The sequence below is a fragment of the Azonexus sp. genome (genome assembly GCF_049652925.1).
Lineage (GTDB): Bacteria > Pseudomonadota > Gammaproteobacteria > Burkholderiales > Rhodocyclaceae > Azonexus.
The window spans coordinates 507,784-564,431 of the sequence record NZ_JBASFI010000040.1; the positions used below are offsets into that span (position 1 = coordinate 507,784).

The following is a 56,648-nucleotide window of genomic DNA, read 5'->3' on the forward strand; positions in this document are numbered from 1 at the left end:
GCGAGGCGCCTATTGGCGCAGGTTGGCCGGCAAACCCGCCGCATTGCTGACCTGTTTGCCGGGAGTGGCACTGGAGTCACCGGATGCCGAGCAGTGTCGCGCCGTCGGCGACCTGCTGGCCCGCTTGCACCTCGCTGCGGGTAATTTGCCTAATCCACTGCCCAACCCCTGCGGCGCCGCCTGGCGACAAGTGGTCGGCGAAACCCTATTGCCTTTGCTCGCCCCGGATGAGCGTGATCTGCTGGCCGACGAGCTGGCCTTTCAGGCGGCTCAGGACTATTCGACGCTGCCGCGAGGCGTCATCCACGCCGACCTATTCCGTGACAACGTGCTGTGGGACGCCGCCGGTCGACTGTCCGGCGTGCTCGATTTCTACTTTGCCGGCGAAGATGCGCTGCTCTTCGATCTGGCTGTCGTCGCCAACGATTGGTGCGCCGACGACGAGGCCCTCGCCGCGCTGATTGCCGGTTACGCCAGTCGGCGTCGACTCACCGAGGCGGAACGAGCCGCCTGGCCGGCCACGCGACGGGCAGCCGCCTTGCGCTTCTGGCTGCTCCGGCTCGAGGTTCGGCACCAGCCGCGTCAGGGCGAAGTGGTAACGATCAAGAATCCGGACGACTTTCGGCACCTGCTGGCACGTTTTCGCCTTGCCCCGGCAGCGCTCCCCCGTTAGCATCCGCGCATGAGTGAAACTCCTGCTTTTCCGATGGCCCCGACCCGGTTTTCCGGAGCGAGCCGCGAAGTCGACCCCGGCGCCTGCTTTGACTGGCTACGTCAGGGCTGGGCCATGTTTCTCGTCAATCCCGGCGTGTGGATTGGCAGTACCGTCCTGCTCCTCGTCATGCTGATGGCCATTTCCATCGTGCCGCTGTTCGGGCAGATCGCCGCACACCTTCTGGTGCCGCTTTTCGGTGCCGGCATGATCAAGCTCTGCAAGCGCCTGAATGATGGCGAAGAGCCTGAAATTGCCGACCTGTTCGCCGGTTTTCGCCACAACGCGGGGCAACTGGTCATGGTCGGCGTTTTTTTCGCGATGGGCATTTTCGGCATCGCCTTCCTGGCTTTCATGCTGGTCAGCGGCGGCATCCTCGGTGGTGTGGTCACCGGCAAGGTTGCCGGTTTCGGCATTGCGCTCGGTGGCGTCATGCTGGCCGGCCTGCTGGTCATGGTGCTCTCGGTGCCGATCATCATGGCTACCTGGTTTGCCCCGGCGCTGGTGTTCTTCCACGACATGCAGCCGCTCGACGCGATGAAGGCGAGCTTTGCGGCAGGTGCCAAGAATTTCCTGCCGATGGCCATCTTCGCCATTTTTCTGGTCGTCGCGCTGTTCTTCGCCATGCTCCCCGTCGGCATGGGCCTGCTCCTGCTCCTGCCGGTCGCTTCTGGCGCAGTTTTCGCCTCCTACCGCGACATTTTCGTGGGAAGCTGAATATGCGCGCCCAGACACTACCGCCCGCCGCCGGCTGGGGCTGGATTTTCACCGGCTTTGCCATTTTTCGGCGCAGCCCGATCGTTCTCGGCATGCTGGTCCTCACCTACTGGTTCACGGTGATCTTCCTCAATGTGCTGCCGTTCATTGGTGCGCTGGCTGCCTCGCTGGTTATCCCCGGCCTCTCGGTCGGCCTCATGCAGGCCGCCCGCCAGGTTGAACGTGGTCAGGCTATCGGCGTGCAGACCCTGTTTGGCAGCATGAAGGAAAACGCCCGCACTCTGCTTGCCCTTGGCGCCCTCTATCTGTGTTGTACGCTCGGCGTTCTCGGCCTGTCCACGCTGCTCGACGGCGGCGACATGTTCAAATTCATGATGGCAAATAGCCGGGCCGAACGGGCCGCCGTCGAAGACGCCGATTTCATCACGCCGGCTCTGTTCGTCATGGTCATGATGACCCCGGTCATGATGGCCTACTGGTTTGCCCCGGTGCTCGCCGCCTGGCATCGGCTAACCCTCGGCCGGGCCTTGTTCTTCAGCTTCGTTGCCTGCTGGATGAACTGGCGGGCTTTCCTGGTCTATGGTTTCGGCCTGGTGCTGGTGGCCGGCGTCGCACCCGGCGTGCTGCTTGGCGTGTTGCTGCTGATCTTCCCCGACGCGGCCAGTTTCATTACCGCTGTCGTCACCATGCCGATGGTGCTGGTCATCGCGCCGACCATCTTCGCCAGTTTCTACGCCTGTTATCGCGACATCTTCGGCATTTCCGAAATTGTCTGAGCCGCTTGGCCTCTTCGGAGGCACCTTCGACCCCGTGCATTTTGGCCATCTCCGGCTGGCCGAAGAGGCGATTGCCTACCTCGGACTCGGCGGCGTGCGGTGGATTCCGGCTGGCCAGCCGCCGCATCGTGGCACGCCGCAAGTGACCGCCCGGCACCGTCTTGAGATGGTGCTACGGTCAACCGGAAATAATGCCCAATTTTCAATTGATGCCAGCGAGGTTGAAGCCGCCGCCCCGAGCTACACAGTGCATACGCTCGAACGGCTGCGCCGCGAACTCGGCCCCGAACAGTCGCTGGTCCTGCTCGTTGGCGCCGATGCCTTCGCCGGCCTCTCCACCTGGCATCGCTGGCGCGATATTTTTGCCCTGGCCCACGTCGCCGTCTCGCACCGCCCCGGTTTTCCGGTCGAAGCGAGCAGCCTGCCGCATGAACTGGCGACCGAATTCAACGACCGCCGGCTGACCGATGTCGGCGGGCTGAAACTCGCTCCAGCCGGGGGAATCGCCACTTTTGCCATGACCCAGCTCGCCATCTCGGCGACGCAGATCCGCAAGCTGCTGGCCAACGGCCAGTCGGCGCGTTATTTGCTGCCGGATACCGTTCTCGACTATATTCACCTTCACCAACTCTATAAAAGTACCTGATGGACATCCGCAAGCTGCAAAAAATCATCGTTTCCGCCCTTGAAGACATCAAGGGCAAGGATATCGAAGTCATCAACACCTCGAAACTGACGTCGATGTTCGATCGCATCGTCATCGCCACCGGCGACTCCAATCGCCAGGTCAAATCGCTGGCCCAGAACGTCGTTGAAAAGGTCAAGGAAGCCGGCGGCGAGATTGTCTCGACCGAAGGCGAAGACGGCGGCGAATGGGTGCTGGTCGATCTCGGCGACATCGTTGTGCATGTCATGCAAGCGAACGTGCGCGCTTACTACAACCTTGAAGAGCTGTGGTCGGCCACGCCGGCCCAGCGTCGCAAGGCCGTGGAGCAGGCCAGGGAAGGATGAAACTGGCCGTACTCGCCGTCGGCCATCGTCAGCCCGGCTGGGTGAACGAAGGCTGCGCCGAGTACCTCAAGCGCATGCCGCGCGAACTGCCGGCCAGCGTTACTGAAATCAAGCCCGAACCGCGCGGTTCGAAAACCCGCGAACAACTGCTGGCCGCCGAAAAGGGCCGCATCCGCGACGCCTTGCCCGGCAGTTGCCGGATTGTCGTGCTCGACGAAAAAGGCGATGACCTGACCACACTCAAGCTGGCCAAACGGCTTGAGGTGTGGATGCAGGATGGCCGCGACGTGGCGCTGCTGATCGGCGGGGCCGACGGGCTCGACGAGGAATTCAAGCAACAGGCCGACGACAAGCTGCGCCTGTCCAGCCTGACGCTTCCACATGGCATGGCTCGCCTGATATTGTGCGAGCAGCTCTACCGTGCCGTCAGTGTCCTCAAAAACCATCCATACCACCGGGAGGGGTGATGCGTTTGTACCTTGCTTCGCGCAGTCCGCGCCGCCGTGAGTTGTTGCACCAGATCGGCATCGATTTCGATACCGTTGTTTTTCGCGACGGCATGCGGGCCGACAGCGAAACCGATGAAACGCCGATGGCCGGTGAGTCGCCTGTGGTCTATGTCGAACGTGTGGCGCGCGCCAAGGCGATGCATGGTCTGAAAATCGTCGAGGAGCGCCGCCTGCCGATGCGCCCTGTGCTGGCCGCCGACACGACGCTCGAACTCGATGGCCAGATTATCGGCAAGCCGGTCGATATGGCCGATGCTGCCGCCATACTGCGTCGCCTGTCGGGGCGGACACATCGCGTGCTGACCGGTGTCGCCATCGATCATCAGCGGCGTACCGAATATCTGTTGTCGACCAGCGAAGTTCGTTTCCGCCAGATCGACGACGAAGAAATCCGCCACTACGTGATCAGCGGCGAGCCGATGGACAAGGCCGGGGCCTACGGCATTCAGGGCCGGGCCGGGCTGTTCGTCGAGCACCTTTCCGGCAGCTATACCGGGGTCATGGGGCTACCCGTCTGCGAAACCGGCGAACTGCTCAAAAAACTCGGTTTTCGCCCGCTTTAAGCGGCGCTGGCGTAGTCACTGATGGCGCGCGCCGCCTGCGCAATGCCATCAGTTTCCGGTATCGGCGACGGCGATTGCTCGTGAACGCTTTCAAGGGCTGCCGCGAGCTGCCCGCATTCCAGTTCTGCTACGCCGATTTCGAAACAGCGGCCGTTAGCCGTTAGCCAGTCGATCAGACAATCCTGCTCCGGCCAGTTTTCGCGCCGTTGGTAGATGACTGGTATGCCGTTGCAGGCGGCTTCGGTGAAGGTGCCGTAGCCGGGCTTGGTGATGACGGCATCGACTGAGCAGAGCAGGTCGGTGAAGCCGAGGCCGAAGGATTCGCTGGCGATGGCGTCGGGGTGTCCGCATTGCCATTCGGCCGGCACCAGCCAGCGCACGTCGGGCAGGCGCGGCCAGTTTTCCACCGGCAGGCGATGGGCGACGCCGCCCATGGCGATGAGGATGGCTTTGTCGCCGTTCAGGCCGAGATCGTGGTGGCGGCCGATGGCGGCGATCGGGCCGATTGGCCGGACGTTGCCCAGCGCAGCCATCGCCATGCCCGGAGTGACGCGCAGGAAGGCCTGGGCCGAGCGATAGGCGGCAAGCATTTCGGCGTGGATGGGCTTGGCCCAGGGCTGATCGGCGAAATAGTGGGCAAAGAGGTCGGCCCAGTTGAGCGAACACAGGCTGAGGGCGGGAATACCGGCGATGGCGGCACCGGCCAGTGGCAGATAGCTGACGTTAGTGAGGACGAGGTCGGGCTTCAGGCTGGTCAGAAAACGTGCTTCATCGGCAATGCGGGTCGGCCAGTCTTGGTGCGCCTGACGATAGGCGGCGGCGCTGGCGGCCAGGTCGATGTGGGTGGCATCGATCATCACGTAGCCGAAATCGGTGGCGTCGGCGATCAGCGTGTAGGGCGTTGCAATCCGTTGCTGTAGCTTGGCGGCGGGCAGTGCGCTGCGGATGGTCAGCTGGAAATTCGGGGTGATTTTAGCGATGGCATTGAGCACCGGTGCCGTGATGGCGAGGTGGCCGAAGCCGTGGCTGGAAATGTCGACAAACAGGTGCATGGGCGCGGCTTCGGGCATTGCCACGGTCAACCGGGAAAAATAACCAAAATTGAAGTGGTCCGGACGCCTTTTGCTCAGCGCCCGGATTGGTCGGGAAGGTGAACTCAGCTGTTCCTGAAGGTCGGCTTGCGCTTCTCAGCGAAGGCGGCCATGCCTTCCTTCTGGTCTTCGAGCGCGAAAGCCGAATGGAAGACGCGGCGTTCGAAGAGCAGGCCTTCGTTGAGCGACGACTCGAAGGCGCGATTGACCGATTCCTTGATCATCATGACTACCGGCAGCGAGAAGCTGGCGATGGTGGTGGCTGTCTTGAGCGTTTCCTCAAGCAACTGATCGGCTGGAATGACGCGGGCGACGAGGCCGGATTTCTCGGCTTCAGCGGCATCCATCATGCGCCCGGTCAGGCACAGGTCCATGGCCTTGGCCTTGCCGACGGCGCGCGGCAGCCGTTGCGTGCCGCCGGCTCCGGGCAGCGTGCCGAGCTTGATTTCCGGCTGGCCGAACTTGGCCGTATCGGCGGCGAAGATCATGTCGCACATCATCGCCATTTCGCAGCCGCCGCCCAGCGCGAAGCCGGCCACCGCGGCGATGACCGGCTTGCGTGTCGTCTTGATGCGCTCCCAGTTGCGGGTGATGAAATCCGTCTTGTAGGCGTGCATGAAATCGAAATCCTTCATGAAGCCGATATCGGCCCCAGCGGCGAAGGCTTTTTCATTGCCGGTGATGACGATGCAGCCGATGTTCTCGTCGGCCTCGTAGGCATCAATGGCGGCGCCGATGCCGTCTACCACGTCATTGTTCAGCGCATTCATCGCTTCCGGCCGGTTGATGCGGATCAGGCCGACTTTGCCGATGGTTTCGGTGAGGACTACTTGGGTCATGTCTTGTCTCCAGATTTGTTAATGGGTCAGGGCAATCCAGGCCATGCCGAGCCATTCGTGCAGGGCGTAGTAGGAAATTTGCAGAGCTTTGGCTTGCGGCAGGAAGTCGCCCAGTCGCCAGATGACATCCGGCTGGCTGAAGAAAGCGGTCGGTGCCGGAATGACTTCCAGCCCGGCCTGCTCGAAAAGCAGTCGGGCGCGCGGCATGTGGAAGGCGTGGGTGACGAGGAGGATGCGCTGCACGCCGGCGGCTTTGAGGATGGGCGCCGAAAGGGCGGCGTTGCCGGCGGTATCGAGCGATTCGTCCTCCAGCCAGCGGGCCTTGACGCCGAATTCCTCGTACAGGATGCGGGTCATGATTTCGGCTTCGGAGCGCTCGTCGTACAGAAACTGGCCGCCGGTGACCAGCACGGGCAGTTCGTAGCGTCGGGCCAGCGTGGCGCCGTAACGGGTGCGAATCAGCGTGCGCTCGTTGGCGGTATCGCCGCCGTATTCGGTGGCGTTGGTGGCCAGACCGCTACCGAGGATGACGATGGCGCCGGCCTCGGGTTTGGGGGCGTCCGGTGCCACGGCAAGGGTTTGATCTTCCAGCGTGGCGATCAGCATATTGGCGACGGCTGGCATGCACTGCGCGATTGTCAGCACCGTGGCTGCCACGGCCAGCCCGAAAGCCCAGCGCCGGCGCCGGAAAATGCCGGCCACGAAGAGCAGCGCCAGGCCGTTGCCAGGCGGCAGGAGCAGCGTGCTGATCAGGAGTTTCAGGGTCCAGGCAAAGGACATGGTTGCGGCGGGACAGTTGGTTCAGGGCGTCGAGTTTGTCCGTGTCATGGGCCGGCGTCAATCAGGGCGCTGAAGTGTCTGGTCGATGACAGTTGCCGGCAGGCAAATCCTGCTATCTTTGCCGATCAATACAGAACAAGACCGAGGAGACAAGATGACCTACGCGATCGATCCGCAACCCTTGTGGACGCCCAATCCCGCCACCGTTGGCCAAACGCGCATGGCGCAGCTGATCAAGGCCAAGGGCAAGGCGAGTTACGCCGAGTTGTGGCAATGGTCGGTCGATGAACCCGAGGCATTCTGGTCTGAACTCTGGGATTTCTGCGGCGCTGTCGGTGAAAAAGGCGCGAAAGTTGTCGTCGACCGCAGCAAGATGCCGGGCGCCCAGTGGTTTCCCGAAGCGAAACTGAACTACGCCGAAAACCTGCTGCAACAGCGCGACGATAGCGAGGCGCTGGTCTTCTGGGGCGAGGACAAGGTCAAGCGACGGATGAGCCGGGCCGAACTGGTCGCCGAAGTCGCCCGCTTCCAGCAACTCCTGATCGACGCAGGCGTTGGCGAGGGCGACCGCGTCGCCGGCTACCTGCCCAACCTGCCGGAAACGCTGGTCGCCATGCTCGCCACAACGGCGCTCGGCGCCATCTGGTCGTCGGCCTCGCCGGATTTTGGCGTGCAGGGCGTGCTCGACCGCTTCGGCCAGATCGAACCCAAGGTGCTGATCTGCGTCGATGGCTACTGGTACAACGGCAAGCCGGTCGATTGCCTGGCCAAGAATGCCGAAGTCGTGAGCAAAATGCCGTCGCTGCTCAAGGTTGTCGTCGTCCCTTACCTCGATGCCGGACCGGAGGTGAGCAAGATTGCCAACGCTGTCGTCTGGAATGACATTCCCACGGTCAACCCGAAAAAAGAGCCAGTTTTCAAAAGGGTCGGCTTTGATCACCCGCTCTACATCATGTTCTCGAGCGGCACGACCGGCGTGCCCAAGTGCATCGTCCATTGCCACGGCGGCGTACTGCTCCAGCATCTCAAGGAACACCAACTGCACAGCGACGTGCGCCCCGGCGACCGCCTGTTTTATTTCACGACCTGCGGCTGGATGATGTGGAACTGGCTGGTTTCCGGCCTGACCTGCGGCGCCACGCTGCTGCTTTACGACGGCTCGCCGTTCGCCGGCGGCGGCACGGTGCTCTTCGACTACGCGGCGGCCGAGAAAATGACCCACTTCGGCACCTCGGCCAAATTCATCGACGCCGCCGCCAAGCTCGGCCTGACGCCGGGCAAAACGCACAACCTCGGAGAACTGCGCGCCATGTTCTCGACCGGCAGCCCGCTCTCGCCGGAAGGTTTCGACTGGGTCTATCGCGAAATCAAGCAGGACATCCTGCTCGCCTCGATTTCCGGCGGCACCGACATCGTTTCCTGCTTCGTCCTCGGCAATCCTGTGCTGCCCGTCTATCGCGGCGAAATCCAGTGCCGCGGGCTAGGCATGGCGGTCGATGTTGTCGACGATATCGGTCAGCCGGTGCGCGGGCAAAAAGGCGAACTGGTGTGCACCGGATCATTCCCGGTCATGCCGGTCGGTTTCTGGAACGACGCCGATGGCAGAAAATATCACGCCGCCTACTTCGAGCGCTTCCCGAACATCTGGTGCCACGGCGACTTTTCCGAACTGACCGCGCACGATGGCATGATCATCTACGGCCGCTCCGACGCCACCTTGAATCCGGGGGGCGTGCGCATCGGCACGGCCGAAATCTACCGCCAGGTCGAACAATTGCCGGAAATCCTCGAAGCGCTGGTCATCGGTCAGAACTGGCCGCCGGGCCGCAACGACGACGTGCGCGTCGTCCTCTTCGTCAAGCTGCTGGAGGGGAAGGTGCTGGACGTGGCACTCATCGAGCGCATCAAGAAACAAATCCGCGACAACACGACGCCGCGCCATGTGCCGGCGCAGGTCGTGCAGGTGCAGGATATTCCACGTACCAAGTCAGGCAAGATTGTCGAACTGGCCGTGCGCAACGTCGTGCATGAGCAGCCAGTCAAGAATGTCGAGGCGCTGGCCAACCCCGAGGCGCTGGAGTTCTTCCGGGGGCGGCCGGAACTGGCCGGTTAGGCGCGGCCAAGCACGGCGCGGCGGGCCAGTCGTCCGGCGCGCTGGGCCAGTTGTAGAAAGCTACCGGCTAGTCCGCTGATCGCCGCCGTGATGCGCTGGCTGGCGGCCGGACTTTCGATCCAGCGGTAGAACAGTGTCGCCGCGATCAGGCTTGCGGTCCAGGCCATAACCAGGGCGATCATGGCCGAGGCGTGCGATTCCAGGCCAAGTTTGGCATAGAGCCCGTTGGCCAGCAGCAGGACCGGGAAATGCACCAGAAAGAGCGAATAGGAGATCTGGCCGAGGAAGGCCAGTGGCCGAGCGTTCGGCCATTGTTCAAGCAGCCCGGTGCGGCGGCCGAAACCGAGCAGCAGGGCGACGACCAGAGCGAGCCCGATACGCAGCCGGAAATCGATGACCAGGGCGGCGATGGTCATGGTGGCGATGATGCCGAGCCAGGCTGACATCTGCCGGCGGTCGGAAGCCCACCAGGCGGCAGCGCCCAGGCCGTAGGAACCGAAAAAGTAGATCGCCCAGTTATCCAGGCTGGCGTCGCGGTTGAACCAGAACAGCGAGGCGAGGGCGGTGAGCAGAACGAGGGCCGGGGCGACGATGTTGCGGCGGCCGGCCCAGAGCAGCACGGCCATCAGCGCGAAAAGCTGGAAGTCGATGGCGATGTACCAGACGCCGGCTGACAGCGCATCGAAGCCGAGCAGACTGTGCAGCAGGAAGGCGTGGGCGAGCCATTGCGTAAAGGTGGCACGGGCGGGAACCACTTCGTCGTCCAGCCACTGGTCGGCAACGGCGGCGGCGATGATGGCCAGGCCGATGGCGGCGAGGTAGGGCACGGCGAGCCGGAGATAGCGCTTCCAGATCAGCGGCAGCGGAGAAACGGCCAGCGCCTGTCCTTGCGCCGACAGGCCGCGGGCAGCAAGAAAGCCGGCGATGACAAGAAAGACCTGGACAGCCATGCGGCCGTATTCAAAGAACCAGCCGAAAAGTCCCGGCAAGGTTTCGCGGGCCGCCGCCGCGAGCGGGCCGTAAGACGAAAAATGGTTGAGCAGGACGAGCAGGGCCGCGATCGCCTTGAGGGCGTCGATCAGCGGCATGCGGTTGGAAACTTTGCTCATGGCCTTGAGTGTACACTGATTGTTGCGGTGCACAATAATAAATCCCGTTTGTTTTGTAAGGTCTAATTACACAAAACGCGCGACGAAGGAATTGGTGTACATGACGGGCAAATCAATCCATACCCGATGGCCACTACCGGGCGCCACGGTGACCGGCTCGCCCTTCTTGTTTTCCATGCGGGTCAGCGTCAGCACGTGGTTGCCGGACGGGTGCACGCATTCCAGCCGGTCGCCGACGGAAAAGCGGTTCTTGACCTCGATTTCCATGAGGCCGCGGGTGGTATCGAAGGCCACGGCGTCGCCGACATACAAGCTGCGATCCGACTCGGAGCTGCCGCGCAGGTAATTCTGGTAGTCAGCATCATGGTGGCGCTGCAGGAAACCGTCGGTATAGCCGCGGTTGGCCAAACCTTCGAGCTCACGCAGTAGCGTCGGGTCGAGCGGCTTGCCGGCGACGGCGTCGTCGATGGCATGGCGGTAAGCCTGCGAGGTGCGCGCGACGTAGTACGGGCTTTTGGTGCGGCCTTCGATCTTGAGCGAATCGACGCCGATTTCGACCAAACGGTGCACATGCTCGATGGCGCGCAGATCCTTGGAGTTCAGGATGTAGGTGCCGTGCTCGTCTTCCTCGATCGGCATGAGTTCGCCCGGACGCTGCTTTTCTTCGAGCAGGTACTCGATTTCATTTTTGGCCAATTTTTCCGGTTGACCGTGGGAACTGCCATCGGAAGTGCTCAGTTTGTAATCCCAGCGGCAGGAATTGGTGCAGCTGCCCTGGTTCGGGTCGCGGTGATTGAAGTAGCCGGAAAGCAGGCAACGGCCGGAATAGGCGATGCACAGCGCGCCATGAACGAAGACTTCGAGCTCGATATCCGGGCAGCGCTGGCGGATTTCGGCGACTTCGTCGAGCGACAGTTCGCGCGACAGGATGATGCGCTGGACGCCCATTTTCTGCCAGAAACGCACCGAGGCCCAATTCACCGTGTTGGCCTGCACCGACAGGTGGATGACCTGTTCCGGCCAGGTTTCGCGCACCATGTCGATGAGGCCGGGGTCAGACATGATCAGCGCATCGGGCTTGAGGGCGATGACCGGCGCCATGTCGGAAAGATAGGTCGGCAGCTTGGCGTTGTGCGGAATGATGTTGCTGACGACGAAAAACTGCTTGCCGCGGGCATGCGCCTCGTTGATCCCGTCGCCCAGTTTTTCGATGCTGCCGAACTCGTTGTTGCGCACGCGCAGGCTGTAGCGCGGCTGGCCGGCGTAGATGGCGTCGGCGCCAAAATCGAAGGCGGTGCGCATCATCTCGAGCGAGCCGGCGGGAGCGAGGAGTTCAGGGGCTTTGGACATAGTAGAATGCAGCGAAACCGCGCATTGTAGAGACTATGTCTGAAGAAATCCTGATCAATTTCACACCGCAGGAAACCCGCGTTGCCGTCATGCAACAGGGTGTCGTCCAGGAACTCCATATCGAGCGCACGGCGAGCCGCGGCCTGGTTGGCAACGTCTATCTCGGACGCGTCTGCCGCATCCTGCCCGGCATGCAGTCCGCCTTCATCGAGGTTGGCCTGGACCGCACTGCTTTCCTGCATGTTGCCGACATCTGGCAACCGCGTGAAACGGCGACCGAAAGGCCGATCGAGAAGATTCTGCATGAAGGGCAAAGTGTCCTCGTCCAGGTTGTCAAGGACCCGATCGGCACCAAGGGGGCCCGCCTGTCGACCCAGGTTTCGATTGCCGGCCGCATGCTCGTCCATTTGCCGCAGGAAAAGCACATCGGCATCTCGCAGCGCATCGAATCCGAAGCAGAGCGCGAGTCGCTGCGCGAAAAGATCAACCGCCTCGTTCCGGCCGAAGAACCGGGCGGGTTCATCGTCCGCACCATGGCCGAAAACGCCAGCGACGAAGAGTTCGCCACCGACATCGCCTACCTGCGCAAGACCTGGGCCGATATCCGTGAAAAGGCCCGCACCTTCGGGCCGCCCACCCTGCTATATCAGGAACTGTCGCTTGGCCAGCGCGTCCTGCGCGACTTCGTCAATCCCGATACGACGCGCATCTTTATCGACTCGCGGGAGAATTTCCAGAAATTGACCGCCTTCGCCCAGGAGTACACGCCAGCGGTCATTCCTCTGCTCGAGCACTACACCGGCCAGCGTCCACTGTTTGATCTGCACGGTGTCGAGGACGAGATACAGAAAGCCCTGGCCCGCCGCGTCGACCTCAAGTCGGGCGGCTACCTGATCATGGATCAGACCGAGGCGATGACGACCATCGACGTCAACACCGGCGGCTTCGTCGGCGTGCGCAATTTCGACGACACCATTTTCAAGACCAACCTCGAGGCGGCGGTCACCATCGCCCGTCAGCTACGCCTGCGTAACCTCGGCGGCATCATCATTGTCGACTTCATCGACATGGAGAACGAGGAGCACAAGAAGGCCGTGCTCGATGAATTCAACAAGGCCTTGGCGCGCGATCACACCCGGCTGACGGTCAATGGCTTCACCCAGCTCGGCCTGGTCGAAATGACCCGCAAGCGGACGCGCGAGTCGCTCGCCCACGTCCTTTGCCAGCCTTGCCCGACCTGCGGCGGGCGTGGCGAAGTCAAGACGGCGCGCACCGTGGCCTACGAAATCCTCCGCGAACTGCTGCGCGAGGCCCGCCAGTTCAACGCCCGCGAATACCGCATCCTGGCCGGCCCGGCCGTGGTCAACCTCTTCCTCGACGAAGAGTCACAGGCCCTGGCCATGCTCTCCGACTTCATCGGCAAGTCCGTTTCGTTGCAGTCCGAACCAAGTTATTCACCTGAGCAGTACGACATTGTTTTGATGTAATCCCCACCGAGGAGACAAACCATGAAAACAGAAGCGGAATTCGACAGCCTTGTTCCCGCCCAAAGCTTTGATCGGCGGAGTTTTATCGTGACCAGCCTGGGCGCCGGCTTTGCCCTGGCTACCCAACCCGTGATGGCGCAGACTGCCATCAAAACCGACGAAACCGGCATCGTCGCCGGCGAAATCAAGGTGCCGGTCAAGGATGGCGAGATGGTCGCCTACCGTGCCGTGCCGGGTGGTCTGGAGAAGCCGCCGGTCGTCCTCGTGGTGTCCGAAATTTTTGGTGCCCATGAATACATCCGCGATGTCTGCCGTCGCTTGGCCAAGCTCGGATATTGCGCCATCGCTCCCGATCTGTTTGTCCGCCAGGGCGATCCGCGCCAGATCAGCAGCGTCGCGGAAATCCTCGAAAAAATCACCGGCAAGACGCCCGATGCACAGGTAATCAGCGATCTCGACGCCTGCGTCGCCTGGGCTGCCGCGAAAGGTGCCGACACCAGCCGTCTGGCGATTACCGGGTTTTGCTGGGGCGGGCGCATCACCTGGCTGTACAGCGCCCACAACACGGCGATGAAGGCAGGCGTGGCCTGGTACGGGCGCCTGGTCGGGGCGAGCAGTGCGATGACGCCCAAACATCCGACGGATTTGGTCGGCGAACTCAAGGCGCCGGTCCTCGGGCTCTATGGCGGGCTGGATACGGGTATCCCGCTGGAAACCGTCGAGGCGATGGAAAAGGCCCTGCAGCAGGGAAGTCCAGCGGCCAGGGCATCGGAAATCCACATTTACGACAATGCGCCGCACGCCTTCCATGCCGATTACCGACCCAGCTACAGGAAGGAAGACGCCGAAGACGGCTGGCTGAAAATGCTCGCCTGGTTCCGCAAAAACGGCGTCTGATCGCCGATTCGAGGCTGCAAGGGGGCGCCTTCGTGCTAACCTTCGCGCCTTGACAAGACACAGTTCCATCATGACGACTACCGAAGCCACGACCACCAAGCCGAACGACACCCGGGCCCTGCTCAAGGACCTGCAGGAACGATTCGATGTCTTCCGCAATTTCAGCCCGCTGGCCATCGGCATCGACAAACAGGTCTTCGCCCTGTTGCCCGAACTGAGCAAAAAATCCCTGCGCCTCGCCATGCGCAGCCACACCATTTCGACGCGCTACCTGAAAGAAATGGAAAAAGGCACGGTACGCCTGAACCTGGACGGCACGCTGGCCGACGAGGTGACCGACGAAAACCGCCAGCACGCCGCCGAGCAACTGCGCGAACGTTTCAAGAAGCAGGCTGAGGCACGCAAGGCCGCCGAGGCTGAAGCCAAGGCCGAGCAGCGCCGGACGGAAAAGCTGAACCAGCTCGCCGAGAAATTCGGCCGCAAGTAACAAGGCGCCAGACAAAGAAAAAGGCCAGTCGCGTGACTGGCCTTTTTTCTGGAATTCTTTGGTTGCGGGGGCAGGACTTGAACCTGCGACCTTCGGGTTATGAGCCCGACGAGCTGCCAACTGCTCCACCCCGCGTCCGATAATCGTTTTGCTGCTACACCGCAACTGGCGGTGCAATCTAAACAATAAGCCGCGATTTGCGTTTTGGCTGAGTGCTTGGAATTTATGGTGGGGCGCGACAGATTCGAACTGTCGACCTACGGATTAAGAGTCCGCTGCTCTACCAACTGAGCTAGCGCCCCACGTTCCCTGTATGAATGGTGGGTCGGCCGAGATTCGAACTCGGGACCAACGGATTAAAAGTCCGCTGCTCTACCGACTGAGCTACCGACCCGACCTACCGGGAGCGCGCATTATATAGACGGTGACCATGACCGTCAACGGAAAACGCCTCTGTGAAGAATTGTGAGGAAAGGTGTGATCCAGATGTCAAGGGCTGACCATGCGACTAGAATTATTCGTCATTTTGGGTGCGAAGTTATCCAGAATCGGGGCGTTTTTTTAGGAGAGGACAATGACGGAACAGGATATTTCACGCTATCAGGACATTTTGATCACCACGGCGACGGAGGTGGGACTGAAATTGCTGGCAGCCATCGCTTTCTGGGTGATCGGTCGCTGGCTGATCGGCATGGCGTTGCGCATGGTGCGCTCGGCTCTGGAGAAACAGAAAGTCGATCCGACCTTGTTGCGCTACATCGGCTCGATCGTCAGCGTTACGCTGAATGTCCTGCTGGTGATCGGAATTCTCGGTTACTTCGGCATCCAGACGACGACCTTTGCGGCGCTGATTGCTGCCGGTGGCGTCGCTATCGGCATGGCCTGGTCGGGGCTGCTGGCGCATTTTGCCGCCGGTGCCTTCATGGTGGTTTTGCGCCCGATGAAAGTCGGCGATTTTGTTTCGGTTGCCGGCGTGACAGGTACGGTGGCGGAACTGGGTTTGTTTACGACGACGATCAACACGCCGGATAACGTGCAGACCATCCTCGGCAACAACAAGGTGTTCAGCGACACGATCCAGAATTTCACGGTCAATTCGTTTCGCCGTGTCGATCTGAAGTGCCAGTTGTCGGGGGCGGCTGATCATCGGGCGGCCATGACCCTGCTCCGCGAGAAGATCGCGGCGATTCCGAATGTCCTGTCCGAACCGAAGGTCGATGTCGAAATTCTGGAATTCACGCTGGTCGGTCCGGTCCTCGCCGTGCGTCCCTATTGTCACAACGACCATTACTGGCAAGTCTATTTCGATACCAACACGATGCTGCGTGAAGCGCTGGCCGAGGCCGGTTTCCCGGCGCCGATGCCGGCGCAGAGCGTGCTGGTTACGCAGGCGGCTTGAGCCGCACACCAAAATGCCCGCTAATGCGCGCATTTTTATTTTGGGCCTTTTTTACGGTTGACCGTAGCAACGAGTTCACCCGAGGCGGCGGCAGATTTCCGTGGTCAGCGCCGACTGGTTCATGGCATAGAAGTGCAGTCCCGGTGCGCCGCCCTTGAGCAGGCGTTCGCATAGTTCGGTCACAACATCGAGGCCGAAGGCGCGGATCGAATCAGAATCGTCGCCGTAGCTCTCGAACTTCTTGCGCATCCAGCGCGGCAGTTCGGCGCCGCAGGCGTCCGAGAAGCGGGCCAGCTTGGTGAAGCCGACGATGGGCATGATGCCCGGCACGATGGGGACATCGACGCCCAACGCCCGGGCTTCATCGACGAAGTGGAAATAGGCGTCGGCGTTGTAGAAGTACTGGGTGATCGCCGAGTTGGCGCCGGCCTTGACCTTGCGCGCGAAGGCGTCGAGGTCGTCTTTCGGGCTGCGCGATTGCGGGTGCCATTCCGGGTAGGCGGCGACTTCGATGCTGAACCAGTCGCCGGTTTCGGCGCGGATGAATTCGACGAGTTCGTTGGCGTAGCGGAATTCGCCGGTTTCGGCCATGCCGGACGGCAAATCGCCGCGCAGGGCGACGGTGCGCTTGATGCCGGCGGCTTTGTATTCGTTGAGGATGTCGCGAATGTTGTCACGCGTCGAGCCGATGCACGACAGGTGCGGCGCGGCGTCGTAGCCTTCGGCGGCGATTTCCTTGACGACGGCGAAGGTGCGTTCGCGGGTCGAGCCGCCGGCACCGAAGGTGACCGAGAAGAAGGCGGGATTGAGTTTTGCCAGCTCGGCGCGGACGGTGCGCAGCTTGTCGACGCCTTCAGGCGTTTGCGGCGGGAAAAATTCGATGGAGATTTCTGTAGTCATTTTTTCAACCAGATGAAAAATTCGCGGTTGCCATCACCGCCGGTAATCGGGCTGTTCAGCCAGGCTTTCACGGTCAACCGGAAATTTTGGGCTAAATCGAAAAACTTGCGTTCGACACCGGCGTAGAGCGCTGGGTCGCGGACGATGCCCCCCTTGCCTATGTTGGCCGGGCCGACTTCGAACTGGGGCTTGATGAGAAGCAAAAGATCGCCGTCGGCGGCGAGCAGGGCGGGTAGTTGCGGCAGGATCAGCGCCATCGAAATGAAGGAAACATCGCCGACGATCAATGTGAAACCGCCTTCCGGCAAGGCTGCGCCGAGATCGGCCGGGCTCAGTGCGCGGCAGTTGATGCCTTCGAGCGCCGTGACGCGCGGGTCGCCGGCCAGCCGGGAATGCAATTGGCCGTGACCGACGTCGACGCCGACGACATGGCTGGCACCTGCCTGCAGCAGGCAGTCGGTGAAACCGCCGGTCGATTGGCCGACATCGAGACAACGCTTGCCGTCAGCCGAGATGCCGGTTTCGGCCAGCGCGCCGGCCAGCTTGAGGCCGCCGCGCGAGACGAAACGGTCTTCGGGGTCGGCTTCCACGGTCAACGGGGTTTTTGGGGCTAAATCGAAAGCCGGTTTGACGATGGTGCCGCCCGACCAGTTGACCCGTCCGGCCGCAATCAATCGTTGGGCGGCAGTACGCGAGGCGGCAAGGCCCGCTTCCACCAATAATTGATCGGCCCGCGCCACTTAGCGGCCTTTGGCGGATAGAAACAGGGCGCTCAGTGCCCAGGAAATCACGCTGTAGACCACCGAACCGAACAACGCCGGCCAGAAGCCGCCGACGTTGAAGCCTTCGACCAGATTGCCGGCCAGCTGAAAGAGCAGGGCGTTGATGACGAAAATGAACAGCCCCAGCGTCAGCAGCGTGACCGGCAGTGTCAGCAAAATCAGCAAGGGCCGCAGCACGGCGTTGATCAGCCCGAGAACGAGGGCAACGATCAGCGCCGTGCCGAAACTTGCCACATGGACCGACGGCACGACATACGGCAGCGCCAGCAGGGCGAGCGCGTTGATGATCCAGATGGCAAGCAGGCGCATGGCTTCTTAGTAGCGGTAGTGGTCGGTCTTGTACGGGCCTTCCTTCGGCACGCTGATGTAGGCAGCCTGCTCGTCGGTCAGCTCGGACAGCTGGGCATTCAGCGTTTTCAACTGCAGGCGGGCAACCTTTTCATCGAGGTGCTTGGGCAGGGTATAGACGCCGACCGGGTACTTGTTGGAACCCTTGACCGCTTCGGTCCACAGCTCGATCTGGGCGATCGTCTGGTTGGCGAAGGACGAGGACATCACGTAGGACGGATGGCCGGTGCCGCAGCCGAGGTTCACCAGGCGACCCTTGGCGAGCAGGATGATGCGCTTGCCGTCCGGGAAAATGACGTGATCGACTTGCGGCTTGATCTCTTCCCACTGGTACTTCTCGATCGAAGCGACGTCGATTTCGTTGTCGAAGTGACCGATGTTGCAGACGATGGCGTTGTTCTTCATCGCGGCCATGTGGTCATGGGTGATGACGTGGAAGTTGCCGGTCGTGGTGACGAAGATGTCGGCCTTGTCGGCAGCGAATTCCGTGGTGACGACGCGGTAGCCTTCCATGGCGGCCTGCAGGGCGCAGATCGGGTCGATTTCGGTGACCCAGACCTGGGCCGACAGGGCGCGCATGGCCTGGGCGCAGCCCTTGCCGACGTCGCCGTAGCCGATGATGACGGCGACCTTGCCGGCGATCATCACGTCGGTGGCGCGCTTGATGCCGTCGACCAGCGATTCGCGGCAGCCGTAGAGGTTGTCGAACTTGGACTTGGTGACCGAGTCATTGACGTTGATGCCCGGGAACTTGAGTTCGCCGCGCTGATGCATCTGGTACAGGCGATGGACCCCGGTGGTGGTTTCTTCGGTAACGCCCTTGACGGCGGCCAGACGCACCGAATACCAGGTCGGATCAACAGCCAGCTTGGCCTTGATGGCGGCGAAGAGGATGGTTTCTTCTTCGGAGCCCGGCTTGGCCAGCAGGGAAATGTCCTGTTCGGCGCGGGCGCCGAGGTGCAGCAGCAGGGTGGCATCGCCGCCGTCGTCGAGGATCATGTTCGAGTAGCCACCGTCGGTCCATTCGAAAATGCGGTGGGTGTAATCCCAGTAATCGACCAGGGTTTCGCCCTTGACGGCGAAAACGGGGATGCCATCGGCAGCGATGGCTGCAGCGGCGTGATCCTGGGTCGAGAAGATGTTGCACGAGGCCCAACGGACTTCGGCGCCGAGCGCGGTCAGCGTCTCGATCAGCACGGCGGTCTGGATGGTCATGTGCAGCGAACCGGTGATGCGGGCGCCCTTGAGCGGCTGGGTCTTCGCGAATTCTTCGCGAATGGCCATGAGGCCCGGCATTTCGGTTTCGGCGATGTTGATTTCCTTGCGACCCCAGTCGGCAAGGTTGATGTCAGCGATGACGTAGTCTTTGAATTCAGCCACAGTAAGCTCCTAATAAACTGTGACGGGGAGGAGGCGGTGTCTCACCGAACCCCCTGCGCCCGGCAGGGTTGAACAGTGAGCGCGGTTTCAAACCGAGCCTGGGGGTGATCTCCTGCAGCGCTCCTCGGTAGGGGGCGGATTATAAAACCGTTTTCAGGTTTTGTCGCCAGCCCAGTAGCGATCGATATCCTTGATGCCCCACTTCGCTGCATCTTCGCGGCCGGCGATTTTCTCCGGGCTGCGCGCGATGTCGATCAGCTCAGGTTTGATATAGGCCTGCGACTTGATTGAGAAAAAGACCCGGACCTTGGGTTTGAGCAGCGACTGTTCGCCTTGCTCGACAACCACGCCGAGTTTTCCGGATTCCAGCCTGACCAGTGAGCCAACCGGGTAGATCCCCAGGCTTTTGACGAAAGCCTGAAAAACGGTCGGGTCAAAATGCCCCTTCCATTCGGCCATCCGCTTGATCGACTCGGCAGGATCCCAGCCCGCCTTGTAGGGGCGATTCGAGGTGATCGCGTCGTACACGTCGCAAACGGCGCCCATTTTGGCGAAGAGGCTCATCGTTTCACTGTTGAGGCCCTTGGGGTAGCCACTGCCGTCGATCTTTTCGTGGTGGTGCAGGCAGACATCCTTGGTGACGTCGCTGATGCCTTTGCCTGCCAGCAACAATTTGTGGCCCTCTTCCGGATGGGTTTTGACGAGGGCGAACTCTTCCTCGGTCAGCTTGCCCGGCTTGTTCAATATTTCCAGCGGAATCATCGCCTTGCCCAGGTCGTGCAACAGCCCCGCCATACCGGCATCGCGGGTTTGCTGCTCATCCAGTCCCAGTTTTCGCGACAGCGCGATCATCAGGGCGCAGACCGCCACCGAATGCATGTAGGTGTAATCGTCGGCGATTTTCAGGCGGGCCAGGCTGATCAGCGCACCCGGATTACGCATCACCGAATTGGAGATTTCCTCGACCAGCGGCGCCGCGGCTTCAGCCTCGATGGCCTTGCCCATACGCGCTTCCTGAAACATCGAAACAACTGCTTCCTTGCCTTTGGCGCAGATTTTTGCGGCGCGTTTGACCTCGTCGTTGAACGATGCCTTTTCCTGAACGACGGCGGGTGGCTCGGGAATCTCTTCAACCGCCACGATCTGTTCGGTGCCGGAGGCGTCGATATCCAGCCCTTTGGAAACGTCGATCCAGACCTCGGTGATCGTGCTTTCACGAATCAGCGTGAGGTCATTCGGGTCACAGAGGACGAATTTCGTTCGCCAGAACGGGTGTTCCAGCCAGGCGCCGCAGAAGGCCTGGAGATGCATGCCCAGCGTTAGCTGTTCAATGGGAATTTTTTTCAGCATATTTGGCGATTTTAACGAAAAAGGGAGCCGTTTAGGCTCCCTTCTTTCAAAACTTCACAATGCTTTTGTTTTACAGGCCGGCGTCCGATTTGAGCAAGTTGGCGCGGTCTGTGGTTTCCCAGGTGAATTCCGGCTCGTCGCGGCCAAAGTGGCCATAGGCAGCGGTCTTCTGGTAAATCGGGCGGAGCAGGTCGAGCATGTTGACAATGCCTTTCGGGCGCAGATCGAAGTGCTTTTTGATCAGCGCGGTCAGAGTTTCATTGCTGACCTTGCCGGTGCCGAAGGTGTCGACCATGACCGAGGTCGGCTCGGCAACGCCAATGGCGTAGGAAACCTGAACCAGGCAGCGTGAGGCGAGGCCGGCGGCAACGATGTTCTTGGCGACGTAGCGGCCGGCGTAGGCAGCTGAACGGTCAACCTTGGACGGATCCTTGCCGGAGAAGGCGCCGCCACCGTGCGGTGCAGCACCGCCGTAGGTGTCGACGATGATCTTGCGGCCGGTCAGGCCGCAGTCGCCTTGCGGTCCGCCGACGACGAAACGCCCGGTCGGGTTGACCAGGAATTTGATGTTGCCCTTGATCAGTTCCTTCGGCAACACCGGCTTGATGATCTGCTCAATGGTCGCTTCACGCAGGTCTTCAAGGCTGATATCGGGCGAATGCTGGGTGGACAGCACGATGGTGTCGATCGAATCGGGCTTGCCATCGACGTACTTGATGGTGACCTGAGACTTGGCATCAGGACGCGCCCATGGCAGACGGCCATCCTTGCGCAGCATGGCCTGGCGCTCGACCAGGCGGTGCGACAGGTAGATCGGCAACGGCATCAGCGACGGGGTTTCGTCGCAGGCGTAGCCAAACATCAGGCCTTGGTCGCCGGCACCTTGGTTGAGGTTGTCGTCGTAGGCCTTGTCCACGCCCTGGGCGATGTCCGGGCTCTGCTTGTCGTAGGCGACGAGAACGGCGCAGCCCTTGTAGTCGATGCCGTATTCGGTGTTGTCGTAGCCGATGCGCTTGATCGTCTCGCGGGCAACCTGGATGTAATCGACGTTGGCGTTGGTGGTGATTTCACCGGCCAGGACGACGAGGCCGGTATTGCACAGGGTTTCGGCGGCAACGCGGGAATGCTTGTCCTGAGCCAGGATGGCGTCGAGGATGGCGTCGGAAATCTGGTCGGCAACCTTGTCCGGATGGCCTTCGCCGACGGATTCGGAAGTGAAGAAATATTCGCTCATGTAAAGCTCCAGTGGTCCTTTTATCCGGCGCTACCTGCTTCGGACCACGAGCGGTGACGCTTTAGCAGTATTTATTAGTCGCCCCGCAAGTTGTCTGTTTAACTCGGCGAACGGATAATATTAAACTTTTCTGAGGGGGATTCAACCCCCGGGGCTTCATGGTTTTTATCTTTCGTATCCTTTCCCGCCTGCCCCTGAGCGTCCTGCACCTGTTGGGTGGCTTGCTCGGACGTCTGACTTACTGGCTGTCGCCGACCTATCGTCGTCACCTGCGCGAAAATATTGCGCAGGCTGGTCTCCCTCCGTCACTACGTGGCAAGGCGGCGGCCGAAACGGGCAAGCAGATGCTGGAGCTGGCCCGCATCTGGATGCGTCCGCTCGAGGAAGCGATTCCGCTGGTGGCCGAAGTGGTTGGTTGGGAGCATGTCGAGGCGGCGCAACAGGCTGGCAAAGGCATCGTTTTCCTGACGCCACATTTAGGCTGCTTCGAGATTACGGCACAGTATCTTTCGTCGTTCGGTGACATTACGGTGCTTTATCGCGCTCCAAAATCAGCGGTAGCCCAGGAGCTGATCCTGACCGGTCGTAAACGCGCCCATTTGCATCTCGCGCCCGCTGACCTTTCTGGCGTGCGCGCCCTGATCAAGGCCCTGAAGAAGGGTGAAATGGTCGGTATGCTGCCCGACCAAGCACCGAAGACCGGTGAGGGCGCCTGGCTCAAGTTTTTTGGTCGATACGCCTACACCATGACGCTGGCGGCCCGGCTCACCGAAACCGGAGCTGCGTCGCTGCTGACCTGGGGCGAGCGCCTCCCCGGCGGGCGCGGCTACCGTGTGCATTTTCAGCCAACCATGACTCCGTTGGCGGGTTCCACGGTCGACAGGGCGCAGCAGATCAATTTGGAAATTGAGACGCTGATCCGCCAGTGTCCAAGCCAATATCTGTGGGGCTACAACCGATACAAACGACCGGCCGGTGCCGACGCGCCACCGGCGGAGTGAATTCCTTGAAGATTTTCCTTACCTATATTCTGGTTGGTTTCCTCTGGCTGCTGCACTGGTTGCCGCTGTCCATGCTGCGTTGGCTGGGGAGCGGGCTGGGACGTCTGCTTTACGCGCTGGGGCGCAGCCGGCGTGAAGTTGCGCTGACTAATCTGCGCCTGTGTTTTCCGGAGAAAAGCGAAGCCGAGCGGGAAGCGCTGGCGCGCCGTCATTTCGTCGCCTTCGCCCGGGCTGTGCTCGACCGTACGCTCGGTTGGTGGGCATCGAGAGAGCGGCTGGAGCGCATCATCCGCATTCACGGGGTCGAGCATTTGACTGATCCCGATGGCCGACCGGTAGTCATGCTGTCGCCGCATTTCGTCGGGCTGGATGCCGGCGGGACGGTGATCTCGATGCACGTGACCGGATGCAGCGTCTTCTCGAACCAGAAAAATCCGGTTCTCAACAAGTTGCTTTATGATGGCCGGATGCGTTTCAACGAGGCGATACTCCTCTCGCGTCAGGATGGCATGCGCAAGATTGTCAGGGCCATGAAGGACGGACATCCGTTTTACTACCTGCCGGACATGGATTTCGGTCCCAAGGAGTCGATTTTCGTGCCTTTCTTCGGTGTTCAGGCGGCGACGATTCCCGCGTTGTCGCGGCTGGTTCGCCTGACCAATGCACGCGTCGTGCCGGTTATCTGCCATCAGGTGCCGGATGGCTACGAAATCGAGGTGATGCCGCCCTGGGAGAATTTTCCCGGAGAAAGCGTCGAGGCCGATACCGAATTCATGAACAAATTTATTGAAAGCCAGGTGCTGCGCATGCCGGAGCAGTATTTCTGGTTGCACAAGCGCTTCAAAACGCGGCCACCCGGAGAACAGAGGTTTTACAAATGAACAGCCTGAAAGTTGAAATCCGTCCCGTAACACCCCCTGATGTGCCGGCGATCTCGGCCTTGGCTCGCGAAATCTGGCAGGCCACTTACCCCGGAATCATCACGCAGGAACAGATCGATTTCATGCTCGAGCAGCGTTACGGGCATGAACGCCTGTACGATGATCTCGAGGATCTGCACAAATGGCAAGATCAGGCCTTTCTCGGTGATCGCCGCGTCGGCTTCGCCTTCAGCGAGATTTACAAGGGCGAATTCAAGCTCGACAAGCTATACATTCATCCTGATGTGCAACGTCAGGGCGTCGGCGGCCAGTTGATTGCCCATGTTGCGGCGCGGGCAAAGAAAGAGGGTTATCCCTGTGTGATTCTTGCCGTCAACAAGCGTAACGACAAGGCGATCAATTCGTACATGAAATATGGTTTTGTCGTGCGTGAAGCGATCGTCGACGACATTGGCCACGGCTATGTCATGGACGATTTTGTGATGGAGAAGAAACTTTAAGTTTTTGAGGCAACTCTCTGTCTCTGTTATGCTTTTCCTAATTTTTCGGTGAGACGGTACGTGAAACTCAAATTCTCAAAAATGCATGGTCTGGGCAACGATTTTGTTGTCCTTGACGGCATACGTCAGTCGCTGTCGTTGACGCCGGAGCAGCTGTGCTATCTGGGCGATCGCCATTTCGGTGTCGGTTGTGACCAGATTCTGCTGGTCGAAAAGGCGACCCAACCGGGTGTCGATTTCCGCTACCGCATCTTCAATGCCGATGGCGGCGAGGTCGAGCAGTGCGGCAATGGGGCACGTTGCTTTGTGCGTTTTGTTCACGACCAAGGCTTGACCGACAAGCGCGAAATTCGCGTCGAAACGATGAAGGGCCTGATTACGCCGCGCCTTGAAGGTGACGGAAATATCACGGTGGACATGGGCGTTCCCCGGTTTTTGCCAGCTGAAATCCCGTTTCTCGCTGACGATGACGTGATCGTCCATATGCTCGACGTCGCTGACGAAACGCTCGAAACCAGCGTGGTCTCGATGGGCAATCCACATGCCGTGCAGGTGGTGGATAGCGTCGAGTCGGCGCCGGTCGGCGAGCATGGCCCGTTGATCGAAAAGCATCCCCGGTTTCCGCAGCGGGTTAACGCGGGATTCATGCAGATTGTCGACCGGCACGCCATCAAACTGCGCGTCTACGAACGCGGCGCCGGCGAAACGATGGCTTGTGGCACGGGGGCATGCGCCGCCGTAGTCGCCGGCATCCGCCGCGGTCTGCTCGATTCGCCGGTCCGCGTCACGACGCGTGGTGGCGACCTGAATATTGCCTGGGGTGGCGCCGAGCGGCCGGTTTTGATGACCGGCCCGGCGGTAACGGTATTTACTGGAGAAATTGAATTATGAGCGCCATGTTCCCCGAGGAAATCGCGGACTACCTGAAGAATAATCCGGGCTTTTTCGAGCAGTACGCCGACCTGATGGCGCAGATTTTCGTGCCGCATCCGCATGGCGGCCGCACCGTCTCGCTGGCCGAGCGCCAGATGCTGACCCTGCGCGACAAGAACCGGGCGACCGAAAGCAAGCTCGCCGAGTTGATTGCGTTCGGCGAGGAAAACGACCAGATCAGCGAGAAAGTGCATCGCCTGTCCGTCGCCTTGATTGCCGCTGAGACCTTCCAGGCGGTGATCCATCTGCTCAACTTTCACCTGCGCGATGATTTCGCGGTGCCGCATGTCGCCCTGCGCCTGTGGGACAAGCCGGAAGGTATCGAGGATCTGCCGGAATTTGCCGCCGTCAGCGAAGAACTGCAGGTTTTTGCCGAAACGCTGGCTCGGCCGTATTGTGGTTCGACGGCCGGTTTCGGCACGACCTCGTGGTTTGGCGAGGCCGCGTCACACATTCGTTCGCAGGCGCTGATTGCCCTGCGCAACGGTGGTGGCACCATCGGCATGATCGCTCTGGGCAGCGAGGAAGCGCAGCGCTTCTACGCCGACATGGGGACGCTGTACCTCGAACGCCTCGGCGAAATGGTTTCCGCAGCCCTGGCCAGAGTGACCAAGAGCACATTGTGACACCGGCTGCTGCGGTCGACGCCTGGCTGGCTGAATTGTCGGACCAGCGCCGGCTGTCGCCGCACACCGTTTCAAACTATCGGCGTGATCTGGGAAAGCTGCTGGCTGCGATGGGTGAAACCCCGCTGGCCAGTTTGCTCGTTCATCACATCCGCCGTTTTGTCGCCCAACTCCATGGTCAGGGACTGGGGGGCCGTTCGCTGGCGCGGACGCTGTCGGCCTGGCGCGGGTTTTTTGGCTGGCTTGGTGAGCGCGGCCTGGTCAAGGCCAACCCCTGCGACGGCATCCGGCCACCGAAATCGCCGCGATTGTTGCCGAAGGCCTTGTCCGTCGATGAAACCGCCCGCTTGCTGGCTCCGTTCGAGGACGACGATCCGGTGCAGGGCGCCCGTGATCTGGCTATGTTCGAGCTGTTCTATTCCTCCGGTCTGCGGCTGGCCGAACTGGTTTCGCTCGATTGCGAGGTGCTCGACAGCGTGGCGCACGAAGGCGAGATTCGCGTGCTCGGCAAGCGCAGCAAGTTGCGGTTGGTGCCGGTCGGCAGCAAGGCGCGCGAGGCGTTGGCGGCATGGGCGGCGTTGCGCGAGCAGTTGGCCAAGCCGGGAGAAAAGGCCTTGTTCGTCGGCCAGCGTGGCGGGCGCATCAGCCCGCGTCTGGTCGAGTCACGCCTGGCCCGGCGGGCCGTGCTGCTGGGCTTGCCGGCCCACGTCCATCCGCACATGCTGCGCCATTCCTTCGCTTCGCACGTCCTGCAGTCGTCGGGCGACCTGCGCGCCGTGCAGGAGATGCTTGGCCACGCCAGCATCGCTTCGACGCAGGTCTATACGCACCTGGACTTTCAGCACTTGGCCAAGGTCTATGATTCGGCCCATCCGCGAGCCAAAGCCAAATAACGATTGCTTCCCACGGTCAACCCGAAAAATCGGCGAAAAATCAAGGCTTCGTTGACGATTCATCGACGGGGCGCTATCCTCTGCGGTTTCGCAAATTCGCTGGATTCAAGGAGTTTTCATGGCCGCTACCATCAATCGTACCCGTCGTTCCTCGCTGGAGCGCCGCTGCATTTCCAAATCCACCAAGCGCCTGTTCAAAGGCATGAGCAAGACCATGTTCAAGGTCATGTACGGCGCCGAGTGCCATCAGCGCAACCGTAAGGCTCTGGGCGCTTAAGTTTTCGCCAGTATTCCGAGCCCCGGTTGCCGCAAGGTGACCGGGGCTTCTTGCTTTTCAGATCGGGAAAAACATGGCTCAGCTGATTCTGCTTCCGGGCAAGGAACGTTCGGCGTTCAAGCATCACCCCTGGTTGTTCGCCGGTTCCGTCGGTCGTCTTGAAGGCCGGGCCCGGCCGGGCGACACGGTCGAAGTGCTGGCCGACAATCTGCGTCCGCTCGGGCGCGCCGCCTACAGCCCGAAGTCGCAGATTCGGGCGCGCTTCTGGACCTTCGATGCCGACGAGTCGATCGACGACGCTTTCTTCAAGCGGCGTATCGCGGCGGCCGTGGCGCTTCGCCAGTCGCTGCCGGAACTGCGCGGCCAGCAGGGTTTGCGCCTGATCCATGCCGAATCCGATGGCTTACCCGGCGTCATCGCCGACCAGTACGGCAATACGGTGGTTGTCCAGCTGACTTCGGCTGGTGCCGACAAGTGGCGTAGCGCCATCGTCGTCGGGCTGGTCAAGGCGACCGGCTGTGCCCGCGTTTATGAGCGCTCCGATTCCGATGTCCGTGGCCTCGAAGGTCTGGGCCCGACGACAGGCTGGTTGCATGGCGAGGCGCCAAAGACGCCGTTGTCCATCGACGAAAACGGCGTGTGCCTGGCGGTCGATATCGCCGGTGGGCACAAGACCGGGTTTTATCTCGATCAGCGCGAGAACCGTGCCTTGCTCGGGCAGCTTTCGCATGGCAAGGATGTGCTGAACTGTTTCTGCTACACCGGCGGCTTTTCGCTGCAGGCGCTGGCTGGCGGTGCCAAGAGCGTACTTTCCATCGACTCCTCCGGCCCGGCGCTGGTGCAGGCCGCGGCTAATCTGGCGCTGAATCCGGCTTTGCCGGCCGATCGGGCGCAATGGCAGGAGGCCGACGTTTTCCAGGCCCTGCGCGATTTCCGCAAGGCCGGGAAGCTGTTCGACCTGATCGTCCTCGATCCGCCCAAGTTCGCGCCGTCGGCGGCCCATGCCGAGCGTGCGGCCAAGGCCTACAAGGACATCAATATCCTCGGCTTCCGGCTGCTCAGGCCGGGCGGCCTGCTCATGACCTATTCGTGTTCGGGCGGTGTCGGGCTGGAAATGTTCCAGAAAATCATCGCCGATTCAGCACTCGATGCCGGGCGCACGGCGCGCATCGTCCGTCGCCTGTCTGGCGCGGCCGATCATCCGGTAGCATTGAACTTCCCTGAAGGCGAGTACCTCAAAGGTTTGCTGGTTCAGGCCGACTGAGCCAGCGGCTTTGCCATCTGAACGTAACGCCACCCTGATAAACTGAATAAATGCTTCCGCTGCGCCGTCTCCTTCTCGTTGTCGTGCTCTTCTTCGCCCAACTGGCGACGGGGGCGCACGCCGTCGAGCATGCGGCGAGCAACGATGAAGGTTTGCCGACGCATGTCTGCCAGCTTTGTCTGGCCGCACATGACCTCGGCGCGGCCTTGCCTTCGCTGGTGGCCTTGCCGCCAGTGCTGGCGGTTCAGTTTGTCCCTGCGTCATTTGCGGCACATGGCCGCAACGCTTTCCCGGCGCCCATCGCGACCCAGCAGGGCCCGCCGCTTTTCTGAAATTGCCCGTTTTTTCCGGTCGACCGTGGAATTCCCGCGGTTGACTGCTTGTTACGCAATTTCAGGAAATTCCCATGCAAAAATCCTTTGCCATGGCGGCCTTGCTGGCCGTCTCATGCGGCGCGCAAGCCGCATCCGATGCTGATCTGGCGGCCATTCGCGCCCAGATCGACGACATGAAAAAAACTTACGAGCAACGGATTGCGGCGCTCGAACAGAAACTGGTCCAGGCTGAATCCCAGGCCAGCTCGCAGGCCAAATCCGAGAAGTCGGTGCAGGTGCCTGCCGCAGCCGAAAGTCGCCAGACAACGGCCTCTGCCAACGCCTTCAATCCCGAAGTTTCATTGATCCTCCAGGGCCAGTACCGCAACGCCAAGAATATTCCGGGGCGCGGCATTACCGGCTTTGTGCCGGGCGGTGACGGTCTCAACACCCGCGGTTTCTCGGTCGACGAAACCGAGCTCGTGCTGGCTGCCAATGTCGATCCTTATTGGCGGGCTCAGGCCATCGTGGCAATGGCCGACGGCCAGGCCAATATCGAGGAGGCCTGGTTCCAATCGCTGGCCATCGGTCACGGGGTTGGTCTGAAAGCCGGGCGTTACCGCTCCAGCATCGGTTACCTCAACGAGCAACACCCGCACATGTGGGATTTTGCCGATGCGCCGCTGATGTATCAGGCGATGTTCGGCGAGGATGCCAGCTACGTGCAGGATGGCGTGCAGCTTAAGTGGCTGGCGCCGACTTCGCTGTTTGTCGAGTTGGGTGCTGAAGTTGGTCGCGGTGCAAATTTCCCGGGTACTGATCGCAACAACAACGGAACTGGCGGTGGCGCGCTGTATGTTCATCTCGGCGACGATGTCGGTGTCTCCAATAGCTGGCGAGCCGGGGCGTCGTGGTTGAAAACAAGGGCTAGCGAGCGGACTTCCGATTTTGTTGAGCAACTGAGTGGGAACGTGGCGCAAGGCACGTTCAACGGTGATTCGACGACATGGCTGGCCGATTTCGTCTGGAAATGGGCGCCGAACGGCAATCCGAAGTATCAGAACTTCAAGTTCCAGAGCGAGTATTTCGTGCGCGAGGAGAAGGGGGGGCTGACTTGTTCATCTGCCTTTGATTGCGCGACGTCGGTCGACAGCAGCTACAAGACCAACCAGTCCGGCTGGTACGCTCAGGGTGTTTACCAATTCACGCCACAGTGGCGCGCCGGCGTTCGCTACGAGCAACTCGACAGCGGCACGCGCGATTTCGGCGCCAACGCGGCCAATCTGGTCGTCGAGAGCTATCGCCCGAAGAAGGCGTCGGCGATGGTCGATTACAGCTGGAGCGAGTTTTCGCGCGTTCGTCTGCAAATTGCGCAGGACAAATCGATGTTCGGCATCACCGACAACCAGCTGACCCTGCAGTACGTCATGAGCCTGGGCGCCCACGGCGCACACAAGTTCTAGGAGCCACCATGAAACATTTCATTTTTGCCTGTTTTTTCGGGTTGACCGTGGGAACCGCCCAGGCCGACCTCAAAATCTTCGCCACTGTCCCGGAGTGGGGCGCCCTGGCGCAGGAAATCGGTGGCAGCAAGGTCAAGGTCTATACCGCCACCACCGCCTTCCAGGACCCGCACCGCATCGAGGCCAAGCCGTCGCTGCTGGCGCAGGCGCGGCAGGCCAACCTGGTCATCGCCGCCGGGGCCGATCTGGAAATCGGCTGGCTGCCACTGGTCCTCCGTGATTCCGGAAATTCAGGCATCCAGACCGGTCAGCCAGGCTATTTCGAGGCGGCCAACTTCGTCAATCGCCTTGAAGTCCCGACGACCCTCGACCGCGCCCACGGCGACGTCCATGCCGCCGGCAATCCGCACACCCACCTCGATCCGCGCAATGTGCTGAAAGTCGGCGAGGCGCTGACGGCGCGCATGGTTGAACTCGACGCCGCCAATGCCGCCGCCTATCAAGCCGGCTACCTGGCCTTTGCCGGAAAATGGCAGACGGCGATGGCGCGTTGGCAAAAAGAGGCAGCACCGCTCAAGGGCGTCCCGGTCCTTGTTCATCACGCCTCCTTCGTCTATTTGCTTAACTGGCTGGGCATGAAGGAAGTCGGCACGCTTGAGCCAAAGCCCGGTATCGAACCGACCAGCGGCCATCTGACCGGGCTGCTGGCCCGCCAGCAGAGCGCACCCGCCAAAATGGTCCTGCGCGCCGCCTATCAGCAGGAAGGGCCAAGTCAATGGATGGCAGGAAAGACCGGCATGCCGGCCGTTCTGCTGCCCTACACGGTGGGCGGAACGCCGGAGGCCAAGGACTTGTTCGGCCTGTTCGACGACACCGTGCAACGGCTGTTGAAGGGAGCGCGGTGAGTAGTCTTCTCCGCACTGAGCAGTTGGTCGTCGGCTGGCAGCAGCCGGCGACGCAGCCGCTCGATTTGACCATTGCGGCTGGCGAAATTGTCGGTCTGACAGGACCCAACGGCGTCGGCAAAAGCACGCTGCTCGCTGCCATTGCCGGGCGGGCCAAGGTCTTTTCCGGGCGCATCGAGCAGCATCCCGGCCTTCGTCTAGGCTTGCTGCGGCAGGATGTGCCGCCGGTTGTCGGCATGCCCCTGGCCGGCCGCGAACTTCTCGCGCTGACCGGTGCTTCGCCCGAAGGCCTGCCCGCCTGGCTGGCCGATCGCCTCGACATCCGTCTCGACAAACTGTCCGGCGGCCAGCGTCATTACCTGGCGCTATGGGCCATTCTGCAGGCGCCGGCCGATCTGGTGCTGCTCGACGAGCCGACCAACAACCTCGATGTCGCCGGTGTCGCCCACCTGACTGAGCACCTGCGCGACCGGGCGGCGGCTGGCGCCGGCATTCTCGTCGTCAGCCACGACACGGCCTTCGTCGAGGCCGTTTGTGACCGGGTGATTGGCCTGAGGAGCAACGATGTCGGCTGAGCTTTTCCTGATTCCCTTCCTGACCGGCCTGGCCTGCGCCATCGTGTTGCCGGTGCTCGGTTGCTATCTGCGCCTGCGCGACGAATGGCTGGCTGCGCTGGCCTATTCGCATATTGCGGCGGCCGGGGCTTTGCTGGCCCTGCTTGCCGGGGTGCCGCCGGTGCTCGGAGGATTGTCCATGGCGGCCTTGGCCGGTGCTGGCCGGCGACTGTTTGCCCAGCGACTGTCCGGCGGGGCAAGCGATGCCTTGTTGCTGGTCGGCGGCTGGGCCATCGCCGTGTTGCTGGCCGCCAACGCGCCGATGGCCGAACGCCTCGGCCATGCCCTGTTCGACGGACAACTCTATTTTGCCAGCAGCCAGGAACTCTGGCCGGTCGCTATCGGCGGCGCTGTTGCCTTGCTCGCCCTGCGCGCCTTGTCGTCCCGCTTGCTGCTGGCCCGGGTTTATCCCGATCTCTTTCGTTTGCGCGGCCTGTCGGCCTGGCCGATTCAGGTCGGCTTCGATCTGATGGCGGCACTCTGCCTGGCTCTGGCGACCATGAGCCTTGGCGTCATGGGCGCTTTCGCCCTGGTCTTCATCCCGCCCTGGCTGGCCTTCCGGCGCGCCGCCAACTGGCGTTCCGGCCTGCGCTGGGCCCTGATCATCGGCGTCATGGCCTATGTCGCGGCGTTTGCCCTGGCGCTTGCGCTGGATCAGCCCTTCGGGCCAGTTCTGGCTCTCCTCTTGGTACTGGTAGGCTTGCTCGTTGCATGAAGTGCGAGGGCATGCTAAAACTACTCTCCCGCGTGCGGAGTGGTTATGGTTTTTTCCTTTTTCAAAAAGCAGGACAAGAAGATGCCCGAACGGCCGGCCGCCCGTCCGCGTGCACCGGAGCCGCTGCCGGAGGTCAAGGCGCCTTTAGCGCCGGCCGAGGATCAAGCCAAGGCGCTGCGCGAGCCGCTGCCGGATCTGGAATTCACCCCCGGCAAGCCGACCAAGCCGCAGCCCGCACCGGCTGCCCGCAAGCCTGAAGGCAAGCCAGCCGCGGCCCCGCTGCAACCACTGGCGGCCGATTCCGATTTCAGCATCGACGATTTCGACAGCGACGATTTCACCGAATCCAGCGTCATGGGCATCGACGTCAATCATGACGATGACCCGCTGCAAGCCTGCGTCGAGCAGGTCGTCGTCCTTTATGCCAATGGCCAGGATGGCGCCGCGCGCTCGCTGCTTGAAACGTTTGTCCGCTCCTACCACGGCCGGGAAGGCCGGCGGTTCTGGCTTCTGCTGTTCGATCTGTTGCAGGCGACCGGTGAGCGGGCCGCTTTTGAAAAGCTCGGCGCCGATTATGCCGAGGCCTGCGAAATGTCCCCACCCACCTGGTCGCAGCATTCGCCGGCTGCCAACCAGTCAAATGGTGCGGTCGGCCCCCACAAGATCTTCCTGCAGGGCGTATTGACTGCGGAAGGCGCCTTGCCGGTGACCCAGTTTGCCAAACTGATCGAGCAAAAGGCCCAGGTCACGGTCGATTGCACCAAGCTGATCGGTTGCGACGACGAGGTGGCCGGACAACTGGCCGATCTGCTTAGCCGGGCCAGAAAGACCAGGCTGTCGGTTGTGTTGAGCGGCACCGACGTCTTTATTGATCGTTTGAATAGCCGCATGGTCGCTGGAGATATCGCCCACGAGCCGTCCTGGCGCCTGTTGCTGGAGTTGTTGCAGCGGCACGGTACGCAGGATGCATTTGAAGAGCGAGCCGTCGATTACGCGGTAACGTTCGAGCTGTCGCCGCCGTCCTGGGAGCCGAGGGGGGCTGTTGCTGCACCTGCTGTCTCCGCAGTCACTGCTCGCCCGGCCGACGACGCCCATTATTTATCCGGTGAGCTCAAGGGCTGCCGCTTCGACGAGTTGGTGGCCGTCATCGAGGGGGCCGAACAGCCGATTCTCGATTTTTCCGGCGTGCGCCGGCTTGATTTCGTTTCGGCCGGGCAACTCGTGAACCGTCTTGCGCCGTACAAGGCAGCGGGGCGCGATATCGTCATCCGCAGCCCGAATCATCTGGTCGCCGAGCTGATGGCCGTAGTCGGCCTCAACAAGCAGGCGCGCATTCTCGTTCCCAAGTCTTAATCAGGAAAACACATGGAGCAATATCACGGCACGACGATCCTGTCGGTGCGCCGGGGCAATTCCGTCGCCATGGCCGGTGACGGTCAGGTGACGCTCGGCAACATCGTCATCAAGGCTACCGCGAAGAAGGTCCGCCGCCTGTACAACGGCCGCATCCTGGCCGGTTTTGCCGGCGGTACGGCCGACGCCTTCACGCTGTTCGAGCGTTTCGAGGCCAAGCTGGACAAACATCAGGGCAATCTCCTGCGCTCGGCTGTCGAACTGGCCAAGGACTGGCGTTCCGATCGAGCCCTGCGCCGGCTGGAGGCCATGCTGTCGGTCGCTGACCGCGAAGTCTCGCTGATCATCACCGGCAACGGTGACGTGCTGGAGCCCGAGCAGGGCATTGTCGCCATCGGTTCCGGTGGCTCGTATGCGCAGAGCGCGGCACGGGCGCTGCTGGAAAATACCGAGTTGGCGCCGCGGGAAATTGTCACCAAGTCGCTGGAGATCGCCGGCGACATTTGCATCTACACCAACCGAAATTTCACGATCGAGGTACTGGAATGACGGCCATGACCCCGCAGGAAATCGTTTCCGAGCTCGACAAGCACATTGTCGGTCAGAAAAACGCCAAGAAGGCTGTGGCCATCGCCCTACGTAACCGCTGGCGCCGGTCGCAGGTGGCCGAGCCGCTGCGTCAGGAGATTACGCCAAAGAACATCCTGATGATCGGGCCGACCGGTGTCGGCAAGACCGAAATCGCCCGGCGTCTGGCCCGTCTGGCCAATGCGCCGTTCATCAAGATCGAAGCGACCAAGTTCACCGAGGTCGGCTACGTCGGCCGTGATGTCGAAACGATCATCCGCGATCTGGTCGAAATGGCCATCAAGTCGCATCGCGAACGGGCCATGAAAACCATGCGTGCCCGCGCTGAAGATGCCGCCGAGGAGCGCATCCTCGACGTGCTGCTGCCAACGGCCCGCGGCCCCAACTTTTTTGCCGAAAATTCCGAGTCGACCGCAAGCGATAACACGACGCGTCAGAAATTTCGCAAGAAGCTGCGCGAAGGCGAACTGGACGACAAGGAAATCGATATCGAAGTCGCTGCGCCGGGCATGCAGGCCGAAATCTTCGCGCCGCCCGGCATGGAAGAGCTGACCCAGCAGATTCAGGGCATGTTCCAGAGCGTCGGCGGCGGCAAGAAGAAGTCGCGCAAATTGAAGATTCCCGAGGCGCTCAAGCTGCTCACCGATGAGGAGGCGGCCAAGCTGGTCAATGACGAGGACGTCAAGCTCGAGGCCGTGAAGGCCGTCGAGCAGAACGGCATCGTTTTTCTCGACGAACTCGACAAGATCGCCAGCCGTTCCGAAATGCAGGGCGCCGACGTTTCGCGTCAGGGCGTCCAGCGTGACCTGCTGCCGCTGGTCGAGGGCACGACGGTGTCGACCAAATACGGCATGATCAAGACCGATCACATTCTGTTCATTGCCTCGGGGGCTTTCCACCTGTCCAAGCCGTCCGACCTGATTCCCGAGCTGCAGGGCCGTTTCCCGATCCGCGTCGAACTTGATTCGCTGTCGGTGGCCGATTTCGAGTGCATCCTGACCCAGACCGACGCCTGCCTGACCAAGCAATATCAGGCGCTGCTCGAAACCGAGGGCGTCCAGATTGAATTTACCGATGATGGCATTCGGCGCATGGCCGAAATCGCCTTTCAGGTGAATGAGCGGACCGAAAATATCGGTGCCCGCCGTCTGCATACGGTCATGGAAAAACTGCTCGAAGAGGTCTCTTTCGACGCTGGGAAGGTCCGTCTGGAGAAGGTTCTGGTCAATGCCGACTACGTTAACGAGAAACTCGGCGAAGTCGCTGCCGACGAAGATTTGTCGCGCTACGTGCTCTGACCTTTAGGGGTAATCCCGGCTGTGCGGGCGCCCTTGGTGTCCGCACAATCGCACTTGTTGCCCATTCCCATTTGAGGCCTTCCGTTTGGACGAGCAAAGCCTGAGTTTCCGTCTGCTGTTGATTCTGTTCCCCATCTTCGGGATCGTGGCGGCCGGCTATTTTTATGGCCGCAAGCACAAGCCCGAAATGGCCGTGGCCAACCGGCTGAACATGGATATTTTCATCCCGGCCCTGGTTTTCGCGGCGATGGCCGGCAAGTCCTTTGATCTGGCGGCCTACGCGCCGCTGGCCCTCGGCGGTTTTCTCGTTCTGGCGACCTGTGGCCTGCTCGCCTGGCCGCTTGCCCGGTTGTTCGGCATCCAGCCGAAAACGCTGGTGCCGCCGATGTTGTTCAACAACTCCGGCAATATTGGCCTGCCACTCGCCGTGCTGGCCTGGGGCGAAGCGGCGCTGCCGGCGGCGGTGATTTTGTTCATGGTCGAAAACACGCTGCATTTTTCGTTTGGTGCCCGTTTGCTTGATCCGACGACGCGCATCCTGACGCTGTGGCGAATTCCTGTCGTTTTTGCCGCAATTGCCGGGTTGACCGTGGCACTCGTCAAAATCCCGATGTGGGCGCCGCTGATCATCGCCATCAAGATGCTCGGCGACGTTTCAGTGCCGCTACTGCTGTTCTCGCTCGGCGTACGCATGACCGACGTGTCTTTCAGCGAATGGAAGGTGGCGGTCGGTAGCGCCGTGCTCAGGCCGGTGGCCGGCATGTTGATCGCGGCCGGGGTCATTCAGCTGCTCGGTCTGCAGGGCCGGGATGCGGCGATGCTCTTCGTTTTCGGTGCATTGCCGCCGGCCGTGCTCAACTTCCTGTTTGCCGAGCGCTACAAGCAGGAGCCACAGCGTGTCGCCTCGATCGTGCTGATCGGCAATCTGGCCGCGCTGCTCTTCCTGCCGCTGGCGCTCGCCTACGTACTTTGATTTTGGCCGTTTTTTCCGGTTGACCGTAGCTACCGGGTTTTATCGACCGTAACGGTCCATCTGGCGCCGGTCGCGCTTGGTTGGCCGGCCATGGATGTCGGCGGCCGGGTCCTGGACGAACTGCCGGCCCTCCCGCGCCGTTTCGCGGGCGCTGATGCTTTCCGGCGTTTCTTCGTAGAGCAGCCGGGCTTCCGGCGCCGGGCCGCGTTTGTCCGACAGGGCTTTGACCGTCACTTCCCAGCGCGTTTCGCTGTTGGCGATGTCGAGCCGGTCGTCAATCTTGATTTCGCGCGCCGGCTTGATGGTGGCCCCATTGACCTTCACCTTGCCGCCACTGACGGCGTCGCTGGCCAGGGAGCGCGTCTTGAAAAAACGCGCTGCCCAAAGCCATTTATCGACGCGCAGGCCGCTCACTTCGGCAGCGTGGACTCGCCGGCGTAAAGCTGTTCGACCGTTTCGCGCTGGCGAATGACGTGGATCTGGTCACCGTCGACCATCACTTCAACGGCGCGCGGCCGGGTGTTGTAGTTCGAGGCCATGGCCATGCCGTAGGCGCCCGCCGACATGACGGCCAGCAGATCGCCGGCTTCGACGGCGAGCGGACGGGCCTGGCCGAGGAAGTCGCCGGTTTCGCAAACCGGGCCGACGACGTCGTACTCGGTGGCGGAACCGGTCCGCGGCACGACTGGCAGGATGTCATGCCAGGCTTCGTAGAGCGCCGGCCGCATCAGGTCGTTCATGGCGGCGTCGATGATGGCGAAATTCTTGGCTTCGCCCTGCTTGAGGTATTCGATGCGGGTGAGCAGCAGGCCGGCATTGCCGACCAGCCGGCGACCCGGTTCGAGGACGACCTGCAGGCCGCGCCCGGCCAGCTTGTCGAGCAGCGGCGTCAGGTAGGCGGCGACGGTCGGCTGGACCTGTTCGGCGTTGTACTTGATGCCAAGACCACCACCGAGGTCGAGGTGGTGAATGTGGATGCCTTCTGCGGTCAACTGGTCTACGAGCACTAAAATGCGATCGAGCGCTTCGATAAACGGAGACGGATCGAGCAATTGCGAGCCAATATGACAGTCGATGCCGGCAACTTCGATGTTGGGCAGGGCAGCGGCGCGGCGGTACAGATCCAGGGCGTTGTCGTAAGCAACGCCGAACTTGGCGCCCTTGAGACCGGTCGAAATGTAAGGGTGCGTCTTCGGATCGACGTTCGGATTGACACGCAGGCTGATCGGCGCCTTCTTGCCGCACTGGCCGGCGACTTGGTTAAGGCGCTCTAGTTCGGGAGCGGATTCGACGTTGAAGCAGAAAATGCCAACGTCCAGCGCCAACTTCATTTCATCGGCCGTCTTGCCGACGCCTGAGAAAACGACTTTCTTCGGGTCGGCGCCAGCCGCCAGCACGCGCTGCAGTTCGCCGCCGGAAACGATGTCGAAGCCGGCGCCGAGGCGAGCAAAGACGTTGAGGATGGCGAGGTTGGAGTTGGCCTTGACGGCGTAGCAGACCAGCGCGCCCTGGCCGGTCGGGTGGCCGCCAAGAACGTCATGGAATTCGCGCAACGAGGCTTCCAGCGCAGCGCGGGAGTAGACGTAGGCCGGCGTACCGAATTGATCGGCAATAGCAGGCAGGGCAACGGATTCGGCGTGCAGTACGCCGTTTTTCAGGGCAAATTGGGTCATGGGGCTTTGGGGCTGGTGGTCGTGCTAACATCCTTGGCAGCTGGCTTGGTGTTGCCAAGCAGCGGATCAGACGCCGGGCCTGGCGGCATTTCAAGCCGGCCTTTCATGCCGCAGGCGGCAAGGCTCAGGATAATCAGCAAGGCGGCGATTCTGGACATGTTCGGGGCGCTGTCGGCGAAGAGCGGGATGGTAGCACACGATGGATGACAAGGAATTCAACACCCTGGCCGAGGCAACGCTGGCCAGGATCGATGCGGCGCTGGAAGCCAGCGGAGCCGATGTCGACTGCCAGCTGGCCGCAGGTGGCGTGCTCGAAATCGAGTTTGACGATGGCAGCAAGATCATCGTCAACCGCCACGGAATCGCCCGGGAAATCTGGGTCGCGGCTCGCTCGGGCGGCTTTCATTTTCGCTGGGATGGCGCTGTCTGGCGTGATACCCGTGATGCTGCCGAACTAATGGAAAAACTGTCGATGCTCGCCAGCCAGCAGGCCGGCGAGACCGTCAAGCTAGGCTGATCAGTCGCTGGGTGGTGCGCTGAGATCCGGGGTTGGCAGCGGAACGCCTTCCTGTGCCGCCTCCTCCGGTGGTTTCTCCTTGGCCGCATTCTCGGCGTAGATGTAGCTTCGCTCCCGGCCTTCGCCAGAGGCTATCAATCCTTCCGGCGCTTGCGGGAGCAGCGTCGGCACATCCTTGAGCGCCCGGCTCATGTAGCCAATCCAGATCGGCAGCGCCGCGGCGCCGCCCGTTTCCTTGTCGCCCAGTTTCCGCGGCTGGTCAAAGCCTATCCACGCGCAGCCGCTGACAGTCATCTGGTAGCCACAGAACCAGGCGTCCAGATACTCATTGGTAGTGCCGGTCTTGCCGGCCAGATCATGGCGTTTCAGGGTGGCCGATGCCTTGGCGGCCGTGCCGTAGATGGTGACGTCGCGCAACATGGCATCCATCATGAAGGCGTTGCGTGGGTCAATGACGCGGGTTTCTTCATTGCCAGCCTCGGTTGCCGCCGACAGGGCCAGCACCTGGTTCCCGCCGTCACGAATTTCGCGGACGACAAAGGGGTTGATCCGGAACCCGCCGTTGGCAAAGACCGAATAGGCGGTCACCATCTGCCACGGCGTCACCGACCCGGCGCCAAGGGCCATGGTCAGGTAAGGCGGGTGTTTTGCTGCATCGAAGCCAAAACGGGTCGCGTAATCCTGAGCGTAGTGCGTGCCGATCGACTGCAGGATGCGAATCGAAACCATGTTTTTCGACTTGGCAAGTGCCGTGCGCATGCGCATCGGGCCTTCGTACTTGCCATCATAGTTATGCGGTTCCCAAGCGGCTGCGCCGGTCTGGCTGGCTGGAATGACGATAGGCTCGTCGGCTATCACGCTATTGGGGCCGTAACCTTTTTCCAGTGAAGCGGAATAGATGAAGGGCTTGAAACTGGAGCCCGGCTGTCGCCAGGCCTGGGTGACGTGGTTGAACTTGTTGCGGTTGAAATCGAAACCGCCAACCAATGCACGAATGGCCCCATCTTTCGGGTCGACTGCAACAAATGCAGATTCAACCTCCGGTAGCTGGCTGATCTGCCAGCCACCCTTGTCGTCCTTTTGCAGGCGAACGATGGCGCTGCGTTTGAGGCGCTTGTTGGGTGGCGCCTTGTCATCAAGCATACGGGTCGCAAACTTCATCGCATCGCCGGTCAAATTGACGACTTCTCCCCCCTTGCGATAGACCTTGATGTGTTTTGCGTCGGCAGCCAGAACCAGCCCCGGAATCAAGTCGCCGGCATCGGCGAAGTCCTGTAGTGCTTCGTCGATGGCCTCGTCCTGGTCGGACTTGATATCTTTCATGTCGAGATAGGATTCAGCACCCCGGTAGCCGTGTCGCCGGTCGTAATCCATGACCCCTTTGCGCAGGCTGTTGTACGCAGCCTCCTGCTCTGCCTTGATGAGGGTGGTGTAAACCTTCATGCCGCGCGAGTAGACCTCTTCCGGGAAACGTTCGGCGGTAATCTGTCTGGCCATTTCTGCCACGTATTCGGCGTGCACAGCGTATTCGGCCAATTCTCGTTTGACGACCAAAGGTTCCTTGAGGGCTGCTTCGTGCTGCGTCTCGGTGATATGGCCCAATTCGCGCATGCGGCGCAGGACATATTGCTGACGGAGTCGGGCACGATGTGGATTGACGATAGGGTTGTATGCAGACGGCGCTTTTGGCAAGCCGGCCAGCATCGCCGCTTCGGCAATCGAAATATCCTTGAGTGGCTTGCCGAAGTAAATCTGGGATGCTGCAGCAAAACCATAGGCGCGCTGACCAAGGAATATCTGATTGATGTACAGCTCGAAAATCTGGTCTTTTGACAGATTGCTTTCTATCTTGAAGGAGAGAAGGGCTTCGTAAAGCTTGCGTGTATATGTTTTTTCGCCGGTCAGAAAGAAATTCCGCGCTACCTGTTGGGTAATGGTCGAAGCCCCCTGCCGCTTGCCGCCGCCAACCAGATTGGCACCGATTGCGCGGACAACGCCTGTGTAGTCGATGCCGCCATGCTGATAGAAACGATCATCCTCGGCGGCCAGAATGGCGTGCTTCATGACGGAAGGGACATCGGCTATGGCCACCACGGCGCGACGTTCTTCTCCGTATTCGCCGATCAGGAAACCATCGGCTGTGTATACCCGCAAGGGAATCTTCGGCCGATAATCGGTGAGCACCTCTAGCGACGGCAGATTCGGGTAGGTAAGTACAAGAACGATCAGCGCCATTGCGACGCCGATGGCAATAAGCCCAAGCAAAAATATGACAGGGTATATAACTAGGCGCAGCGCCGGAGACAATGAAGGCACGGTGGTCTGATTGGCGAAATAGGAGTTGCGCGGATTATACGCTGGGGTAAATCAGCGCCGTAAAATTGCTTTACATGCCTAGATGTTATTGTTAGCATCTGAAGTGAATTATTGGTTATTTTGCTAACTTCGCATTCCGTAAGGACTTTTTGGGGGTCTGGTGGGCTTAGATATCTCAGCGTTGTTAAATCCCAAGGCGCGTTCCTTGTTCGGTTTGGACATCAGTTCGTCCGCCGTCAAGATGGTGGAACTGACCGCTAACGGGAAGGACGGCTATCGCGTTGAGCGCTACACCATTGAGGTGTTGCCCAAGGACGCGGTGTCTGATGGCAATATTGCCAATCTGGATGGCGTTGTCGACTGCGTCAGGCGTGCCTGGAAGCGAATGGGTACATCGACCCGCAATGTCGCGATGGCTTTGCCGGGTTCGGCTGTCATCACCAAAAAAATCATCGTGCCGGCCGGGTTGCGCGATGAAGAGCTTGAGGCTCAGGTTGAGACTGAGGCCAATCAGTACATTCCATTTGCCATCGATGAAGTGAATCTCGATTATCAAGTGATCGGCCCTGCGCCGGCGGTTCCCGATGAGCTTGAGGTTCTGATTGCTGCCTCCAAGAAAGAGCGCGTTGAAGATCGCGTGGCGGTGGCAGACGCAGCAGGCCTGAAGGCAAGCGTCGTTGATGTCGAGTCATTTGCAGCACTGGCGGCATTCGAGTTGATTGAGCGCCAGTTGCCGGAGTCAGGAAAAAATCAGGTCGTTGCGTTGATCGATGCGGGGGCCAATGTGATGAATCTGACGGTATTGCGAAATGGCCAGCAGGTTTATGCCCGTGAGCAGGCTTTTGGCGGCGGTATGCTGACGCAGGATATCTCCCGTCACTATGGAATGAGCTACGAGGATGCTGAGGCCGCCAAGCGAGCAGGAAATTTGCCTGAAGGCTATGAAATCGAGTTGCTCAACCCCTTCATGGAAAATCTCGCACTAGAGGTTTCTCGGGCGCTCCAATTCTTCTTCACCTCGACCCAATACAATCAGGTTGATCATATCGTTCTGGCCGGTGGTTGCGCGGTCATTCCTGGTATTGATGAAGTCGTTGCTACAAGAACCCAAGTCAATACGCTGGTCGCCAACCCCTTCGCCAACATGGTGCTTTCCGACCGTGTTCGGGCAAAAAGTTTGCTCGCTGATGCCTCCTCGTTGATGGTGGCCTGTGGCTTGGCTCTGCGGAGGTTTGATCCATCATGATTCGCATCAACCTCCTTCCTCATCGCGAAGAGGCGAAAAAGGCTCGGCGCGAACAGTTTTATGTATTGTCCGGGCTTGTCTCAGTGCTCGGTGCGTTGATCGTGTTTGCGGTTTATACCCTTATTGGTAGTGCAATCAGTAATCAGGATGGTTCGAACGATTTCCTAAAGGGGGAAATAGCTGTCCTTGATAAGCAGCTCGACCAAATCAAGCGCCTGAAAGAGCAAACTCAAGCCTTGCTATCGCGTAAGCAGGTTATAGAAAACCTGCAACGTGATCGTGGCGAAACTGTTTATTTGTTGAGTGAATTGGTCAAACAGGTACCTGAAGGTATTTACCTAAAGTCACTAAAGCAGGATGGACTGAAGGTCGGTATCTCTGGCCATGCCCAGTCAAATGCCCGTATTTCGGCGTTGATGCGCAACCTGGAAGCTTCACCGTGGCTAGAAACCCCGCAGCTGATAGAAAGCAAAGCAGTTGTGATCAACGGGCGTCGAATCAACGAATTTGGCATGACCTTCATCCTCACCCGCGTTAAGCCAGAGGAAGACGGGAAGGTGAAAAAGTGAACGCCAAGACTATGTCCCTGCCCAATATTGATTTTCAGTCAATAGCCGATGACTTTCGGCTTATGAACCCGAACGATCCGGGTGCATGGCCGCTGATTCCGAAAATTACCGTTTTGGTTGGCCTGTTCTCCGCTATTCTCGTTGCAGGTTGGTGGTTTGTCTGGAGCGACCAGTTAACCGAACTGGAGACGAAGCAGCGGGAAGAGGAAACGCTCAAGCAGCAATACCTTGACAAAAAACGGCAGGCGGTCAATCTGGACTTGTATATCCAGCAACTGGCCGAAATTGATCGATCATTCGGTGCATTGCTTAAACAATTGCCTGATAAATCGGAAATTGAGGCGCTACTTATCGAGGTTAACCAAGCAGGTCTTGGTCGCGGCTTGCAATTCGAGCTGTTTAAGCCGGGGCAGGAGCAGGTTAAGGATTTCTACGCGGAATTGCCGATTACCGTCAAAATCAATGGGGGCTATCACGACTTCGGGGCTTTCGCCGCCGATATAGCCAAGCTCCCGCGCATCGTTACCCTGAATAATATTTCGATTGCTCCTGTCAAGGATGGTGGACAGCTCTCGCTGGATGCCACCACTAAAACATTCCGCTATCTGGATGAGGAAGAGATAGCCAAGCAAAAGAAGGCTGAGCAAGAGAAGAAGGCAGCGCAAGGAGCGAAGAAGTGAAACGAATATTGCTTATTGCCCTGTGCGGTTTCCTCGGCGCTTGCGCAGGTGGTGACCACGAAGAGTTGAAACAGTGGATGGCCGAAAACACCAAAGACATGCGGGGGAATGTCCCCAAACTGCCGGAGGTCAAGCCCTATGAGCCTGTGCCCTACGATATGGAAGCCACGATTGACCCATTCAAGCCGAACAAGATAGAACCGGAGTCGAAATACAAGCAGGTTGCAGGCAAGGGTGGTGCATTTCAACCCGACTTTGAGGCACGGGAAGTTCGTAACAGCCTTCTAGAAAAATACCCGATTGAGTCACTCAAGATGATCGGTTACATGAATGTAAACAAACGCCCGATGGCGGTTGTTCAGGTTGAAGACAAAGTTAAGCAAGTCAAGGTCGGAGATTATGTGGGCCTCGATTTCGGTATGGTGACGCAGATTTCAGATACGGAAGTTCAACTGCGGGAATTGATTCAGGATTCTGCTGGTGACTGGACTGAGCGCAAGAGCTCGCTCTACCTGCAGAGCAAGGAGGGAAGCAAGAAATGAAATTGATCACCTATGCGATGGCTGTAGCCTCGGCCTGCCTTGCTCTGTCGTCTTCTGCACAAGCAGAAGCTCCGCCGGCGAACTCTATTGAGGCGGTGAACGTTGCTCAACAAGGGAACGAGGTCGCGCTCCGGATCGACCTTAAGGAGCCGTTGGCTTCTCCGCCACCGGGTTTTAGCGTCGCCAATCCCGCAAAAATAGCGCTGGACTTCCAGTCGACCGCAAACGGTTTGGGTAAAACCAGCCAAGTGTTCAATCAGGGCGACTTGCGCGGCATGAATGTAGTGCAGGTTGGTGATCGCACGCGAGTAGTACTGAATCTCGTCCGGAACATGAACTACAAAACGCGGCTTGATGGCAAGTCGCTATATGTGACGCTTTCGCCGATTGAGCGACTGGCAGATTCCGCAGCGCAACGAACGACCCGCTTTGCAGAGGAAAGCCTGGTTGGTTCTAAGCATGCGGTAAGCGATGTGCTGTTTCGTCGCGGCAAGGATGGCGAGGGGCGGATCATCGTCGATCTGAGTGATACGGGTACCGGCATTGATATTCGGCAGCAGGGCGCCAATCTTGTTGTCGATTTCATGAAAACGACGGTACCAGACCGGTTGCGCCGCAAGCTGGACGTCACCGATTTCGCAACACCCGTAACGACAGTCGAAACCAAGGCAATTGGCGATAACGTCAGGATGGTAATTACGCCAAAAGGTTTGTGGGAGCACAATGCTTACCAGAGTGACAACCAGTTTATTGTTGAGGTAAAACAGATCGTCGAAGATCCAAACAAGCTGGTTCAAGGGGCGAAGGTGGGCTATCAAGGGCCACGGGTTAGTATTAATTATCAAAATGGTGACGTGCGCGCGCTGCTGCGTCTGATGGCCGAAGAACTGAATCTCAATGCCGTCATTAGCGAAACCGTGACAGGAACGACCACGCTTGTATTGAAGGACGTCCCCGCCGACCAAGTAATCGATATCATCTTCCAGCAAAAGGGACTTGATATGCGGAAGAAGGGCAATATCATCCTGATTGCCCCTCGCGATGAAATTGCTACCCGCGAAAAATTGGATTTTGAATCAAAGCAACAGATTAGCGAACTTGAGCCCCTCAAGTTGGAGCAGTTCCAGTTGAACTATCAAAAGGCGGCAGATGTGGCGAGGTTGTTGGCAGGTTTGCCACTAAGTGGCGCTGGAGCTGCGCCGGCACCGGCGGCGGGTTCGAATGTTGCTGCGCAGCGTATCCTGAGCAAGCGAGGGAGTGCCGTCGCTGACCCGCAGTCAAATATCGTATTTGTTAACGATATTCCGACAAAGCTGGAGGAAATTCATTCCTTTATTCGCGCAATCGATACTGCTGCCAGACAGGTTCTTATTGAGGCCCGAGTTGTTGAGGCTCAAGATAGTTTCAAGCGGGAGCTCGGGGCAAAATTGGGGTTGATTAATTCAAAGTCTAGCGAGATTTTGGGGACCGGAATAAATATTGCTGGGGGAAAAATGACTCCTGCGGTTACTACGGGGACTACAACTACCCCCGCGACGCTAGTGCAGAATTCGATGGTCGGAACCAATTTGCCGCTTCCTTCTACCGGGGGAACTCTCGCGTTTTCCCTTTTCAACTCAGCGGTAACCCGTATCCTCAACGTTGAGATTGCAGCGCTTGAAGAAGATGGAATAGGTAAAATAATTTCTAGTCCCAGAGTAATTACAGCGAATAACGTCAAGGCCAAAATTGAAGATGGAACGGAGGTTCCATATATCACAGCACAAACTTCCAGCGGTGCAACAACCTACACAGTTGCGTTTAAGCCAGCGAAGTTGTCACTTGAGGTCACTCCTCAAATTACTCCTGAGGGGACGGTTAGGATGAACTTGATCGTAAAAAAAGAAGAACCGGACTGGACTAGAGCCGTTAGTGTCAACGGATTCCTTAATCCACCAATCAAGAGCTCAATTGTTGAGACCAATGTTGTTGTTGAGAATGGTGGAACGGTGGTGATTGGTGGAGTTTACATTACCGACACCCAGAATACGGTTGATAAAGTACCGTTACTTGGTGATATTCCATTCTTTGGTTGGTTGTTTAAATATAAAAACGACACGGGTAAGCGCCGCGAATTGCTGGTCTTTATTACGCCACGCGTGATTTCTGACAAGATGCGATTTGACTGATTGCGAGTAGACAGGAACTCACGGGGTCGGCGATGCCGGCCCTGTTTTTTTGTGCTTAGCGGGTAGTCGGCTAAAATCCGAACGTGGAAAATTGTCGCAACATTTATCTTGTCGGGCTAATGGGGGCTGGCAAAACAACCGTCGGTCGTCAATTGGCGAAGCGTTTGGCTCGGCCATTTTTCGACTCCGATCACGAGATTGTCGAGCGCACCGGTGTGCCTATTCCTACCATCTTCGAAATTGAAGGTGAGGATGGTTTCCGGCGGCGGGAGGCTCAGACAATTCAGGAGCTTACCGAATCGTCCAACATCGTGATGGCTACCGGCGGTGGCGTCGTAATCAATCCGGAAAATCGGCGCAGGTTGCACGAGACCGGGTGGGTGGTATATCTGAATGTTCCGCCGGTTTTGCTTTTCGAACGCACGCGACAAGACCGCAATCGCCCCTTGTTGCACGTCGCGGATCCGCTTGCCAAGTTGGAGGAATTGCATGCCATACGCGACCCGCTATATAGAGATGCTGCCCACATAGTAGTAGATGGCGGCCGTTTGGTTGCATCCGGAATCGTGCTGCATCTCCTGAGAGAATTTAACCGTCAATGCTCAACATAATAGAAACACTTAACGTCGCCTTGGGGGATCGTTCGTACCCGATCCATATCGGAGCCGGCGTTATTACGCAGGTCGAATTGCTTCTGCCTTACATCAAGCAAAAAAAAGTTGTAGTGGTAACGAACACTACCGTTGCCCCCCTGTATCTCGAAATGCTGCGGTCTACCCTGGAAAGTAGAGGAATTTCAGTTCTGCCTGTGGTGTTGCCAGATGGCGAGCAGTTCAAGACATGGGAAACCCTGAACTTGATCTTTGATGCCTTGCTGAGTGCGCGCTGTGAGCGCGGAACGACTTTGATTGCTCTGGGCGGTGGGGTGATTGGCGACATGGGGGGCTTTGCAGCTGCGTGTTACCAACGAGGAATGCCTTTTATTCAGGTGCCGACGACTCTTTTGTCCCAAGTTGACTCTTCGGTTGGTGGCAAGACGGCGATCAATCACCCATTAGGCAAGAACATGATTGGCGCGTTCTATCAGCCAAAGCTGGTACTTGCCGATATTTCGACGCTGAACACTCTGCCTGAGCGGGAGTTGAAGGCCGGTTTGGCCGAGGTAATCAAATACGGACTGATTCGAGATATTGAATTCTACGTCTGGCTAGAAGCGAATCTCGAGAAACTTTTGGCGCGAGATCCATCGGCTTTAACGTATGCGATTCACCGGTCTTGTGCCAACAAGGCCGAGGTAGTCGTGGCGGACGAAAAAGAAACCGGAGAGCGGGCACTGCTCAATCTTGGACATACCTTTGGGCATGCGATTGAAACGGGCATGGGGTATGGCGAATGGCTGCACGGCGAGGCTATTGCAGCCGGCACGTTAATTGCTGCGGAGTTGTCGCATCAGTTGGGATGGCTGGATGAAAAGACGGTCAATCGAATTGAGCACATATTTGTTCGAGCCGGCTTGCCAGTATTTGGACCCAGGCTGGGCGCAGCCAGGTATCTCGAGTTGATGAGCCATGACAAGAAGGTGCAGGATGGGAAACTCCGTTTGGTTCTTCTGCAGGAAATCGGCAAGGCTATTGTTTCTGATCGAGCTAGCGATACGCAGATCAGCGCTGCTATTGAGACTAGATGCACCTGAACAGGGAGTCGTCTTTCCCGGGTGTGCATAGTTGGTGCGTCGCAGCATCTTGAATTGACAGGGGTTTGCCGGTATATTTGATGGTTGCCTCTAATTTTCCTACAGGCCGAAGCAGATAATATGATGCTCGGTTTTTTTCAACATTGGCCCATCGTTAGCGGCCAAGTTATTTGAAGGAATGCGTGTGATGGAATCGGGAGTACCTGAGCGGCAGGGTTTGTACGACCCAGCCAATGAGCACGATGCTTGTGGCGTAGGCTTTGTAGCCCATGTCAAAGGTCAGAAAAACCATGGCATCGTCGAACAGGGTTTGTTGATCCTGAAGAATATCGATCACCGCGGTGCTGTTGGCGCTGATCCCTTGCAGGGTGACGGCGCGGGCATTCTGATCCAGATTCCGGACCAGTTCTATCGCGAAGAAATGGCACGGCAAGGCGTCGAGTTGCCGCCAGCCGGCGAGTATGGTGTCGGTATGGTCTTTCTACCGCAGGAGGCTGCTTCGCGCCACGCCTGCATGGAAGAGATCGAGCGCTCTATCGTTGCCGAAGGTCAGGTGCTGCTTGGCTGGCGCGATGTGCCGGTGAATCGCGACATGCCCATGTCGCCGACCGTGCGTGCCAAGGAGCCGGTGATCCGCCAGGTTTTCGTTGGTCGTGGGCCGGATATTTTTGTCACGGATGCTCTTGAGCGCAAGTTGTACATCATCCGTCGCCGTGCTGCCAATGCAATCAAGTCGCTGAAGCTGAAGTTCGGCCAGGAATTCTACGTGCCGTCCTTCTCGGCCCGCACGGTCAACTACAAAGGTCTACTGTTGGCCGATCAGGTTGGAGTGTACTACCTCGACTTGCAAGACAAGCGAACTGTTTCAGCGCTTGCCATGGTGCATCAACGCTTTTCAACGAATACCTTCCCCACTTGGGATCTGGCACACCCTTTCCGTTATATCGCCCACAATGGCGAAATCAACACGGTGCGTGGCAACGTCAACTGGTTCAAGGCACGTGAACAGGCGATTTCATCGCCGATTCTTGGTGACGACCTGAAGAAGGTCTGGCCGCTGCATTACCCCGGCCAGTCTGACTCGGCTTCCTTCGACAACGCGCTCGAACTGCTGGTCATGGGCGGCGGTTACTCGCTGGCTCAGGCCGTCATGCTGATGATCCCGGAAGCTTGGGAAAAGCATTCTCAGATGGACGAGAACCGTCGCGCCTTCTACGAATACCATGCTGCCATGATGGAGCCATGGGACGGCCCCGCCGCCGTGGCCTTCACCGATGGTCGTCAGATCGGCGCGACGCTCGACCGTAACGGTCTGCGCCCCGCCCGCTATCTGGTTACCGATGACGACCTCGTGGTCATGGCTTCCGAGTCGGGCGTGCTGCCGATTCCGGAAAAGAAGATTGTCAAGAAGTGGCGTTTGCAGCCGGGCAAGATGTTCCTGATCGATATGGAGCAAGGCCGCATCATCGACGACAAAGAACTCAAGGATTCGCTGGCGAACGCCAAGCCTTATCGCGAGTGGATCGAAAAAATCCGCATCAAGCTCGACGAAGTGCCGGCTCCGCACGAAAAGTGTTCAGCCCCCGCTGCTTCGCTGCTTGATCGTCAGCAGGCATTTGGCTACACGCAGGAAGATGTCAAGATCATCCTTGAGCCGATGGTCCAGAATGGCGAAGAAGCCACTGGCTCGATGGGTACCGACTCAGCCCTCCCTGTGTTGTCCGCCAAGAACAAGACGCTCTACACGTACTTCAAGCAGTTGTTCGCCCAAGTGACCAATCCGCCGATCGACCCGATCCGCGAAGAGCTGGTCATGTCGCTGGTGTCCTTCATTGGCCCGAAGCCGAACCTGCTCAACACCAACGATATCAATCCGCCGATTCGTCTGGAAGTTTCGCAACCCGTGCTGTCTTTCGACGATATGGAGAAACTGCGCAACATCGAGAAGTACACATCCAACAAGTTCCACTCCTTTGAGCTGGATATTTGTTACCCCGTCGCCTGGGGCAAGGATGGTATCGAGGCACGCCTCGCTTCGTTGGCGGCTGATGCCGAGGATGCAGTACGTTCCGGTGCCAACATCCTGATCGTCTCCGACCGCAAGGTCGATGCCGAACATGTTGCGATTCCGGCGCTGCTTGCCACTTCGGCCATCCACCAGCATCTGGTCAAGAAGGGCCTGCGCACCAGCGCCGGCCTCGTGGTTGAAACCGGTTCGGCTCGTGAAACCCATCACTTTGCCCTGCTTGGTGGCTATGGTGCCGAGGCTGTCCACCCCTATGTGGCGCTCGAAACTATCGCCGGCTTCGCCAAGGGTGATGCCGAGAAGGCCGAGAAGTACGTCAAGAACTACGTCAAGGCCATTGGTAAGGGCCTCATGAAGGTCATGTCCAAGATGGGCATCTCGACCTACATGTCTTACACCGGCGCCCAGATCTTCGAAGCCATTGGCCTGCAGAAGGAGTTCATCGAAAAGTATTTTACCGGCACGTCGTCCAATGTCGAAGGTATCGGTGTCTTTGAAGTGGCAGAAGAAGCCATTCGCCTGCATAGCGAAGCCTTCTCGTCTGACCCCGTGCTGGCCACCATGCTCGATGCCGGTGGTGAATACGCCTACCGTATCCGCGGTGAAGAGCACGTGTGGACGCCGGATTCGATTGCCAAACTGCAGCATTCGACCCGCTCCGGGAAGTACGAGACTTACAAGGAATACGCCAAGCTGATCAACGATCAGACCAAGCGTCACCTGACCCTGCGTGGCCTGTTCGAATTCAAGCCGACTGGCTCCGCCATTCCGCTTGAAGAAGTCGAGTCCGCCAAGGAAATCGTCAAGCGTTTTGCCACCGGAGCCATGTCGCTCGGTTCCATCTCGACTGAAGCCCACACGACCCTGGCCATCGCTATGAACCGCATCGGTGGCAAGTCGAATACCGGCGAAGGTGGTGAGGATGCCAAGCGTTTCGTGCCGCTCAAGGCCGGCCAGACGCTGTCTGAAGTGGTTGGTGCCTCGCGTATCGAACGCGACTACACCTTCAAGGAAGGTGATTCGCTGCGCTCTGCCATCAAGCAGGTCGCCTCTGGCCGCTTCGGTGTTACCGCTGAGTATCTGGTCAATGCCGACCAGATCCAGATCAAGATGGCGCAAGGTGCCAAACCGGGTGAAGGCGGCCAGTTGCCGGGTCACAAGGTTTCCGAGTACATCGGCTTCCTGCGCCACTCGGTACCGGGTGTCGGCTTGATTTCGCCGCCGCCGCACCACGACATTTACTCCATCGAAGACTTGGCCCAGCTCATTCATGACCTGAAGAATGCCAATTCGAAGGCTTCCATCTCTGTCAAACTGGTTTCCGAAGTCGGTGTTGGTACGGTGGCTGCCGGAGTTGCCAAGGCCAAGGCCGATCACGTCGTGATCGCCGGTTTTGACGGTGGTACGGGTGCTTCGCCGCAGTCCTCGATCAAGCATGCCGGTACGCCGTGGGAACTCGGCTTGTCCGAAACTCAGCAGACCCTGGTGCTCAACCGTCTGCGTTCGCGTATCCGCGTTCAGGTCGATGGTCAGATGAAGACCGGTCGTGATGTCGTGATCGGTGCGCTGCTCGGTGCCGACGAATTCGGTTTCGCCACGGCGCCGCTGGTCGTCGAAGGCTGCATCATGATGCGCAAGTGCCATCTGAATACCTGCCCGGTCGGTGTGGCCACGCAGGATCCGGTGCTGCGCAAGCGCTTCTCCGGTCAACCGGAACATGTCGTGAATTTCTTCTTCTTCGTCGCCGAGGAGGTTCGCGAGATCATGGCCCAGCTCGGCATTCGCAAGTTCGACGATCTGGTCGGTCATTCCGAGCTACTCGACATGCGTCCTGGTATCGAGCACTGGAAGGCCAAGGGTCTGGATTTCTCCAAGATATTCTTCCAGCCGAACGTCCCGGCCGATGTGCCACGCCTGCATACCGAAACGCAGGATCACGGACTCGAGAAGGCGCTCGACCACAAGTTGATCGCCCAGGCCAAGCCAGCCCTCGAAAAGGGCCAGAAGGTCCAGATCGAAACGACCATCATCAACGTCAATCGCACCTGCGGCACCATGTTGTCGGGGGAGGTTGCCCGTCGCTACGGTCATGCCGGCCTGCCGGACGACACCATTCACGTCAAGCTGACCGGTACCGCTGGCCAGGCCTTCGGTGCATTCCTGGCCAAGGGCGTGACGCTGGAACTGACTGGTGAGGGTAATGACTACGTCGGCAAGGGTTTGTCGGGCGGTCGCATCATCATCAAGCCGAGCCCGGATTTCCGTGGCGACACGCAGCAGAACATCATTTGCGGCAACACCGTCATGTACGGCGCGACCGAAGGCGAGGCGTTCCTCGCCGGTGTCGGCGGCGAACGCTTCTGTGTGCGCAACTCCGGTGGTACGGCCGTTGTTGAAGGTGTTGGCGACCACGGTTGCGAATACATGACCGGCGGTACCGTGGCGGTGCTTGGCATGACCGGGCGCAACTTCGCGGCTGGCATGTCGGGTGGTATCGCCTACGTGCTGGATGAGGATGGCAGCTTCAAGCATCGCTGCAATCTGGCTCAGGTCGCGCTCGAGAAGGTCTTGCCGGCCTCCCGTATTGCTGCTGGCGAGCCGCTGCATCTGAGTGTTGCTGACGAAACCCAGCTCAAGGAGCTGATTACCCGTCACTTCGAATACACCGGTAGTGAAACGGCCAAGGCCATTCTGGCCAACTGGGATGCCTACCGCGAGAAGTTCGTCAAAGTCTATCCGCACGAATACAAGCGCGCCCTCACCGAGATGGCCGCTGCTGCACAGAAGGAGGCTGCATAATGGGCAAGCCGACTGGCTTTATGGAATTCGAGCGCTTGTCCGAGGGTTATGACCCGGTTGAACAGCGCCTGAAAAACTACAAGGAATTCGTTCATACCCTGAACGATGACGATGCCAAGACTCAGGGCGCGCGCTGCATGGATTGCGGCATCCCGTTCTGCAACAGCGGTTGTCCAGTGAACAACATCATTCCTGACTGGAATGATCTGGTTTACCGCGGCAACTGGAAGCAGGCGCTGGAAGTGCTGCACTCCACTAACAATTTCCCGGATTTCACCGGCCGCATCTGTCCGGCCCCATGCGAAGCCGCCTGCACGCTCGGCATCAACGCCGCACCAGTAGGCATCAAGTCGATTGAGCATTTCATCATCGACAAGGGTTGGGAAATGGGCTGGGTCGTGCCGCAGCCGCCGAAATCGAAGACCGGCAAAAAGGTTGCCATCGTTGGTTCCGGCCCGGCTGGTCTGGCTGCTGCACAGCAACTGGCGCGTGTCGGTCATGATGTGACCGTGTTCGAGAAGAGCGACCGTCTCGGTGGCCTGCTCGCCTACGGCATTCCTGACTTCAAGATGGAAAAGACGCTGGTTGACCGCCGTGTTGCCCAGATGGAAGCCGAAGGCGTCACCTTCAAGACCAAGGTTGTGGTTGGTGACAAGAACGTGCCGGCCGGTATCAACAACGATGCGACCACCGTCGTTTCGGCTGATCAGCTCAAGAAGGATTTCGATGCGGTGATTCTTGCTGCTGGTTCCGAAGTGCCGCGTGATCTTCCGGTGCCGGGCCGTGAGCTGAAGGGCATCTACGCTGCGCTCGAGTTCCTGATTCCGCAGAACAAGGAAGTCCAGCAAGGCAAGGCCAATCCGATCAACGTCAAGGGCAAGCACGTCATCGTGATTGGTGGCGGCGATACCGGTTCCGACTGTGTCGGCACCTCGAATCGCCATGGCGCCGCGTCGGTAACCCAGTTCGAGCTGATGCCGATGCCGCCGGAAGAGGAAAACAAGGAGCTGACCTGGCCGTACTGGCCGTACAAGCTGCGTACCTCTTCCTCGCACGACGAAGGCTGTAGCCGCGATTTTGCCGTTGCCACCAAGGGCTTCGTCGATGACGGCAAGGGTAACGTCAAGGCGCTCAAGGCTGTGCGTCTGGACTGGACGGATGGTCAGATGAGCGAAGTGCCCGGTTCCGAATTCGAACTGCCGTGCGACAACGCCTTCCTGGCCATGGGTTTCACCAACCCGGTCGGCGGCCTGCTTGATGCCTTCGGCGTCGAGAAGGATGGGCGCCAGAATGCCAAGGCGACGACCGACGGCGAAGGTTGCTACAAGACCAATGTCGACAAGGTCTACGCGGCCGGCGACGTCCGTCGCGGCCAGTCGCTGGTGGTCTGGGCGATCCGTGAAGGTCGTCAGGCCGCCCGCGAAGTCGATCAGTTCCTGATGGGTTCGACGACGCTGCCACGCTAAGTCGATAGCTCTCCCAAAAGCCCCGCCGCCTGAAAAGCCGGCGGGGCTTTTCAATTTTGGTCATTTTTTCCGGTTGACTGTGGGACTTGCTTTTTCACTATTTTTCTCATGATTGGACACTGCACAGGCGAAACATTGTCTCGGTCGTGTGAGAATGGCTGCTGATTTCAAGGGGAAAATCATGTCAACTGAATTGCAACCAGCCTTGCTGGTGACAACGCCAAGCGGAGCACTCGACGGGCACATGCTGGTGATTCTCGGCATCATGGTCGTAGCCGGGGTGCTGGGCGGCACGGCAAACTACTTTCTGGCTGACCGGCGTGGCGATGCGGGTCGCCACGACTGGTTGAAATATCCGGTCTTCGGCGTCGTAGCGGCGCTGACCGTGCCGCTGTTTCTCAACATGCTGTCGAGCACGCTGCTTGAGGGGGCGCGGACCAAGCCGATCGATCTCTACGTTTTTTCAGGTTTCTGCCTGATCTACGTTGTCACCTCGCGGCGTTTTTTCGAGAACATGGTGCAGCGCCTGATGGCGCAGATCGACCAGGTTCGGCGCGACGTTGGCCGCATCGAACAACAAAAGCGTGACGAGCCGATTCTGGCTGTGCCCAAGGCCGAAACCGAGGTGCTGAAGGCTGTCGAGCACGATCCCAAGGACGTTCTCTCCTACAACGACGTGGAAATCCTGCGCGCCCTGTCCGAAGGCGGCTTCGTTTATGGAAATCTGGCCGCGATCTGCGATAGCACCGGGTTGGCCCGCGACTTTGTCAGCCAGCGCCTGACGGTCATGAAGGCGATGGGCGTCATCGAGACACGGATCAATGACAAGAATGTGCTGCACTGGTTTGTCTCGACCCGTGGCAAGGCCGTGCTCGGTGACATTCTCGGCGGGCAAGAGCAGAAGAAGAGCGCCTGACTTTCGGTCGTTTCTGGCCCAGCGCCGAACAAAGCCCCGCCGCCTGAAAGGCCGCCGGGGTTTTTGTTTTTCTACGCGAGTTGCGCTGGATCAAAGGGCGAGCATGGCAAATACGTCGCCGGCTTCGACAGTCCGGGCTGATCATGTGAAAATGCAGATTACCCAACCGCACAAGATTTTGCTCAATATGAATATCGTTATTCTCGCTGCCGGCCAAGGCAAGCGCATGCACTCCAATCTGCCCAAGGTCTTGCACCCGATTGCCGGCAAGGCGCTGGCTCAGCATGTCATCGATACGGCTCGTCTGCTCTCGCCGGAAAAGCTGATCGTCGTCTATGGCCATGGTGGCGACGTGGTGCGCTCAACGCTGGCGGCCGACGACATCCTGTGGGCCGAGCAGGCGCAGCAACTGGGTACCGGCCACGCCGTCGCCCAGGCCGTCTCGCAACTGGGCAGTGCGGCGCAGACGCTGGTGCTCTACGGTGATGTCCCGCTGACTACGCTAGGCGCGCTGAAGCGCCTGCTGCAGGCCGGCAAGGACGGGCTGTCCATTCTCACCGTCGACCTCGCCAACCCGACTGGCTACGGCCGCATGGTGCGTGACGCCGCCGGCAATATCGTGCGCATCGTCGAGGAAAAGGACGCGACGCCCGAGGAAAAGGCGATCCGCGAAGTCAATACCGGCATCATGGCGATCCCGACCGCACGTCTCGCCGACTGGCTGGGCAAGCTCAAGAACAACAATTCGCAGGGTGAGTACTACCTGACCGACATCGTCGCGCTTGCCGTCGCCGAGGGCCTGCCGGTACGCGCCGCGCAGCCCGAAGGCGAATGGGAAGTGCTCGGCGTCAACAGCAAGGTCCAACTGGCCGAACTCGAGCGTCAGAATCAGCGCAACCTGGCCGATCAGTTGCTGGTCGCCGGCGTGCGCCTGGCTGATCCGGCTCGTATCGATATTCGCGGCAGTCTGAGCCACGGGCGCGATGTTTCCATCGATGTCGGCTGCGTCTTTGAAGGCGAGGTTGAGCTGGCCGATGCCGTCGATGTCGGCCCCTACTGTGTTCTGAAGAACGTCAAGGTGGGCGCCGGCACGCGCATCGCTGCCTTCTGTCATTTCGAGGATGCGGTGATCGGGCCGGACGGCGTGCTCGGCCCTTATGCCCGCCTGCGTCCCGGCACCGAACTCGGGCCGGAGGTGCATATCGGCAACTTTGTCGAGGTCAAGAAGAGCATCATCGGCGCCCAGTCCAAGGCCAACCACCTGGCCTACATTGGCGACGCCCAGATCGGTCAGCGCGTGAACGTCGGCGCCGGCACGATCACCTGTAATTACGATGGTGCCAACAAGCACCTGACCATCATCGAGGACGACGTTTTCATCGGCTCCGATACCCAGCTCGTGGCGCCGGTGACGGTAGGCCGGGGGGCAACGCTTGGCGCCGGCACAACGCTGACCAAGAATGCGCCGCCCGACGCCCTGACCGTGTCGCGAGCCAAACAAATGACGCTTCCCGGCTGGGAACGTCCCAAGAAGGTAAAAAACTAATGGATTTCTGGTTCACGGCTTTCATGTTTGCCATCGCCATCCTCATCGCGGTGGGTGGC

At 59.7% G+C, this 56,648-nt stretch carries 57 protein-coding genes, 3 tRNA genes and 1 riboswitch (2 of these 61 only partly in view); of the genes, 42 read left to right on the plus strand and 18 right to left on the minus strand.

What is annotated here, in order from left to right:
* The 7 genes in view from WBK19_RS21120 to WBK19_RS21150 are tightly spaced (at most 9 nt apart) and all read left to right on the plus strand, a layout consistent with a single transcriptional unit that may run on beyond the window.
* Positions 1-673, plus strand: partial view of a homoserine kinase gene (locus tag WBK19_RS21120; protein ID WP_511293036.1) — the 3' portion only. Its footprint begins 254 nt before the window's first position; 673 of the gene's 927 nt are visible here — the last part of the coding sequence; its start codon lies beyond the left edge, outside the window; the stop codon is at positions 671-673.
* Positions 674-682: 9 nt separating this feature from the next.
* On the plus strand, positions 683-1,429 hold the full coding sequence (locus tag WBK19_RS21125; protein ID WP_511293037.1) for a BPSS1780 family membrane protein: 747 nt from the start codon (positions 683-685) through the stop codon (positions 1,427-1,429).
* Between the two features lie 2 nt (positions 1,430-1,431).
* Positions 1,432-2,205, plus strand: coding sequence for a BPSS1780 family membrane protein (locus WBK19_RS21130; RefSeq protein WP_511293038.1), 774 nt, complete (start codon positions 1,432-1,434; stop codon positions 2,203-2,205).
* Positions 2,198-2,851, plus strand: coding sequence for a nicotinate-nucleotide adenylyltransferase (nadD, locus tag WBK19_RS21135; protein WP_511293039.1), 654 nt, complete (start codon positions 2,198-2,200; stop codon positions 2,849-2,851). The genes WBK19_RS21130 and nadD overlap by 8 nt, the downstream gene beginning before the upstream one ends.
* On the plus strand, positions 2,851-3,216 hold the full coding sequence (gene rsfS, locus WBK19_RS21140; RefSeq protein ID WP_511293040.1) for a ribosome silencing factor: 366 nt from the start codon (positions 2,851-2,853) through the stop codon (positions 3,214-3,216). Before nadD ends, rsfS begins: the two co-directional genes overlap by 1 nt.
* Positions 3,213-3,683, plus strand: coding sequence for a 23S rRNA (pseudouridine(1915)-N(3))-methyltransferase RlmH (gene rlmH, locus WBK19_RS21145; protein ID WP_511278192.1), 471 nt, complete (start codon positions 3,213-3,215; stop codon positions 3,681-3,683). Before rsfS ends, rlmH begins: the two co-directional genes overlap by 4 nt.
* A complete protein-coding gene (locus WBK19_RS21150; protein WP_511293041.1) occupies positions 3,683-4,288 on the plus strand; it encodes a Maf family protein in 606 nt (201 codons plus the stop codon). Before rlmH ends, WBK19_RS21150 begins: the two co-directional genes overlap by 1 nt.
* On the opposite strand, the gene WBK19_RS21155 is transcribed toward WBK19_RS21150, so the two are convergent.
* The 3 genes from WBK19_RS21155 to WBK19_RS21165 form a co-directional block, all read right to left on the minus strand.
* Complete coding sequence (locus tag WBK19_RS21155) at positions 4,285-5,340, minus strand: hypothetical protein (protein WP_511293042.1); 1,056 nt, start codon at positions 5,338-5,340, stop codon at positions 4,285-4,287. The genes WBK19_RS21150 and WBK19_RS21155 overlap by 4 nt on opposite strands.
* Positions 5,341-5,444: 104 nt before the next feature.
* Positions 5,445-6,218: an enoyl-CoA hydratase gene (locus WBK19_RS21160; RefSeq protein WP_511293043.1), complete on the minus strand. Its 774-nt coding sequence runs from the start codon at positions 6,216-6,218 to the stop codon at positions 5,445-5,447.
* Between the two features lie 18 nt (positions 6,219-6,236).
* The gene (locus tag WBK19_RS21165) at positions 6,237-6,998 is read right to left on the minus strand and encodes a YdcF family protein (protein WP_511293044.1); all 762 of its coding nucleotides are present in this window, start codon (positions 6,996-6,998) and stop codon (positions 6,237-6,239) included.
* Positions 6,999-7,152: 154 nt separating this feature from the next.
* Here WBK19_RS21165 and WBK19_RS21170 point away from each other — a divergent pair, with 154 nt between their 5' ends.
* Entirely contained in the window at positions 7,153-9,111 is a 1,959-nt protein-coding gene (locus WBK19_RS21170) for an acetoacetate--CoA ligase (protein WP_511293045.1), read from the plus strand.
* On the opposite strand, the gene WBK19_RS21175 is transcribed toward WBK19_RS21170, so the two are convergent.
* Together WBK19_RS21175 and trhP are read right to left on the minus strand one after the other, a co-directional pair.
* Positions 9,108-10,220 (minus strand): acyltransferase family protein, encoded by a 1,113-nt coding sequence (locus tag WBK19_RS21175; protein ID WP_511293046.1) that lies wholly within the window; start codon positions 10,218-10,220, stop codon positions 9,108-9,110. The two genes, WBK19_RS21170 and WBK19_RS21175, sit on opposite strands and share 4 nt — an antisense overlap.
* A 66-nt stretch (positions 10,221-10,286) precedes the next feature.
* Positions 10,287-11,570, minus strand: a complete 1,284-nt coding sequence (gene trhP / locus WBK19_RS21180) for a prephenate-dependent tRNA uridine(34) hydroxylase TrhP (protein WP_511293047.1) — start codon at positions 11,568-11,570, stop codon at positions 10,287-10,289.
* A 35-nt stretch (positions 11,571-11,605) separates the two neighbouring features.
* On the opposite strand from trhP, the gene rng reads away from it, so the two are divergent.
* The 3 genes from rng (at position 11,606) to WBK19_RS21195 (ending at position 14,441) form a co-directional block, all read left to right on the plus strand.
* Positions 11,606-13,057, plus strand: a complete 1,452-nt coding sequence (gene rng, locus WBK19_RS21185; protein ID WP_511293048.1) for a ribonuclease G — start codon at positions 11,606-11,608, stop codon at positions 13,055-13,057.
* A 21-nt stretch (positions 13,058-13,078) separates the two neighbouring features.
* The gene (locus WBK19_RS21190) at positions 13,079-13,954 is read left to right on the plus strand and encodes a dienelactone hydrolase family protein (protein ID WP_511293049.1); all 876 of its coding nucleotides are present in this window, start codon (positions 13,079-13,081) and stop codon (positions 13,952-13,954) included.
* A 70-nt stretch (positions 13,955-14,024) separates the two neighbouring features.
* The gene (locus WBK19_RS21195; protein WP_511293050.1) at positions 14,025-14,441 is read left to right on the plus strand and encodes a ProQ/FINO family protein; all 417 of its coding nucleotides are present in this window, start codon (positions 14,025-14,027) and stop codon (positions 14,439-14,441) included.
* A 59-nt stretch (positions 14,442-14,500) separates the two neighbouring features.
* On the opposite strand, the gene WBK19_RS21200 is transcribed toward WBK19_RS21195, so the two are convergent.
* The 3 genes from WBK19_RS21200 to WBK19_RS21210 form a co-directional block, all read right to left on the minus strand.
* Positions 14,501-14,576: transfer RNA gene (locus WBK19_RS21200), tRNA-Met, on the minus strand.
* Positions 14,577-14,667: 91 nt separating this feature from the next.
* Positions 14,668-14,743: transfer RNA gene (locus WBK19_RS21205), tRNA-Lys, on the minus strand.
* Between the two features lie 16 nt (positions 14,744-14,759).
* Positions 14,760-14,835 (minus strand) — tRNA-Lys (locus tag WBK19_RS21210).
* A 180-nt stretch (positions 14,836-15,015) separates the two neighbouring features.
* On the opposite strand from WBK19_RS21210, the gene WBK19_RS21215 reads away from it, so the two are divergent.
* A complete protein-coding gene (locus tag WBK19_RS21215) occupies positions 15,016-15,840 on the plus strand; it encodes a mechanosensitive ion channel family protein (protein WP_511293051.1) in 825 nt (274 codons plus the stop codon).
* Between the two features lie 75 nt (positions 15,841-15,915).
* Here WBK19_RS21215 and metF read toward each other — a convergent pair whose 3' ends face one another.
* The 6 genes from metF to metK form a co-directional block, all read right to left on the minus strand.
* Positions 15,916-16,740, minus strand: coding sequence for a methylenetetrahydrofolate reductase [NAD(P)H] (metF, locus tag WBK19_RS21220; protein WP_511293052.1), 825 nt, complete (start codon positions 16,738-16,740; stop codon positions 15,916-15,918).
* Positions 16,737-17,480, minus strand: coding sequence for a TlyA family RNA methyltransferase (locus tag WBK19_RS21225; RefSeq protein ID WP_511293053.1), 744 nt, complete (start codon positions 17,478-17,480; stop codon positions 16,737-16,739). Before WBK19_RS21225 ends, metF begins: the two co-directional genes overlap by 4 nt.
* Positions 17,481-17,831 carry a phage holin family protein gene (locus WBK19_RS21230; protein ID WP_511293054.1) on the minus strand — a complete coding sequence of 117 codons (351 nt, stop codon included), beginning with the start codon at positions 17,829-17,831 and terminating at the stop codon, positions 17,481-17,483.
* Positions 17,832-17,837: 6 nt separating this feature from the next.
* A complete protein-coding gene (ahcY, locus tag WBK19_RS21235) occupies positions 17,838-19,250 on the minus strand; it encodes an adenosylhomocysteinase (protein WP_511293055.1) in 1,413 nt (470 codons plus the stop codon).
* A gap of 70 nt (positions 19,251-19,320) precedes the next feature.
* Positions 19,321-19,382: riboswitch (S-adenosyl-L-homocysteine riboswitch) on the minus strand.
* Positions 19,383-19,403: 21 nt separating this feature from the next.
* Positions 19,404-20,600: a cyclic di-GMP phosphodiesterase gene (locus WBK19_RS21240; protein WP_511293056.1), complete on the minus strand. Its 1,197-nt coding sequence runs from the start codon at positions 20,598-20,600 to the stop codon at positions 19,404-19,406.
* A gap of 70 nt (positions 20,601-20,670) precedes the next feature.
* Entirely contained in the window at positions 20,671-21,834 is a 1,164-nt protein-coding gene (gene metK / locus WBK19_RS21245) for a methionine adenosyltransferase (protein WP_511293057.1), read from the minus strand.
* 158 nt (positions 21,835-21,992) lie between these two features.
* On the opposite strand from metK, the gene WBK19_RS21250 reads away from it, so the two are divergent.
* From WBK19_RS21250 to WBK19_RS21330, 17 genes are all read left to right on the plus strand, one after another.
* Entirely contained in the window at positions 21,993-22,835 is an 843-nt protein-coding gene (locus tag WBK19_RS21250; RefSeq protein ID WP_511293058.1) for a lysophospholipid acyltransferase family protein, read from the plus strand.
* Between the two features lie 5 nt (positions 22,836-22,840).
* Positions 22,841-23,716: a lysophospholipid acyltransferase family protein gene (locus tag WBK19_RS21255; RefSeq protein WP_511293059.1), complete on the plus strand. Its 876-nt coding sequence runs from the start codon at positions 22,841-22,843 to the stop codon at positions 23,714-23,716.
* On the plus strand, positions 23,713-24,216 hold the full coding sequence (locus WBK19_RS21260) for a GNAT family N-acetyltransferase (RefSeq protein WP_511293060.1): 504 nt from the start codon (positions 23,713-23,715) through the stop codon (positions 24,214-24,216). Before WBK19_RS21255 ends, WBK19_RS21260 begins: the two co-directional genes overlap by 4 nt.
* Before the next feature lie 60 nt (positions 24,217-24,276).
* Positions 24,277-25,107, plus strand: coding sequence for a diaminopimelate epimerase (gene dapF, locus WBK19_RS21265; protein WP_511293061.1), 831 nt, complete (start codon positions 24,277-24,279; stop codon positions 25,105-25,107).
* The gene (locus tag WBK19_RS21270; protein ID WP_511293062.1) at positions 25,104-25,775 is read left to right on the plus strand and encodes a DUF484 family protein; all 672 of its coding nucleotides are present in this window, start codon (positions 25,104-25,106) and stop codon (positions 25,773-25,775) included. The genes dapF and WBK19_RS21270 overlap by 4 nt, the downstream gene beginning before the upstream one ends.
* Positions 25,769-26,668, plus strand: coding sequence for a tyrosine recombinase XerC (gene xerC, locus WBK19_RS21275; RefSeq protein ID WP_511293097.1), 900 nt, complete (start codon positions 25,769-25,771; stop codon positions 26,666-26,668). The genes WBK19_RS21270 and xerC overlap by 7 nt, the downstream gene beginning before the upstream one ends.
* Positions 26,669-26,786: 118 nt before the next feature.
* A complete protein-coding gene (locus tag WBK19_RS21280) occupies positions 26,787-26,945 on the plus strand; it encodes a hypothetical protein (RefSeq protein ID WP_511293063.1) in 159 nt (52 codons plus the stop codon).
* A 73-nt stretch (positions 26,946-27,018) separates the two neighbouring features.
* On the plus strand, positions 27,019-28,209 hold the full coding sequence (locus WBK19_RS21285; protein ID WP_511293064.1) for a class I SAM-dependent rRNA methyltransferase: 1,191 nt from the start codon (positions 27,019-27,021) through the stop codon (positions 28,207-28,209).
* 50 nt (positions 28,210-28,259) lie between these two features.
* On the plus strand, positions 28,260-28,541 hold the full coding sequence (locus WBK19_RS21290; protein ID WP_511293065.1) for a hypothetical protein: 282 nt from the start codon (positions 28,260-28,262) through the stop codon (positions 28,539-28,541).
* 74 nt (positions 28,542-28,615) lie between these two features.
* The gene (locus tag WBK19_RS21295) at positions 28,616-29,986 is read left to right on the plus strand and encodes a TonB-dependent receptor (protein ID WP_511293066.1); all 1,371 of its coding nucleotides are present in this window, start codon (positions 28,616-28,618) and stop codon (positions 29,984-29,986) included.
* 8 nt (positions 29,987-29,994) lie between these two features.
* Positions 29,995-30,891: a metal ABC transporter substrate-binding protein gene (locus WBK19_RS21300; RefSeq protein ID WP_511293067.1), complete on the plus strand. Its 897-nt coding sequence runs from the start codon at positions 29,995-29,997 to the stop codon at positions 30,889-30,891.
* Positions 30,888-31,466: an ATP-binding cassette domain-containing protein gene (locus WBK19_RS21305; RefSeq protein WP_511293068.1), complete on the plus strand. Its 579-nt coding sequence runs from the start codon at positions 30,888-30,890 to the stop codon at positions 31,464-31,466. The genes WBK19_RS21300 and WBK19_RS21305 overlap by 4 nt, the downstream gene beginning before the upstream one ends.
* Positions 31,456-32,220 carry a metal ABC transporter permease gene (locus tag WBK19_RS21310; RefSeq protein WP_511293069.1) on the plus strand — a complete coding sequence of 255 codons (765 nt, stop codon included), beginning with the start codon at positions 31,456-31,458 and terminating at the stop codon, positions 32,218-32,220. Before WBK19_RS21305 ends, WBK19_RS21310 begins: the two co-directional genes overlap by 11 nt.
* Before the next feature lie 45 nt (positions 32,221-32,265).
* Complete coding sequence (locus tag WBK19_RS21315) at positions 32,266-33,573, plus strand: STAS domain-containing protein (RefSeq protein ID WP_511293070.1); 1,308 nt, start codon at positions 32,266-32,268, stop codon at positions 33,571-33,573.
* A gap of 12 nt (positions 33,574-33,585) precedes the next feature.
* A complete protein-coding gene (gene hslV, locus WBK19_RS21320) occupies positions 33,586-34,122 on the plus strand; it encodes an ATP-dependent protease subunit HslV (RefSeq protein ID WP_511293071.1) in 537 nt (178 codons plus the stop codon).
* Positions 34,119-35,459, plus strand: a complete 1,341-nt coding sequence (hslU, locus tag WBK19_RS21325) for an ATP-dependent protease ATPase subunit HslU (protein WP_511293072.1) — start codon at positions 34,119-34,121, stop codon at positions 35,457-35,459. The genes hslV and hslU overlap by 4 nt, the downstream gene beginning before the upstream one ends.
* Positions 35,460-35,544: 85 nt before the next feature.
* Positions 35,545-36,432, plus strand: coding sequence for an AEC family transporter (locus WBK19_RS21330; protein ID WP_494649417.1), 888 nt, complete (start codon positions 35,545-35,547; stop codon positions 36,430-36,432).
* Between the two features lie 39 nt (positions 36,433-36,471).
* Here WBK19_RS21330 and hslR read toward each other — a convergent pair whose 3' ends face one another.
* The 3 genes from hslR to lptM are packed head-to-tail and all read right to left on the minus strand — an operon-like array spanning position 36,472 to position 38,263.
* On the minus strand, positions 36,472-36,837 hold the full coding sequence (hslR, locus tag WBK19_RS21335; protein ID WP_511293098.1) for an Hsp15 family ribosome-associated heat shock protein: 366 nt from the start codon (positions 36,835-36,837) through the stop codon (positions 36,472-36,474).
* Positions 36,838-36,842: 5 nt separating this feature from the next.
* Positions 36,843-38,105, minus strand: a complete 1,263-nt coding sequence (gene lysA, locus WBK19_RS21340) for a diaminopimelate decarboxylase (RefSeq protein WP_494649418.1) — start codon at positions 38,103-38,105, stop codon at positions 36,843-36,845.
* On the minus strand, positions 38,102-38,263 hold the full coding sequence (gene lptM / locus WBK19_RS21345; RefSeq protein WP_511293073.1) for an LPS translocon maturation chaperone LptM: 162 nt from the start codon (positions 38,261-38,263) through the stop codon (positions 38,102-38,104). The genes lysA and lptM overlap by 4 nt, the downstream gene beginning before the upstream one ends.
* Positions 38,264-38,304: 41 nt before the next feature.
* Here lptM and cyaY point away from each other — a divergent pair, with 41 nt between their 5' ends.
* Complete coding sequence (cyaY, locus tag WBK19_RS21350; RefSeq protein WP_511293074.1) at positions 38,305-38,622, plus strand: iron donor protein CyaY; 318 nt, start codon at positions 38,305-38,307, stop codon at positions 38,620-38,622.
* On the opposite strand, the gene WBK19_RS21355 is transcribed toward cyaY, so the two are convergent.
* A complete protein-coding gene (locus tag WBK19_RS21355) occupies positions 38,623-40,857 on the minus strand; it encodes a penicillin-binding protein 1A (protein WP_511293075.1) in 2,235 nt (744 codons plus the stop codon).
* A gap of 241 nt (positions 40,858-41,098) precedes the next feature.
* Between WBK19_RS21355 and WBK19_RS21360 the strand changes: the two genes are divergently transcribed.
* The 12 genes from WBK19_RS21360 to WBK19_RS21415 form a co-directional block, all read left to right on the plus strand.
* Positions 41,099-42,184: a pilus assembly protein PilM gene (locus WBK19_RS21360; RefSeq protein ID WP_511293076.1), complete on the plus strand. Its 1,086-nt coding sequence runs from the start codon at positions 41,099-41,101 to the stop codon at positions 42,182-42,184.
* On the plus strand, positions 42,181-42,753 hold the full coding sequence (locus WBK19_RS21365) for a PilN domain-containing protein (protein WP_511293077.1): 573 nt from the start codon (positions 42,181-42,183) through the stop codon (positions 42,751-42,753). Before WBK19_RS21360 ends, WBK19_RS21365 begins: the two co-directional genes overlap by 4 nt.
* A complete protein-coding gene (locus tag WBK19_RS21370) occupies positions 42,750-43,433 on the plus strand; it encodes a type IV pilus inner membrane component PilO (RefSeq protein ID WP_511293078.1) in 684 nt (227 codons plus the stop codon). Before WBK19_RS21365 ends, WBK19_RS21370 begins: the two co-directional genes overlap by 4 nt.
* Positions 43,430-43,975 (plus strand): pilus assembly protein PilP, encoded by a 546-nt coding sequence (locus WBK19_RS21375; protein ID WP_511293079.1) that lies wholly within the window; start codon positions 43,430-43,432, stop codon positions 43,973-43,975. Before WBK19_RS21370 ends, WBK19_RS21375 begins: the two co-directional genes overlap by 4 nt.
* Positions 43,972-46,143 carry a type IV pilus secretin PilQ gene (locus WBK19_RS21380; protein WP_511293080.1) on the plus strand — a complete coding sequence of 724 codons (2,172 nt, stop codon included), beginning with the start codon at positions 43,972-43,974 and terminating at the stop codon, positions 46,141-46,143. The genes WBK19_RS21375 and WBK19_RS21380 overlap by 4 nt, the downstream gene beginning before the upstream one ends.
* A 119-nt stretch (positions 46,144-46,262) precedes the next feature.
* Positions 46,263-46,754: a shikimate kinase gene (locus tag WBK19_RS21385; protein ID WP_511293099.1), complete on the plus strand. Its 492-nt coding sequence runs from the start codon at positions 46,263-46,265 to the stop codon at positions 46,752-46,754.
* A complete protein-coding gene (gene aroB, locus WBK19_RS21390; protein WP_511293100.1) occupies positions 46,754-47,836 on the plus strand; it encodes a 3-dehydroquinate synthase in 1,083 nt (360 codons plus the stop codon). The genes WBK19_RS21385 and aroB overlap by 1 nt, the downstream gene beginning before the upstream one ends.
* 187 nt (positions 47,837-48,023) lie before the next feature.
* Positions 48,024-52,661, plus strand: coding sequence for a glutamate synthase large subunit (gltB, locus tag WBK19_RS21395; protein WP_511293081.1), 4,638 nt, complete (start codon positions 48,024-48,026; stop codon positions 52,659-52,661).
* Positions 52,661-54,127, plus strand: a complete 1,467-nt coding sequence (locus WBK19_RS21400) for a glutamate synthase subunit beta (protein ID WP_511293082.1) — start codon at positions 52,661-52,663, stop codon at positions 54,125-54,127. The genes gltB and WBK19_RS21400 overlap by 1 nt, the downstream gene beginning before the upstream one ends.
* Positions 54,128-54,308: 181 nt before the next feature.
* Positions 54,309-55,043, plus strand: coding sequence for a YEATS-associated helix-containing protein (locus WBK19_RS21405; protein ID WP_511293083.1), 735 nt, complete (start codon positions 54,309-54,311; stop codon positions 55,041-55,043).
* 187 nt (positions 55,044-55,230) lie between these two features.
* Positions 55,231-56,589: a bifunctional UDP-N-acetylglucosamine diphosphorylase/glucosamine-1-phosphate N-acetyltransferase GlmU gene (glmU, locus tag WBK19_RS21410; RefSeq protein WP_511293101.1), complete on the plus strand. Its 1,359-nt coding sequence runs from the start codon at positions 55,231-55,233 to the stop codon at positions 56,587-56,589.
* Positions 56,589-56,648 carry the start of a hypothetical protein gene (locus tag WBK19_RS21415; RefSeq protein WP_511293084.1) on the plus strand. The gene runs 255 nt beyond the window's last position, so only the first 60 of its 315 coding nucleotides appear in the window; its start codon is at positions 56,589-56,591; its stop codon lies off the right edge, out of view. Before glmU ends, WBK19_RS21415 begins: the two co-directional genes overlap by 1 nt.

Bases quoted from the DNA above. Each gene is read 5' to 3' on its own strand.
- WBK19_RS21125 (WP_511293037.1), top strand. From the start codon at position 683: ATGAGTGAAACTCCTGCTTTTCCGATGGCCCCGACCCGGTTTTCCGGA.
- WBK19_RS21130 (WP_511293038.1), top strand. From the start codon at position 1,432: ATGCGCGCCCAGACACTACCGCCCGCCGCCGGCTGGGGCTGGATTTTC.
- rsfS (WP_511293040.1), top strand. From the start codon at position 2,851: ATGGACATCCGCAAGCTGCAAAAAATCATCGTTTCCGCCCTTGAAGAC.
- rlmH (WP_511278192.1), top strand. From the start codon at position 3,213: ATGAAACTGGCCGTACTCGCCGTCGGCCATCGTCAGCCCGGCTGGGTG.
- WBK19_RS21150 (WP_511293041.1), top strand. From the start codon at position 3,683: ATGCGTTTGTACCTTGCTTCGCGCAGTCCGCGCCGCCGTGAGTTGTTG.
- WBK19_RS21155 (WP_511293042.1), bottom strand. From the start codon at position 5,340: ATGCACCTGTTTGTCGACATTTCCAGCCACGGCTTCGGCCACCTCGCC.
- WBK19_RS21160 (WP_511293043.1), bottom strand. From the start codon at position 6,218: ATGACCCAAGTAGTCCTCACCGAAACCATCGGCAAAGTCGGCCTGATC.
- WBK19_RS21165 (WP_511293044.1), bottom strand. From the start codon at position 6,998: ATGTCCTTTGCCTGGACCCTGAAACTCCTGATCAGCACGCTGCTCCTG.
- WBK19_RS21170 (WP_511293045.1), top strand. From the start codon at position 7,153: ATGACCTACGCGATCGATCCGCAACCCTTGTGGACGCCCAATCCCGCC.
- WBK19_RS21175 (WP_511293046.1), bottom strand. From the start codon at position 10,220: ATGAGCAAAGTTTCCAACCGCATGCCGCTGATCGACGCCCTCAAGGCG.
- trhP (WP_511293047.1), bottom strand. From the start codon at position 11,570: ATGTCCAAAGCCCCTGAACTCCTCGCTCCCGCCGGCTCGCTCGAGATG.
- rng (WP_511293048.1), top strand. From the start codon at position 11,606: ATGTCTGAAGAAATCCTGATCAATTTCACACCGCAGGAAACCCGCGTT.
- WBK19_RS21190 (WP_511293049.1), top strand. From the start codon at position 13,079: ATGAAAACAGAAGCGGAATTCGACAGCCTTGTTCCCGCCCAAAGCTTT.
- WBK19_RS21195 (WP_511293050.1), top strand. From the start codon at position 14,025: ATGACGACTACCGAAGCCACGACCACCAAGCCGAACGACACCCGGGCC.
- WBK19_RS21215 (WP_511293051.1), top strand. From the start codon at position 15,016: ATGACGGAACAGGATATTTCACGCTATCAGGACATTTTGATCACCACG.
- metF (WP_511293052.1), bottom strand. From the start codon at position 16,740: ATGACTACAGAAATCTCCATCGAATTTTTCCCGCCGCAAACGCCTGAA.
- WBK19_RS21230 (WP_511293054.1), bottom strand. From the start codon at position 17,831: ATGCGCCTGCTTGCCATCTGGATCATCAACGCGCTCGCCCTGCTGGCG.
- WBK19_RS21240 (WP_511293056.1), bottom strand. From the start codon at position 20,600: ATGCTGAAAAAAATTCCCATTGAACAGCTAACGCTGGGCATGCATCTC.
- metK (WP_511293057.1), bottom strand. From the start codon at position 21,834: ATGAGCGAATATTTCTTCACTTCCGAATCCGTCGGCGAAGGCCATCCG.
- WBK19_RS21250 (WP_511293058.1), top strand. From the start codon at position 21,993: ATGGTTTTTATCTTTCGTATCCTTTCCCGCCTGCCCCTGAGCGTCCTG.
- WBK19_RS21260 (WP_511293060.1), top strand. From the start codon at position 23,713: ATGAACAGCCTGAAAGTTGAAATCCGTCCCGTAACACCCCCTGATGTG.
- WBK19_RS21270 (WP_511293062.1), top strand. From the start codon at position 25,104: ATGAGCGCCATGTTCCCCGAGGAAATCGCGGACTACCTGAAGAATAAT.
- WBK19_RS21280 (WP_511293063.1), top strand. From the start codon at position 26,787: ATGGCCGCTACCATCAATCGTACCCGTCGTTCCTCGCTGGAGCGCCGC.
- WBK19_RS21285 (WP_511293064.1), top strand. From the start codon at position 27,019: ATGGCTCAGCTGATTCTGCTTCCGGGCAAGGAACGTTCGGCGTTCAAG.
- WBK19_RS21290 (WP_511293065.1), top strand. From the start codon at position 28,260: ATGCTTCCGCTGCGCCGTCTCCTTCTCGTTGTCGTGCTCTTCTTCGCC.
- WBK19_RS21295 (WP_511293066.1), top strand. From the start codon at position 28,616: ATGCAAAAATCCTTTGCCATGGCGGCCTTGCTGGCCGTCTCATGCGGC.
- WBK19_RS21300 (WP_511293067.1), top strand. From the start codon at position 29,995: ATGAAACATTTCATTTTTGCCTGTTTTTTCGGGTTGACCGTGGGAACC.
- WBK19_RS21310 (WP_511293069.1), top strand. From the start codon at position 31,456: ATGTCGGCTGAGCTTTTCCTGATTCCCTTCCTGACCGGCCTGGCCTGC.
- WBK19_RS21315 (WP_511293070.1), top strand. From the start codon at position 32,266: ATGGTTTTTTCCTTTTTCAAAAAGCAGGACAAGAAGATGCCCGAACGG.
- hslV (WP_511293071.1), top strand. From the start codon at position 33,586: ATGGAGCAATATCACGGCACGACGATCCTGTCGGTGCGCCGGGGCAAT.
- hslU (WP_511293072.1), top strand. From the start codon at position 34,119: ATGACGGCCATGACCCCGCAGGAAATCGTTTCCGAGCTCGACAAGCAC.
- lysA (WP_494649418.1), bottom strand. From the start codon at position 38,105: ATGACCCAATTTGCCCTGAAAAACGGCGTACTGCACGCCGAATCCGTT.
- lptM (WP_511293073.1), bottom strand. From the start codon at position 38,263: ATGTCCAGAATCGCCGCCTTGCTGATTATCCTGAGCCTTGCCGCCTGC.
- cyaY (WP_511293074.1), top strand. From the start codon at position 38,305: ATGGATGACAAGGAATTCAACACCCTGGCCGAGGCAACGCTGGCCAGG.
- WBK19_RS21355 (WP_511293075.1), bottom strand. From the start codon at position 40,857: ATGGCGCTGATCGTTCTTGTACTTACCTACCCGAATCTGCCGTCGCTA.
- WBK19_RS21365 (WP_511293077.1), top strand. From the start codon at position 42,181: ATGATTCGCATCAACCTCCTTCCTCATCGCGAAGAGGCGAAAAAGGCT.
- WBK19_RS21380 (WP_511293080.1), top strand. From the start codon at position 43,972: ATGAAATTGATCACCTATGCGATGGCTGTAGCCTCGGCCTGCCTTGCT.
- WBK19_RS21385 (WP_511293099.1), top strand. From the start codon at position 46,263: ATGGGGGCTGGCAAAACAACCGTCGGTCGTCAATTGGCGAAGCGTTTG.
- gltB (WP_511293081.1), top strand. From the start codon at position 48,024: ATGGAATCGGGAGTACCTGAGCGGCAGGGTTTGTACGACCCAGCCAAT.
- WBK19_RS21400 (WP_511293082.1), top strand. From the start codon at position 52,661: ATGGGCAAGCCGACTGGCTTTATGGAATTCGAGCGCTTGTCCGAGGGT.
- WBK19_RS21405 (WP_511293083.1), top strand. From the start codon at position 54,309: ATGTCAACTGAATTGCAACCAGCCTTGCTGGTGACAACGCCAAGCGGA.
- glmU (WP_511293101.1), top strand. From the start codon at position 55,231: ATGAATATCGTTATTCTCGCTGCCGGCCAAGGCAAGCGCATGCACTCC.